The following is a 54323-nucleotide window of genomic DNA, read 5'->3' as shown; positions in this document are numbered from 1 at the left end:
TGTTACATGACCCAACAGTAGCACGTGGCATGTTTGACACGCGCTATCTGGAAAAAGAATTTTTGCCACGTTGGCAAGCTAGTTTGCCAGCCGCTGATTAAGGAGGCGATTCAATGGATTTATTTAATAACACCACGGTTTCAACTCCCAAGATCAAACGTGATGCGAACTTGAATGATCGTATTCCGGATGGTTTGTTCTTGGCCTGTCCATACTGTGGCGCCCAACTATATTCAAAGCAGTTAGGCGACCACCGTGTCTGCCCAGCGTGTGGCTATGGTTTCCGCTTACAAGCGCGTGAACGTGTTGCATTGATGACAACTGATTTTGAAGAACTTGATGCTGATTTGAAGTTGGCCGATACTGATTTCCCAGGCTATGCTGGTAAATTGGAACGTGCGCAACAACAAACGGAATTGGGCGATTCAGTTCTGACAGGGATAGCGACTCTGGAAGATCAAAAGGTTGCCTTGGGTATTATGGATTCCTACTTCATTATGGGGTCACTTGGTACGATTACAGGTGAAAAAATCACCCGCCTCTTTGAACATGCGACGGCAGCTAAGTTGCCGGTCATCCTGTTTACGGCTTCTGGTGGTGCCCGAATGCAAGAAGGTATTCACTCATTGATGCAAATGGCGAAGGTTAGTGCAGCAGTTGCGGCGCATCAAGAAGCAGGGCTACCTTACATCGTGATCCTAACCGATCCAACGATGGGGGGTGTGACAGCTTCATTTGCGATGCAAGGTGATATTACTTTGGCCGAGCCGCATGCGTTAGTTGGATTCGCTGGTAAGCGGGTTATCGAACAAACGATTCATGAAAAGCTACCAAAGGAATTCCAACGGGCTGAAACAGTGCTTGAAAATGGGTTTATTGATGCAATTGTACAGCGACCAGCAATGACGGCAACGCTTGCACAATTGGTACGATTCCACCAAACACAGGAGGTTAAGTAATGGCAGCACTATTTCGTCGTGAATTAACCCCAGTGCAGGTGGTTAAGAAATCACGTGAAGATCGTTTTTCTGCACGTGAGATTATTTCAGGTATCTTTACTGATTTTATCGAGTTACATGGTGACCGTTATGCTGGAGATGATGCAAGTGTGATTGGTGGACTTGCTAATCTTGGTGGTCAACCCGTAACGGTGATTGCTATCGATAAAGGAACTGATATTAAGGATAAGCTAGCGAAACGCAATGGTTCACCTGAACCATATGGTTATCGTAAGGCGACCCGGTTGATGGATCAAGCAGCTAAGTTTGGTCGACCAATTATTACATTTATTAATACGCCAGGTGCATTTCCTGGTAAGTCCGCGGAAGACCAAGGACAAGGTGAAGCAATTGCCGACAGTATCTTGCAAAGCATGAAGTACCCAGTTCCCATGATCGCTATTGTTTATGGGGAAGGGGGCTCAGGTGGTGCGCTTGCATTAGCAACATCCGATCAAGTTTGGATGTTCCAGAATGCGACGTACTCAATTCTCTCTCCTGAAGGCTTTGCAGCCATTTTGTGGAAAGATGCTAAACGCAGTGGCGAGGCGGCAGAATTAATGGGACTAACACCCAATGATCTTTTAGCGAACGGTATCATTGAGTACATTGTGCCAGAAAGTCGCTCGCACAACCGAGTTTTCAATTTGGTTCGGGCAAAGTTGCTAGAAGAAATTCAGCAACTCCAAAGCTTAACAACGACTGAGTTAGTTGCTAAGCGACGTGCCCGTTTCCGCGCATTCTAAAATTTGCAATTATTCATTTTGGACGTCAGATTATCATAATCTGGCGTTTTTTGTGTGTGGCCGTTACAATAAAGGCAGTTAAAAACGACAGTTGTCGCGGTAAAGGGGAAAGCCATGGACAAACAAACGGAACAAAAACGCGCAGCGGGCGAATATGCGGCGAGTCTTATTGAAGATGGGATGGTTGTCGGCTTAGGAACGGGCTCAACGGTGAAATTCTTTATTGAGCGATTGGCCGCGCGAATTAATCAGGAAGGGCTTGATATTGTGGGGGTGACCACGTCGCGTCAAACTTCTTCTCTGGCTAAGGGCTGGGGGATTAAATTGAAATCCGTTGATGAAGTACCAGGAATTGATATCACGATTGACGGGGCAGATGAAGTTGACGTTGCTTTAAACGGCATTAAAGGCGGTGGTGCAGCGCTGCTGTTTGAGAAGATTGTTGCGCTGAATTCAAGTCGGAATGTTTGGATTATTGACGAATCTAAGTATCATCCGAAGCTGGGAACGTTCCCATTGCCAGTAGAGGTCGTGCCGTATGGTAGTCACCAATTATTAAAACGGTTTGCAGATGCTGATTTGCATCCCCAATTCCGGCGCAACGCAGATGGTCTACGTTTAACGACTGATGCGGGTAATTACATTATTGATTTACAGCTAACTGAAATCACGCATCCCCAAGCGCTCGCCTATTATCTTGAGCAAACGATTGGGGTAGTTGAACACGGGCTATTTTTGCAAGTGGCCGATGCAGTGATTATTGGTGGTGATGAGATCACAATTATAGAGAGACAGGCATAAGCGAATGGTTAAACGGATTGTGTGGGCAATCTTATTGGTAATGTCGATACTATTGGTGTGGGTGGGGCTTGCGCAGCAACCGGCCACCCCCGTTCACCAAACGACGAAACATTTGGCGCAGGGGCAAGCTTCGCAAATGCCACTGTATACAGAAAAGCGCTTGCGAATTAATTTGGCGCGGTATCCTCAGTTACGGGCTGGCATTCAACGGATGATCCCAATGCCGGGCTTACAGGGAGCGTGGGCGTTGGCCAAGAACAAATCGGCCACGGCATCGCATCGCCTAATAAAGACGGTTGCCTTTGATCCACAAGGTATCACAACCAGTCAGAATGAAATTTTTGTATCAGCTTATGATCATAATAACAAAGCCAATTCGGTTATTTATGTGCTCAATAAGTGGACGGGTCAATATATTAAGACGCTGTCATTGCAATTTCAGGACCATGCGGGTGGTGTTGCCTATGACCCAGACCGCCAAATGCTTTGGGTGACAGGGCACGATGGCAAAGACTCAATGCTATACGGTATTACGCAGGCACAAATTGACCAGTATGATATCCGATCACGCTTGCCAATTAGTTATCAGCAGGTGTTCCAAATTACCACGGAAACGAATAACTCCACTATGATGTATGCCAATAATGCACTGTGGGTCGGTTATTTCACCAAACGGGGCTTAGGAAATATTCAGGAACTGCCATTTGGTAAAGATGCTTCCGGTAACTTAACGCTTGGACAAAGTGCAGGTGAGCAGGATGAATCGATTGTTGCGGCCACCAAGGTGTACGCCTCAGTGGGACAGTTACAAGGGTTAACTGCTAATCAGCGACATGTGCTGATGACGTCATCATTTGGGAATGTTGATGGTAAGTTGGTTCGGTATGACCGTGAAGCGGGTGATAAGTTCACCAAGGGTGTTTCAGTCACGATGCCACCGTATTTGGAAGCTGTTTCATATGATGGCGATACAAATCGGTTCTACATGATATTTGAAAGTGCCACGCCGGTTTACCGGGTTAAAACAAAGGCCGTGGTTGATCGAATTCTTTACGTTGATAATGATGTTTTTAAAACGGGGGTTACGCCGTTTACGCCATTGTTGCAACCTGAGTTTATGGACTTAACCCGGCCCAAAACGATTAAATAGCATGTGTGCCGAAAAGGTGCTTTGAACACGTTTAAAAGCCGCCAATCCGCCGATTTTGAATCGGTAGATTGGCGACTTTTGATTTCGTTAGTGTTGTTGATCAGGCTGACGCACCAGTTCGTCGTAAATCGCATCATCTAAGACAACGTCAATTTCGCCAATGTACTCAGTTGGGTCTTGGCGGACAAAATTACGCTTGAACTTATACAAGCCATCAGTATTATCGGCATGATCGATGCCGCCGATGTCGTAACGCTTTAAGCCAGCATCAAGCGCCCATTGTACCATGTGGACACGGGTGGCGTAATGGGCGTTGGTCAAATCGTGGTCGATTGAACCAGCGTACATATCCCAGATTTTATCGCCCATCTTGAAGCCAATTGTTGTCGCTAACAACACATCATCCTTCTTAGCTCGGTAAATCCGCATAATATCCGTACCGGCATACGTCTGCATCATGCGTTCAAAGTAGTCTTTTGGTCGGTGGGTGATGCCATGCCGATTTGACATGATGACGTAGGTTTCAAAGAAGTCGTCTAGGAATGACTGATCTAGTCCGTAGTCAACGACGACACCTTCACGTTCAGGCTTGCGCAATTTGTTCTTGGTTTTAGAAGGGACCATATCATAGAGCGACGTCGCGTCTGGGTAGTTGGCAAAATCAATCACCATATTTAGACGTGGTTGAATGGTTGCGTGCATCCCTTGGTCTGCCACATTACGACCACGGACTTCATAACCATGGGCCTGCAAATCCGCTTCAAATTGCGCATCGTAGCGTACTTCAGGATCCAAACGGAGCAAATAGGCATCGTCGCCCAACGCTTGCTTTGCGGTCGCAATGAGTTGATCAAAAGTGGTGAGGTCGGACATGTCCATGACAGGTCCCTTTGACGCGTACGCAAATTTTTTGCCACTCGGTGTCATCGTCAGTAACATGGATAGGGCAGCCGTGATGTTTCCAGCGGTATCCTCTAAATAAACATAGCAGGGTTCCCAATTGTTTTTGACCTTCGCCCAGCCTAAATCTTGACTGATTTGGGCATTGGGTGATTGGCGGATAAACGCATTATATTTAGCGACAGCAACGTCGTCATTTAAATTTAGTACAGGCATCTTTTTTCTCCTCTAAAACATGAAGCATTAAACTAATTAACTCTAGTCTATACTTTTGGGGTTAACTGTGCCTTATCTGTGAATTAAAAATAGCTTTAATTTTTGGGAATGCTAATAAAATTCATATCGTAAAATCAGCATATGGTATAATTATTTCATTAGTGATAAGCGTGGGGACTTATACAAAGGAGAATTTTGAAACATGACTTGGCAAGATAATTACCAAATTTGGGCAGATCGCACTGATTTGCCAGCAAACTTGCAAGCTGATATGCAACAACTTGCAACTGATGACAAGGCGGCTGAAGACGCTTTTTACCAACCACTTTCATTCGGAACGGCTGGTATGCGTGGTATCCTGGGTGCTGGAATTAACCGAATGAACATCTTTACGGTGCGTCAAGCAACTGAGGGATTGGCCCGCTTGATGGATTCATTGGATGATGCAGTTAAGGGACGTGGTGTTGCGATTTCTTACGATTCACGTCACTTCTCACCAGAATTTGCAATTGAATCTGCTAAGGTTTTGGGGGCTCACGGTATTAAGGCGTACGTCTTCGAGACGTTGCGTCCAACACCTGAATTGTCATTTACGGTACGCCACTTGAATGCGTATGCCGGTATTATGATTACGGCGTCACACAACCCAAAGGATTACAACGGCTACAAGATTTATGGTGAAGATGGTGGGCAAATGCCACCAAAGGAATCAGACATCATCACGGCTTCAATTCGTGAAGCTAACATGTTCGAAGTGCCAGTTAAGGATGAAGCTGAACTAGTGGCTGCTGGTTTGTTGGTCAAGATTGGCAAGGAAGTCGATGACGCTTACTTGGCTGAAGTCAAGACGGTGACGGTTAACCAAGAATTAATCGATACGGTCGGTAAGGACATGAAGTTGGTGTACTCACCATTGCACGGAACGGGTGCGTTGATTGCGGGACAAGCTTTGCAAAATGCGGGCTTTGAAAACGTGACCATTGTGCCTGAACAAGCAGAGCCAAACGGTGATTTCCCAACAGTTAAGTTGCCAAATCCTGAAGATCCCGAAGCACTGGCAATGGGAATTTCTTTGGCTAAGGAACAAGGCGCTGATGTCGTTATCGCAGTTGACCCAGACGCTGACCGAATGGGGACGGCGGTACGCCAACCATCAGGCGAGTACCAATTGTTGACGGGTAACCAAATTGGGGCTGTGCTATTGAACTACTTGTTGACGGCCAAGAAGGCTGCCGGTACTTTGCCTGCCAACGGGGCATTGGTTAAGTCAATCGTTTCTTCAGAATTCGCAGCAGATATTGCTAAGAACTTTGGGGTTGAAACAATTAACGTGTTGACTGGTTTCAAGTACATTGCCGAGCAAATTCAACACTTCGAAGACACGAACGAGCACACGTTCTTGTTTGGTTTTGAAGAGTCATACGGTTACTTGGTGAAGTCGTTTGCACGTGACAAGGATTCAGTCCAAGCAACGGTTTTGTTGGCCGAAGTGGCGGCTTACTACAAGTCATTGGGTAAGACGTTGTACGATGGTTTGCAAGAGTTGTTCGAACAATACGGTTATTTCGTTGAAAACACGAAGTCATTGACGTTTGCAGGGGTTGACGGGGCTGAAAAGATTGCCGCTTTGATGAACAAGTTCCGTGCCGAAACACCCGCTGAATTTGGTGGTGTTCAGGTTGCCAAGGTTGAAGACTTCTCATTGCAAACTGAGACGGACACAACAACCGGGGCTGTTACACCAATGACATTGCCAAAGGCCAATGTAGTGAAGTACTGGTTGGCTGACGGTTCATGGGTTGCTGTTCGTCCTTCAGGAACTGAGCCAAAGATTAAGTTCTATGTCGGCACAAAGGGTGCTACGGCTCAAGCTGCTGCTGATGAATTGGCTGCAATTCAAGCAACAATTGCCACTTATGTAGACTAATAATAACAATTGACCGCTACAACTTGTTTGGTTGTGGCGGTCTTTTTTAAACGAACTGTTTTTTCCACATGATATGATAACCATATAAATCAAGAGATGAGGTGATGCCTAATGGCAATGAAAGCAGCTAAAAAGCTAGCCGACGGCATGCGGGGCGGTAAAAAGATGATTTTTACCGAACAAGCATTCGACGACTATCAATACTTTTTGACACAAGATCCAAAGACGATTAAAAAAATTAACAAACTATTGAAAGAAGTCTTTCGCACACCCTTTGAAGGGACTGGAAAGCCTGAATTACAAGCTGGCTTGGATGGCGGCTGGTCCCGCCGAATCGATAGTGCGAATCGTATGATTTATTTCCCAGAAGGTAATGGGGATGTCACGATTGCCCAGCTTCGTTATCACTATATGAAAAGCATGACGTCGTGAGGGCAGGCTAATGGATCAATTAATTGAACGACTTGAAAAAATTGCCCAAACGATGGTTGATGACGGGCGTTTGTTTGGGGCAACAGTTGGGGTGGTTAACTTCAAAGGCCAAAAAGAAATCGCGTCAGTCGGTAAAGTTGGCACCGGTCAATTTGCAGATGAGTTATTGTCGGTTAACCACATCTATGACTTGGCGAGTTTGACGAAGTTATATACGACCATGCGTTTCATCCAACTCTTCAAAGCAGGCCAAGTGACGCCGAATACAACTGTCAAAAGCATTCTACCGAATTATGGTAATGACCGTGTTACGGTCGGCCAGTTACTCTTGCATAATGCCGGCCTGCCAAGTAGTGTGCGACAAGTACCAGCATTAACGAAATCGATGTTGGAAACAGACATCATGGCTGGTGAGTTAATAAATGAGCCTGGCCGGGTAACAAAATACTCAGATGTTGGGTTCATGTTACTCGGCAAAGTGTTAACTGCTGTGACTGGGTTGCCACTGGTGACGGATATGACGGCTAATTTACTGACACCCAAAAAATTAACGGCGAGTGGGTATCGTGTCCCGGGCATTGGCGGCTTGCAGGCACCAACGTCCCGCTTTGTGCCAACAGAAGACGTGCCGGTTCGTGGCGGCATCCTACAGGGACAAGTTGATGATTTCAAAGCATACCTCCTGGGTGGTGCGGCTGGCCATGCGGGGATGTTTGCGACCGCATCTGATGCATTGTCATTTGTACACGAGTGGTTGATGCCAGATGACGATTTACCGGCAAACATGGCCGGTTATTTGGCAGCCAATCAGGCTGGCATTCGAACGTTTGGTTGGCATTTTTGGACCTATGGTGGTGAAGATAACCCAGTCGTCGTGACCGATTGGCTGTACCAAACGGGCTTCACAGGAACAATTATGGCGATTAATTATCGGACGATGCAGGGGCTTGTCGTTTTGACAAATCGGGTCCACCCATCACGTGATAACACATCTTGGTTAAAAGATCGTTATGAATTCACACAGGCATTTTTTGATCAAGTGTAATTTTGTCACGACAAAGTTGAATTTCTGGTAAAATGAAAGTAGTACAAAATAGACCACTAGGGGGATAAAACATGACGATTTTAATTATAATTGCAGTCGTTGTTGTCATTGGATTGATTTGGATGTCAATCTACAACGGTTTGGTACGTTCACGTATGCAAACTCAGGAATCTTGGAGCCAAATTGATGTGCAATTGAAGCGTCGAAATGACTTGATTCCTAACTTGCTGGAAACAGTTAAGGGGTATGCCAAGTTTGAGCAAGGCACACTAGAAAAAGTGGTGTCATTGCGAAACGCATTGACGCAAGTCCCAGCCGGTGACCACCAACAAGCAATGGAAATTTCTGACCAATTGACAACGAGTTTGAAGTCAGTATTTGCGGTTGCTGAGGCGTACCCTGATTTGAAGGCATCAGCGCAATACAACAAGTTGATGGATGAGTTGACGAACACGGAAAATAAAATTGCGTACTCACGTCAATTGTTCAACACGACGACGGCAAACTACAACACGAAGTTGCAATCGTTCCCATCAAACATTGTGGCTAAGATGCATCACTTCCAACCAAGTGAATTCTTGCAAACGCCGGAAGAAGAGAAGGCAGTTGTTAAGGTATCATTTGACGATCAAGGATTATAAACGGAGAACAGTGACCTATGCTATTTGAACAAATTGCCAAAAATAAGCGCAAAACGATTTTGCTCTTCTTTGGTTTCTTTCTGTTCATGGGCGTGGTTGGGGCAGCGTTAGGAACCTATATGTTTGGACGCTGGATGCCGGGTGTCGTGATTGCGTTAGTCGCAGGAATTGTGTATGCCGTCTTTATGTTTGGCCAATCAACTGATGTCGTGATGTCGATGAATCACGCGACAGAGGTGACGTCAGCAGATCAGGCGCCTGACTTGTGGCATATCGTGGAAGACATGGCGATGGTCGCACAAGTGCCGATGCCACGTGTCTTCATTATTGACGATCCCAGTCCCAATGCATTTGCAACCGGAAACGATCCGCAACACGCAGCCGTGGCAGCGACAACTGGCATTCTGCAACGCTTGAATCGTGAAGAACTTGAAGGCGTTATGGCCCACGAAATGACGCACGTGCGTAACTATGATATTCGCATTCAAACGATTGCTGTGGCGATGACCTCAGCGATCGCGTTGTTGGCGAATTTAGGCACGCACTTTTGGTACTTTGGTGGTGGTAACCGTGATCGGGATCGCGAAGGTGGTGGTAGTAATATCATCGGTATCGTCGTGTCGCTCTTGGTATTGCTATTAGCGCCAATGGCGGCAACCTTGGTTCAGTTGGCTATCTCACGAAATCGTGAATACCTGGCTGATGCAGGGGCCGTCGAATTGACCCGTAACCCACAAGGCCTGATTAATGCGTTGACGAAAATCTCGCAGAGTGAACCTATGTCAGAACAGAATGTTTCACCAGAGAGCGCAGCCTTATACATCGCGAACCCATTGAAGGGCGATAAGTTAGCAGGTTTATTTGCGACTCACCCACCGATGGATAAGCGAATTGAAGCATTGCGTAATTTGTAATGATATTAAAAATCCCACTCTTGATGCAGTTTGCATTAGGAGTGGGATTTTTTTATGCACGTGGAGTTTGGTTGTTGGTAATTCGTTCAATCTGGTTACCGGTAACTTGTTCGAATTTTTGGATAGTTAACGTGTGTACTTGATTGTACAACATCGTAATTTGTGGAATTGTTGGAATCTCCTGCCAGACAAACCCAGGCCGTGATTGATCAGCGGTCAGGGCAAAATCAGCGATATATAAATCACTTTGCGCCGTATAGTGGTTAGTGACTAAACTATTTGCACCAAAGATATCTGCTAAGAGACGTTTCGTGTACCGGGCTAGTGAGGCACGTGCTGGCAAATCAACGGTCACTGTTAGTAGCGGGAAGATTTGCTCACGCGGTAAGCGGTCGATGAACGTATTCAGATATTCCGTGAACAATGTTTTGTATACCGTTTCGAAGGAGAGCTTAAAACGGGTTGCAATCCGTCGTAATACGTGCAGTGTGTAAGCGGTATGTAGCGGATAAAATTGGTAGGCATTCAAAATGTTTGGGTGACTATCAATTGGGTGTTGATTGAAATGAAGTAAGCGCAGATGCAACGGGTATAAATCTTGGCCAATCGTGGCTAGTACCGTGGTTTCTAAACCCTCTTGTGGTTTGAAAAAACTCAGGTAACTTGATTGTATAATGTCAGTAAACACAGCCAATGTCGCTAATGTTTCTGTCGTCGCGCTATCAGCTGGCGTTGCCTCAGGAATAAATCCCATGGCTACCAAAGTTGTCATCGCGTAACGGATTTCGATGTCTAACGTATCGGCAGATAGACCGGTTTGCTTACACAGTAAATCAGTTAAAGCAGCGGTGTACTGTCGAACTGGACCAGTCAACGTTGCCGTTGGTCGAAACAAGGGATCCGTAACCGCGGCGTGTAATTGATGACCCTGAGCAATCCGAAAATGCCAAATCCCAAATTGATAATAGAAGGCTAGTTTAGCCGATTCGGGTAAGGGTTGTGGCAGAGTAGCTAAAAAGGTTTCAAAGATTGCTTTGAGTGGCGGACGGTCGGCAGCCGGGAAAGGTTCTTCTTGTGCCGCATAGTAGTGGTAGACGATTTGGAACCCAAGTTGACGAACGCCACGTTCGTTGCCAACTAATTTCAAATCATCACTAATACTAATATCGAATTGGGCTAAGTTTTTAGCCAGATAGAGTTTGATTTCGCGTGCCGTGGAAATGCTGGTATTATGTCGTTCAGCAAAATCTTCCAAACTTGTTAGGCGTTCAAAAAACAAATCGTTAAGGAACAAATTCCGCAAAGATTGGTGGAGATAGTGGAGACGTAGTGCATGCTCAGCGGTTTCCAAGGCGGCATTAATTGAAAATACTTTTTTATGCTCGTCATATGCAATCAGCGTTGGTGCGTCAGGTTGTAAGGCCTGTAAATCGCGCACTAAGTCAATGCCGTTACTTTGGACTAAGTAGCGCGACCAGCCCAATTCTTTTACAACTTGTTTAACGGCAACTGTGTCTGTATTCTGTTGTAGCAAATAGGTGTTTAACCAAAGTTTTTCACGTTCTTTTTTCTGTAGCATCCAGTCCATATTGATACCTGCTATATTGTTTTAATCATTAAGTTAATTATCGCAAGTCTCGTTTCTGAATACGAATTGTCTTTTTTTAGTTTTCATGAAATTTTCTAAATGCGGATTCTCACGGGGATTTCATTAAGTGAGTGTTCTGGTTATGCTATAATGTAAGTACATTTGGTCGTCGAAAAGGCCAACTAAAGGAGATTATGATGAAGAAAAAAGCGCCAGTGGTGAAGAACCAAGAATTTGACGCAACGGTCATCGACTTAACGTACGAAGGAAACGGAGTCGTTAAGGTTGATGATTTTCCAATCTTCGTAGCAAACGCTGTTCCGGGTGAAGAAATTCGGGTCGGTATTACGAAGGTTGCAGGAACGTATGCATTTGGTCGCGTTATTAAGACGTTGAAGGAATCTGCTGATCGTAATAAGGAAGTTGATGTTGCGACATTGACAACTGGAATTGCGCCTTTGGCTCACTTGAACTATGACGCCCAATTGCGTTTCAAGCAAAACCAAATCCAAGAATTGTTTAAGAAGCAACACGTTGATGTTGAAGTTTCTGAGACGCTTGGTATGGAAAACCCAACAGGATATCGTAATAAGGCACAAATTCCAACGCGTGAATTGCGTGGTGAATTGACGACAGGTTTCTTCCGTCGTGGTTCACACAACTTGATGCCAATTGAAGATTTCTATATTCAAGACCCTGAAATTGACAAGGCAATTGTGGTTATTCGTGATATCTTGCGTAAGTACCACATTCCTGCTTATAACGAATTTGAACACACTGGTGTTATCCGTAACATCATGGTTCGTCGCGGTTACTACAGCCACGAAATGATGGTTGTTTTGGTCACGCGTTCAAAGAAGGTGCCCGGGGCTGAAATGATTGTCGCGGATATTCGCGAGGCGTTGCCAGAAGTAAAGTCAATCATTCAAAACGTGAACCAAGAGAAGACGAATGTCATCTTGGGTGAAAAGAATAACACGCTTTGGGGTAAGGATGTGATTACCGACACGTTGTTCGGCAAGAAGTTCGTCATCGGACCAAACTCATTCTACCAAGTTAACCCACAAACGACGGAAACGCTGTACCAATTGGCTGCTGATAAGGCCGGCTTGACTGGTGATGAAGAAGTTATTGACGCCTACTCAGGTATCGGAACAATTTCATTGACCATCGCTGATCGTGTTAAGTCTGTCTTGGGTGTCGAAGTTGTACCTGGTGCCGTAGATGATGCCAAGCGTAACGCCGACATTAACGGGGTTAACAATGCTAAGTTTGAACTTGGTAAGGCTGAAGAGAAGATGGTTGAATGGCATGAAGCTGGTATGCGACCAGACGTCATCTTCGTTGATCCGCCACGTAAGGGCTTGACGCCAGAATTGATTGATGCTGCAACTGGTATGGAACCAGAAAAGTTCGTGTACATTAGTTGCAACCCAGCAACTTTGGCACGTGACACGGTTCAAATTTTGGAGAACGGTTACCACATTCAAGGGCCAGTTCAACCAATTGACCAATTCCCACAGACGACACACATTGAATCTGTCACTGTGTTCGTTAAGGACTAATTTTAAAAACTAAAAACTATCGATAACCCAATTAAGCTCATTAGTCATTTCAAATGATTGATGAGCTTTTTTGGCTTTTGATGGTACAATAGCATTATTGAAAGCGCTTTAAAGTGGGATATAGATTAACTAAGGAGTGAATGATGACGTTAAAGTTAGGAATTATTGGCACAAATTGGATTACGAAAATGTTGGTAGAAGCGGCGCATGAATCGCAAGCATACCAATTAACAGCGGTTTACTCACGACGGGCCGAGACTGGTGAGGCGTTTGCCAAAGACTTTGGGGAAGTTACGGTTTATACCGATTTAGCTGCCTTTTATGAGAGTGGCATTGAAGTTGTTTATATTGCATCACCAAATAGCTTGCATTATGAGCAAACCCTGCAGGCGATTGCACATGATCTCCATGTGATTGTTGAAAAGTCAGCCTTTTCAAATACGAAGGAATATGAAGCTGTTTACTCTGCCTTGCGTGAGCACCCCAATGTCCGCTTATTTGAAGCAGCTCGTCACGTGCATCAAGCTAATTTTAAAGCGATTGAAGCGAAAGTGGCGGAGATGGCGCATATTTCCGGGGCAACGTTAGTGTATGAAAAGTATTCGTCACGCTTTGACGATTATTTGGCAGGCAAAGAGCCCAATGTCTTAACCCGCGAGTTCAGTGCCGGTGCATTGACCGATTTAGGGGTTTATCCATTGTATGCAGCGATTAAGCTGTTTGGGATGCCCAAAGAAAGTCACTACTTTGCAACACCACTACGTAATGGGGCAGATGGCCGCGGAATTGCCATTTTGCGCTATGCTGACTTTGATGTGACGATCCAATTTGGTAAGGGAGCCAACAGTTATTTGCATTCGGAAATTTTGGGGATGCGTGACACGATTGTGATTGATTCAATCGCTGAATTGGGCGAAGTCATTTATAAAGATGGTGCTGGTAACGACACTGAAATCAGCACACCAGCACCTGCAAATCCAATGGTGCCAGAGATGCAAGTATTCGCCGCGATTATTAATGACCCAGTTGGTCAAGATGCGACATATCGCGAATTGCTGACGTTGAGTCAACGCGTGAATATTGTGTTAACCAATTTGCGTCAAGATGCTGGCATTGTTTTCCCAGCAGATAAGTAATCTTTGCAAGCACGCTTCATAATCTGTTCGTGAACAGTTATGAAGCGTGCTTTTCTGTTACAATGAAAGGAACGAAAAGTAAACGAAATGACATGAGGAAAAAGAATGGATACTCGTTTTGAAGAACGTTTGGCATCAGTAGGCTTTACAACCCTAACGCCAATCCAAGAGGCCGTGGCTGAACCACTGGCGAATGGTGAATCAATCGACGCATTGGCTCCAACAGGAACTGGTAAGACTTTGGCCTTTACATGGCCCTTGTTACCAACTTTAGTGCCAGGGGATGGTGAGCAACTCCTTATTTTGGCACCATCACAAGAGTTAGCCATGCAAACGACACGGGTGGTCCGTGAGTGGGCGACGCTATTAGACTTAAAGGTGTTGGCCTTGACGGGTGGCGCTAATGTTAAGCGCCAATTGGATGCATTGAAAAAGCATCCTGAAGTGATTGTTGGGACACCTGGGCGTGTGGCTGAGCTTGTGGATAATGGTAAGTTAAAGTTGCGTCGTTTGCGCACCTTGCTATTGGACGAAGCGGATGAACTCTTGACCGAAGATACGGCTAAGCAAATTGATGCCGTTTGGGATACCGTCGATGATCAAGAGGTGCAGGTGGCACTATTTGGTGCTACGGAAGTCGATCAAACGATTGCGGCTGGTCTATTTGACCGTGAATTTAACCGCATTGACCAACGGAACGTGCCAATCCCAACTGCGATTGCACATGAGTTCTGGCCAACAGCCCGTGAGCAACGCAATAAGCGGTTGCGTCAGTTAGCTGCCCGCAAGAATTTCCAAGCCATCGTATTCTTTAACACAACGAAGCAATTGAAGATTACAGCTAGTTTCCTAGCCCACGAGCACGTCGCAATGGCAACCCTAGTTCGTGGTGATTCTAGCTCAACGCGTGCGAAGTCATTGGAAAACTTCCGCAAGGGGACAGCAAAATTCTTGCTGACGACTGATGTGGCAGCCCGTGGCTTGGACATTCCCGATTTGCCCGCAATCATTAACTTTGATTTGCCACGCACTGGTGAGACGTATACGCACCGTGCTGGACGTACTGGACGTATGGGTAAGCATGGCTTGGTGATTTCATTTGGAAATGACCACGATTTACGTGATTTGCGTCGCTTGGTCGCAGTTGATATCCAACTTGTGACGGGAGTTGAACAAGCGGCTAAACCCAAGTCATTTTCTGGCTCAACTGGCGCACCAACACCAGCCCCGGCAGAAGCGGCTGGTCAACAACCAGCTTCTGCCAAGCCAAAGCAGCCAGCAAAGCCTCGTCTAGGCAAGAAAGCGCCTAAGAAGCAAGCCACCGAAGAAGTTGTGTCGCGAACGGACCGCTTTGCAAAGGAGAAAAAGGCGAAGCGTAAGCACAGCAAAAACAAGGGTAAGCCAAAGCGTTAATGAAAAAAATATTGGCTAAAACACGTCTGAAAAACGGCGATGTTTAGGCGTTGGGACCACTTTTCCGGACGAGTGGTCCTTTTATTTTGTGAAAAACAATTGTTATTTAGTTCACATAAGGGCGGTTATATGTTACTATTAATAAGGATAGAGAGTTCACAAGTGAGAATTTATTTGTGAAATAACTTAGAGATAAAAAATAAAGAATAATGAGGACGGCTGACATGGCAGAACATGACATCCCACGCGCAACCGCAAAGCGATTGCCAATTTATTACCGTTATTTGAAGCTTTTGCTGGATGCGGGCACAACACGTGTTTCATCAAATGAGCTTTCTGATGCAGTAAAGTTTGACGCTGCGACAATTCGTCGTGATTTTTCATACTTCGGTGCTTTGGGAAAGCGCGGATACGGGTATGACGTTAAGGCGTTGATGACTTTCTTTGGTGAAATTTTGAATCAAGATACTTTGGCTTCAGTTGCCCTAGTTGGAGTTGGAAATCTTGGTCAAGCTTTGTTGAACTTTAACTTCCACCAAAGTTCTAATGCGCGAATTTCGGCAGCCTTTGATATCAACGAAGATATCGTGAACACGATTCAAGCTGGTGTGCCAGTTTACAGTCTTGATGATTTGGAAAAGCAGATTTCAGATCAACGGATTGATGTGGCTATTTTGACGGTTCCAGCGCCAGTTGCCCAAGATTTGGCTAACCGTTTGGCAAAGGCTGGGGTGCACGGAATTTTGAATTTCACACCACTACGTTTGGACGTGCCAAGTGACGTTCGCGTGCAAAATGTTGACTTGACGAACGAGTTACAAACATTGCTTTACTTCATCAACAATTTTGGTGGGGCTGAAGCCTAAATGATACGTGAAACACTTTGTTTACCGGTATGCACTGGTGAGCAAAGTGTTTTTCTTTCGCCACCAAAAAAACGAGCAAGTTGTTCAGAACGAGAATGATAATTTCACGAAAAGTGTCCTATGATTGGGACATGGGCGACCTGTTTAATCACAAAAATGTTTGATACACTGCTAATAATGACTATAAAAAAGAAGTAGTGGCGTAATGAATAAGCATAGTGAACGTCTGTTAGAGGCGATGCGGCATATGAAGCAGAACCGCCGGATACATACGAAAGACATTGATCAACACGTGATGAGTAAGTCGGCCTATTATCGGGTGATGAAAGGGGAGACTCCGCTGAATTTACAATTAGCAATTCGGCTAATTCGGTTTATGGGTGGCCGTCCCGTTAATTTAATTGCCTACGCTGAAGATGGCGAATTATCGGCCTATGGTCGTTTTTTGATGAAATTTGGGCGCGCCATGCGGATGGGCGATTTCACACTTGCCAAACAAATCATTACCGATTTAGAGGCGCAAGTTGAGGAGTATCATCTGTTGGCCGACCGGGAAGTGTTGCTGATTGCCGAATATGCGTTAGCACTGGTGTTTGACGATGAGGAACAAAAAGCACTGTTGAAACAGGAAATGCGCCGGTTAGTGGCCAAAACAGACCTATGGACAGCGATAGAAGTCACCTTATACTTCATCTCATTATCATCAGATGCACCAATTGAATCAGTGCTCGCCGAGTTTCAAAAATACGTCATTGATAAACAGCAATTTCGCGAGCGTTTTCCCGCTGTAGAAGTGACGACGATTTGGTCTGATAATATCTTGATGATGGCTGAGACGGTGTTGACTCGAAAAAACTACGATGACTATGTAAAATTTGTGGCGTTTATTAATGAGCTATCCCCTGCAGCGTATATTTTGGAGCATGCCCCATACCGGCGGGCTTTAGCTGATATTGAGCGGGCGTGGCGTGAACATAATCCACAAATTTTGTTAGATGCCGAGCAAAAAATTAGTCGATTTATGAAGGCGATTCATGACAATGCTGAGCAAGCCGGGGAAGTAACCCAAACGTTTGTTATTTTGTTCCGAATTGCCTGGGGGGTTATAGAGACAAATGACTGATCATGTAGGCCAAGTAATTAACGATATTCGCAAAGCTAAAAACATACCATTAACACAATTGTTAACGTACTCTGGTTTGAACCGGGCGACGTATTATCGCTTTGTCAAAGGAGATGCGGATATTGAAATCACCGATTTTTATCATTTAGTCTATGGATTAGGGCTGACTGAAACAGAATTGGCAGAATTGATTATTCCAGAAGATACAACGTTCAGACTACTAGCTGAACGCATTAAACAATTGTCGGTTACAGACTATGACGGCGGTGCGGTTATTCAGGCTGAAATTCAACAATTGCAAGAGCAAACCGGCTACCGTCACTATGGCTGGCTAACATGGATGCTCTATTTCCGGCAAAACACAGATCGTGACGATGAAAAGCAACGCCAAGCCACGGTGGTATTCACAGAATTATTGGCGTTACCTTTTTGGACACGTTATGAATTGGAATTAACCCAATGTGCGTTACCATACTTGTCACCAGAAATAACCGTGCCTGTACTTGAAAAAATCGTTAAAATTAATGTGCGTAGTCGTTTTTTCTCAACCAGACATCATGAATTAAAGATTAATGGTTTAATCTTTAATCTATTACAGCGAGTTGCGAGTGGACACGATTCACGACTGTTTGTCAGCGCTTTACGATCGATTGTGCAACGGTTTACCTTTGCGACAAATTATTCGGCATTGATCTACATCAAGTTTATTCAGCTGTTGCTAACCCGCTATGATGGTGCGTGTGATGATTCGGCGTACACAACCGCGGTGGCTGAATTGTTGGCGGATATAGACTATTTTTATGCGGACGGTGAAATCAAGACGTTCCAGTCGCAGTTTGCATGGTTTGAAAAAATGACATTTGCAAAGGACTAAAGGTGCAATGTTTGTCAATTGTCTTATGAATTTGGACACGTCTGCGTCTTATTTTGATGGTTTCAAATGGTTATAATGGGAAAAGAAAGGTGGGGGGATAATGACAGAAAAAAAGAAACGGCGCGTGGGGGCCTGGCTACGAGCGGTCATATTTGTTGTGCTGCTACTTATTTCTTTGCTGTTGATTTTTCATAATCAGATTGCAAATGTCGCGTTAAAGACGTACGAACCAGAGGTGACGAAGACGTCCATTAAGAAGGGGGCGGCTGAAAAGAAAACGGCTAACTATGATTGGCAAAAGGTTGGGTCATTAACGGCGCAACAGGTACTGGCTGCCCGAGTGAACGCGGGAAAGATTAATTTTATTGGGTTTGTCGCGATTCCTGAGATTGGTCTATCGGTGCCAATTTCAAATGGGACAACTGATTTAAATCTATCATTAGGGGCGGGGACGATGTTTCCTGATCAAACCATGGGTGAAGGTAACTATGCGCTTGCCAGTCACTTCATTCAAGGCGACTCTGGCCGCGATGTGTTGTTTTCACCAATTTACTACAAGGGTGCAGTCGGTCAGAAAATTTATTTAACGGATATGAATCACGTTTACGAGTATCGGGCCGTTGACTTTAAAGTTATTAAGCCGACCGATGTTGATTGGGTGTATCCAGTAGCTGGTAAGAAGTTGGTGACGTTGATTACATGTGATTATACGGCTGAACGCGGGCGTGTGATGATGCGCGGCGAACTTGAACGGACAACAGCTTGGGATAAGACGCCTAAGTCAATTCAAACAGCATTTACAGCAGATAATCGTTGGATTAAGTAAGTCAAACAAAAAGCGGATGAGATTTAGTCTCATCCGCTTTTTCTGTTAATCGTTAATAAAAATAAAGTCGGCAGCGTGTTGCGTGACTTGCACATCACGTGAACCATCTGACAATACAAGTGGGCCATCAAATGGCAGGCGTTCCTTGATTGTCCAAGTTGTCCCTAGTTCAAGGCCAACCGTTTCGACATATTGTAGTAATTCCAAATCTTCAGTGAAACTGTTTAACGTAACGGTTTCTAAATCCTTGGCTTCACGCAAAGTACGCAACTTCTCTTGTTCATAATTAAAGTTGGCGTCAGGAATTAGTAGGCCGTGGGGGCTGTACTTTGGGAAATCTAAGAAACGTTCAAGGGCGTCAACAAATTCAACATCAGCATCGTGATCCAAATTGTCAGCGTTGAAGTGCGCTTCTGAAATCGACAGCCCGAGCTTTGTGGCACCGAAGGTTTCAATCAGACGGTGTGATCGAATCAAGCGCAACGCTGTTTGTCGACCAGGTTCAGTTAGTGTTACCCCGTAGTATGGCACAACGTCAACTTCGCCAGCTTCTTGCAACTTTGCCAGCATGTTTGATACTGAAGAAGGCGTTACATTCAAATGTTCAGCGATTTGGTTATTTGAAATCTTAGTTGTTTCATCCCCACTGCTGAGCTCCAAAATAGTTTGGAGATACTGGGTTTTTGAAATTGATTCGCTCATAATAGCAGTCCTTTTTTTGTTTGAAATGTTTCGTGTGTTCATTATAACACGTGGGGTTTGATAATAGGGTTAACTGGTTGACTAAAATATTTTTAATCAGCATTAAAATAAAATTACATGGTATAATTAATTGTCAATTAAATCACTCTGACGTCCGTCAGATAACACGTTTTGGAGGCCCAAATGCGAGGAAACGAGATTCGCCAAGGAAACAAGTTAGTGGGTGTGCAAAAGTTACACACCCTGATGCAAAGCACCCGGGAAATGCCGGTGCAGACGGCAAAGCTGCTGCAAGGAGCGGTTGAGGCAACGATGACAAAGAACGGTCCGATATTTGTCGGGCGGGTCTATGACAGTTGTATCTACCGCATTGGTTGTGGCAGTATCTATGAAGAATTTGCGCTTAAATTTGCGACGGCGGATGAGCGGAATAAGTTTGCGAATCGGTTTGAAGCAGCTTGTCGTGAAATTGGACTAGCTGTTCATCAGAGTTACTAAAAACTAACCAAACTAATAAACCCCAGCTTTTAAATTCAAAGCTGGGGTTTTTACTCAGTTATTACTTGAATAATAGGCGTTCGCGCATTTGCTCAAGCGTTGGGTGATTCAAGAAAAAATACAGGATAATCGCTTGAATTGGCAAGAAAATAATTTGCTTAATGCCACGAACCCAAAGGAGTGATGTAATTGCCTTAGGATCCGTCATGCCACCCATGATCACAATCCAAAGGGTATTCAAAACGGCGTTAACCAAGAATAGGACCAAGATAACGGTAACAATGACCCGTAACCAACTAATGTGTTCGCGCCCATAAAAAGCGAAGCCGTAAATGGCAGCACCGACTAATGCTGAAACGGCGAATCCCCAAAAGTAGCTATAGCCACTAATCATCGTTGATAGAAAGTCGTTAAAAAAGGCAACAATCATGCCCCAATAAGGACCATACCACTTTGCAATCAAGCCAACGACGATAAATGTGAAGCCAACCTTCACAGAAGCTGGGCCAAATGTAAAGCGACCGATAACGATTTCGAGGGCCATCAGAATGCCCAATAATGCAAGCTGCGTCGTGCGCAGACGAGGTAATGCGTAACTTAATGTCTTCATATCGAAAACACCTCCTTTAGTATTTGGAGGGTTTCACTTCTTACAGTGAATGTGACGATGGTATCGCGAACACGTTGTCCTTCGTCCGTGGCCCACATTCCGTTTCCACGGCACTTAACGCACCAAAGTCTACCCTGCATCTGTTACGTGATTTATTATAGCGCAATTTATTGATTGGTGGCAGGAAAAGTGGGGTGATATCGTAAGTAAAATGTTAAATAACGAAAATATTTAGGTTTAAACGTTTCAATTGTTAGTTTTATGTCTAATAATGGCCGTTGTGATGGGAAACTTGCACGGATTTCTTAATAAATTAAGAACAAACTCTAATTGAGGGGGCTGTCATTTTTAGTAAAACTTGGTAAAATGTTTACAAAGTAATTTTACGAAGAAAGAGACCCGCATGATAACAATAAAAGTACCTGCAACATTAGGGGATTTCGGTCCCGGCGTCGCGTCAATTGGTATTGCGCTCGATCGCTATTTAACGCTTGAAGTTATTTCAGCCAATGATGTCTGGTTGGTCGAACACAATTTAGGTGAGACGATTCCGACGGATGCCACCAATTATATCGTTGCTGTTGCCCAAAACTTATATCCCAATATAACGCCACATCGGATTCGCGTAACGTCGGATATTCCACTCCGTCAAGGGTTGGGCTCTTCAACGGCTGCGTTGCTGGCCGCAATAGAGTTAGCTAACCAATTGGGTGAACTGGATTTAGACGACTATACGAAATTAACGTTGGCAGCACGTACTGAAGGTCAACCAGCCAACGTGACTGCCGCGCTACTGGGTGGCGTGACAGTGAGTTATCTAGAAGCGGGTAACGTTTTTGCGAGTGGGGTTGTTGCACCAGCTTACCAAGCGGTCATTTACTTACCTGAGTATCAACGTGAGGTGGCGACCCATCGGCCCGAGCAATTCTCGCAAGCAGCGGCTATGGCGACAGCAGCGGCGGGTAACATGTTGCTAGCTGCATGGCAGAATCAGCAAGTGGTCCTTGCTGGGCAATTGCTGGAGACCGCCGGATTAGATACGGCCCGTCAGGCTGAGGTACCGGAATTAGCCAAGATTCGGCAAGCGTCACACGCACTAGAGGTTTACGGAACGGTCTTGGCTGGTGCTGGACCGGCAATTGTGACGCTGGTGGCACCAGATAAAGTCAATGATTTATTGGATGTGTTGGCTTACTTGGCGTTGCCAGGTAAGTTTGAAGTGGTTGATATTGCAAACACGGGGATGAGTGTGAATTAAGAAGGAGACGGATAATGGGGAAGGCGTCAATTCGAGACGTTGCAAATTTGGCAGGCGTTTCAATTGCAACTGTGTCACAAGTGTTAAACGGTAAAGGGGAGCGTTTTTCGGATGCAACCAAGCAGAAGGTCTTTGCAGCACGTGATGAAGTCGGCTATGTACCAAACGCCAGTGCCCGTAGTTTAAAGCGCGGGACGACAACGATGATTGGTGTGCTGGTGCCAAGTTTGCGAAATCCTTACTTTGGAGATATTGTGCAACGCATGCAGGAAGGTTTGCCTGATAATGTGTCACTATCGATTATGACTGCTGAAACGGCAACCGCTGATCAAACGGTTGAGACGTTAGTTGCCGCAGGGGTCCAAGGCATTGTGGTGGCGAGTCAACTGTCAAATCCACCCGCCGTTGCTCGAAGCTTGAAGCGTCGCGGCATCGCGATGGTTGTCTTGGAAAATCATGATGAGTTGGAAGATGCTGATGCGGTTTATTCATCAGATACGCAGGGCGGCCGTAAAGCAGCCGAGCATTTAATTGCATTGGGCCACAAACACGTGGTGCTGTTGGGTAACCAAGTGTATACCGATAATTTGTTGTATCGGACGGCCAGCTTCAAGGAAGCGATGGCGGAAGCGGGTGTCAAGGTGAGCGAAGTGGCTACCCGAAATTTGACAAAGCACGCTGGTCGCGCTGCGGCAATGGCTGTTTCCGTGACGCATGCAACCGCGGCGTTTGCCCTTAATGATGAATTGGCCATTGGGTTGATTTCCGGGTTAAATGCGATTGGTATTAAGGTACCCACAGAAATGTCGGTTATTGGTTATGATGATACGGATTATGCGGAATTTTTCCGGCCAGCGCTCACGACAATTGAACAACCGGTTTGGGATATTGCGAAGTCAGCCTTGGATTTGGTGTTGCAACGTATTGCTCAACCTGATGGTGAGCGACAGGTGGCAGCGTTTGATGCGAACCTAATTGTGCGTGAATCAACTGCGCCATTTGCTTAATTATGGTAAGCTAGTGGGAAGAGGAGGTGTGCATATGCTTTTTAAGCGAACACGCGAACTGATAGAAAACCCTAAGGGCGTTGACGTCCACCGGGCTGCGATGTCAGCGGCACTTTTGGGCCAGACTGAAGTACTCACGGCAGACGGGTGGTTACCAAAGGCGGTGGCGGCTTATGTTGAGGCTGTGGCAACTGCACCTGAACTGACGGATGATACGATGACGGGTGTCTTAACGCAGAAATGGTATGAGGCGCACCGGATTGGGTCATCATTATTTACGAAAATGTTAATTTCAGGTTTCCACCGTGGTAGTGCAACGGCAACGGATCGGTTGGGGATGCTTTATCAAGTGTTGGGATTGCAACGTGACGACACGAATTTTGTCCAAATGACCCATTTGGGTGATTGGGCTAAGCGTGATATGACGCCGAACTTGTATTACCTGCAGTTAGAAAATGAAACGGATTTGCAAGACTATTGGGATTTTGTTAACCGAGTTGCCTTTTTGATGCGTCTGAAGTATCGGGCGTGGAACGGTATTCGGTCACGATATGCCACGAGTAAGCAATTGACGGTAACGTTTGACAACCAGCTACGCTATTATCTCGGTAAGCCGGTGTCTGATTTTGTGCGCCACATGAATTGGACGCGCGCCCAATATGAAGCTAAGGTGTTGTTGTTTACTGGCAAAGAAGTTTTGCATCCTGGTGTGGCGTTACATAATCGAGGCGTTGCAGACCAAAGCAATGTTAAGGTGGTGACACCGGATTATCATGTCGAGTTAATTTTCGATCGTGATGATCAGATTGTGTCGCTTTGGGATGCTCTGGAAGAGCAACAAATCGAAATGGCCGATGGTTCATTACGATTTGTACAAGATCCTGCGGCGTACTCTTTGACTGAATTACAGCAGATTGCTAATACTGAATCAGCCAATTATGCTGGTCAGGGTGGCGAAATTCACGAAGCATTGGATGTGAAACCGGCTGCCCGGACGGCAGGGTTGGAATCAGATCTGCGCAACTATGCAAAAAATCAATTTTAACGAAAAAGACACCTGCAACGGTTTATGGTTGCGGGTGTCTTTTTTAATAGCAAACAAAGGGGTTAAAAGACCGCGTCATAAATCACCCGGACGGCATCGTCCACTTGTTCGGCGCGTACGCCAAGCATTAGTGAAATTTGGGAAGCACCTTGGTTAATCATGGGTAATGTAATCCCAGCGTCAGATAATGGGGTCGCGATTTCTGAAAAAGCGCCGATGCGATTATTCATCCCTTCACCAACCACCATAATAATGGCAAAATCATCAATCCATTCCAAATGGTCTGGTTCTAAAGTGGTTTGGATTTCATCACAAATCGCATCACGCATTGCGTCAGTAATTTGCGTTTTATCGAAAATAATGGTCATGTCATCGATACCAGATGGCATGTGCTCATAACTAACCCCATGTTTGGCCAAAATTTCCAGAATTCGTAGGGTAAAGCCGACCTCTTTATTAAGCAAATAACGGTGTAAGTATAGGGCCGCAAAACGGGTATCACTCGCAATACCAGTTACCGGACGTGGGTTGGTGACTTGTTTGACAGGTACAATCATCGTGCCGGGTGCCGTGGGGTTATTTGTGTTTTTCACGTTAATTGGAATATTAGCTTCAATTACTGGAATAATCGCTTCATCGTGGAACACCGCAAAGCCAGCGTAGGCTAATTCACGCATTTCCCGGTAGGACATCGTTGTGATGGCGGCTGGATGATCAATGATGTGTGGATCAACAGCATAGATTGCTGATACATCAGTGAAATTTTCATATAAATCCGCGTGCAACCCGCGTGCCAAAATAGCACCGGTGATGTCAGATCCGCCACGTGAAAAGGTGGCCATTAGCCCCTCATTGGTATAGGCAAGAAAACCGGGCACGATAATAATCTCATCGGCTGCGATTTGGAAGTTCGCTAAGCGCGTATAACTATCTTCGCGAATGCGAGCCGCGCGGGGTGTGCCAGTGACAATCATCCCTAAATCGGCTGGTGACACGAAACGAGCGTTGTGACCAAGACCCCGCATGACATAGGCAATTAGTTGGGCGTTTAGTAATTCGCCATGACCCATAAAGGCTGCGTATAAGTAGTCAAACGAGGGATAGTGGACCCGACTTAGCTTTGCCAGTTGTTCAGATAGGGTCCCAATGATCTCGGTTTCGTCGAGGTTGAAATACGCGACGATTTGACGATATCGGTTAATGATTTCGGCCTGAATGGCGACGGTATCATCCCCCGCAATTGCTTGTTCCGCGTAGCTTGCAAGTAAATCAGTAACCTTGATGTCATCCTTGAAACGCTTGCCTGGCGCAGATACAACGACGACTTGACGGGCAGTATCTGCGCTGATAATTGCAATAACTTTTTCTAATTGTGAGCCCTCAGCTAAGGAAGAACCACCAAACTTGATTACATTCATACTAATTTCCTCTTGTGTATTCATTCATTTGTTGATGATAATTCAAAATTAAAAAATGGCAGATGTCAAGTGTTGACAGTTATATTTTTTAAGGGTATTCTAATGTTACGTTAATGATTGATAGAGGTTGCAATCGACATGAGTAACTTTGTTGAGCCGGCACGGGCGACGACGCAAAGCGAAAGGGGACATTGCCGAAACGATTCAGCGCAACTGAGTCGTTGGGCCTTTGGTTAAGAGCCATCGGACTGTCGCTGTGAAAACAGCGGGGAGCTATCGTCACAGTCAATGAATGTTTTTTAATGAGACGCTCAATTGACGGTGCGATGGTGCCGTTAATTGAGCGTCTTTTTTGCGGAAAAGCCTCACAATTAGCGTGACACTAATGAAAATGAGGACACAAGTTATGGTAGTAGCAGTTACCCGACCAACCCGGTTAAATATTTCACAAGCAGCGGTGACGCACAATATTCAAGAAGTGCGTCAGGCATCGCAAGCCTCATTTATGTTCTTAGCAGTCAAGGCCAACGCTTATGGTTTCGGCCTGATTCCGATGAGCCAAGCGGCAGTTGCGGGTGGCATTGATGGCTTAGCGGTGGCTTTGTTAGATGAAGGTTTAGCGTTACGTCAAGCAGGGTTGACGGAACCAACGTTAATTTTAGGGATTACGTTACCGCAATACGCGCGTTTAATTGCAGAAAATAATTTGATTGCAACGGTTGGATCACTGGCGTGGTTGGAAGCGGCACTACAATATCTGCCAGTTAATGGCCAACGTTTGCAAGTTAACTTAGCTGTTGATACTGGTATGGGACGCATTGGATTTCGTGAGCGAACTGAATTAGAAGCTGCGATTGCTTTTATGGATGAACATCGCGAGGCCTTCACCTATGCTAGCATCATGACCCACTTTGCTGAGGCCGATGCACCGGAAGTTGATTATTTCCACCAACAATTAAATCGGTGGCATGCACTAACGGATGGTATTGAAATGCCACCTTTAGTGCATTTAGCAAACTCGGGGGCCGCGATGTATCACGCGGATGAAATGCCAACGGATGTGATTCGGGCGGGTACTGTGGTTTACGGTGTGGAACCGTCACGCGGTGAATTGCGCTCAGATGATTATTTAGAGCCGGTCCTCACACTGGAAACGGAATTGGTGTTTGTTAAAAAATGCCATGAAGGTGAGGGTGTCAGCTATGGTCATACTTATTACGCCCATGAAGGCGAATGGATTGGCACGGTACCGTTGGGGTATGGCGATGGCTTACCTCGTAAGTTACAAGGGTTTGAGGTAATCGTCGACGGTGTGAAACGCCCGATTGTGGGGAAGTTAGCGATGGATCAAATGATGATTTCATTACCATATGAACTACCAATTGGCACCACCGTCACGATTATTGGTCGGCAAGGTGAACAAGAGAATACCTTGGAGGATGTCGGTCAGTATACGGACCTAGCACCATGGGAAATTTCAACGAATTTACAAGAACGCATTTATCGACAAATTACAGATTAACGGGGAAGAGAATATGCAAACACCTTATCAAACAAATGCAGCAGGTCATTTGAGTATTGGCGGTGTTGATGCCAATGAATTAGCACAACGCTTTGGCACACCACTATACGCGTATGATGTGGGGGCTATGCGCCAACAGATGCGTGATTTCAAGCGCGTATTTGAAGAGCGTCACCTGAATTATGCGGTGTCATATGCATCGAAGGCATTTGCAACGATCGCGATGTATGAAGTTGCTGCCCAAGAGGGGATGCATATTGACGTCGTATCCGGTGGCGAAATTTATACGGCTTTGCGGGCAAAGTTTCCGATGGCGGATGTGTCGTTTAATGGTAACAACAAGTCGGTTGAAGAGTTAACGATGGCGATTGAGAATGGCTTAGGCACGATTATTGTTGATAACTTCTATGAATTACAGGTATTGCATGAATTGTTGGCAGAACGTCAGCAAACGCAAGATATTCTCTTGCGGATTACCCCAGGGGTTGAAGCTCACACCCATGATTACATTTCAACCGGTCAAACTGATAGTAAGTTTGGTTTCGATGTTAATAGTGGCCAAGCTGAAGCTGCGTTGCAACAAGCCTTGGCAGATCCTAATTTGAATGTTTTGGGGGTTCATGCACATATCGGTTCCCAAATTTTTGATGTGACGGGTTTCCAGATGGCCGCTGCAAAGTTGGTGGATTTGGTGCACGAATGGGATTTCGAGCCGCAAGTGATTAATGCCGGCGGTGGCTTTGGCATTCGGTACACCGCAGATGATGAACCATTACCAGCCGCAACGTTCGTTGAAGCAATTATCGATACGATTGCTGAAAAGGCGGCGGCATATGGCATGCAGATGCCAGCCGTTTGGATCGAACCGGGTCGATCAATTGTCGGACCAGCAGGGTATAGTCTCTACACGATTGGCTCGCGTAAAGATGTCCCAGGCATTCGGTCATATCTCGCTGTCGACGGTGGCATGGGGGATAACATTCGACCAGCGCTGTACCAGGCGAAGTATGAAGCGGTCTTAGCTGCTCAGCCAGATGCGCCTTCTGATGAGGTTGTCCGTGTGGCGGGTAAGTATTGCGAGTCGGGGGACGTGTTGGTTTGGGAGCAAGCCTTACCAAAGACAAAGCCAGGGGATGTCTTAGCAGTATTGGCAACCGGAGCGTATGGCTACTCGATGGCGTCAAATTACAACCGAAATGGGCGTCCAGCCGTGGTCTTTGTTGAAAACGATCAAGCTAAGGTCGTAGTGGAACGAGAAACATTGGCAGATTTGGTTCGCTTGGACCGACACTATTTATAGAAGGAAATGTAAAAAATGGCAGAATTAGATGCACAAACGATTATTAATTTCATTGCAAATGCGCCAAAGCAAACACCGGCACGGGTGACATTGGCCGGCGAACTGACTGATATTACCTGGCCCACGGACGTACAAGCATTTATTGAAACGCGTACGGGCACAGTGATTGGCGACTATGCGCTGATTGCACCGGTTTTAACCGCAAATGCTGATAAAATCACGGCGCAACACGTTGAGTTATTAGCCCGCAATTCAGGGGTGCCATTGTTGAACTATGATGGTGTGAAGGCCCGAATCGAACCGGGCGCGGTGATTCGCGAACAGGTGGAAATTGGCGATAATGCGGTCATTATGATGGGGGCCATTATTAATATTGGGGCCGAAATTGGCCCAGGAACCATGATTGATATGGGTGCTGTGCTAGGCGGACGCGCAATTGTCGGCGCGCATAGTCACATCGGCGCGGGTGCTGTCTTGGCCGGGGTAGTTGAGCCAGCCTCAGCAACGCCGGTGACGATTGGTGATAACGTTCTCGTCGGTGCGAATGCGGTAGTGATCGAAGGTGTGCAAGTTGGTGACGGGGCTGTTGTTGCGGCCGGCGCGATTGTCACTAAGGATGTGCCAGCCCATACAGTTGTAGCTGGTGTGCCAGCACGTGTCATTAAGGACATTGATGCGCAAACGGAAGGCAAGACGGCCTTGGTCGACGCCTTGCGGAACCTGGATTAACGAGGTGCTGACATGACGCCGATTGATTTAAAACAAGTCCGGCGTGACTTGCACCGCATCCCAGAGTTGGCGTTACACGAAACGCAGACACACCAGTATTTGAAACAGTTGGTCATGCAATGGCAGCAACCATGGGTCACAATACGTGAAATACCTGAACTACCAACGGCGTTGCTTGTTCGCGTCGCTGGAACCGATCCACAACGAACAATTGGGTATCGGGCGGACATTGATGCGTTGCCAATTACTGAGGCCACGGGGTTACCATTTGCATCAGAACATGCGGGTCTGATGCATGCGTGCGGTCATGATATGCATATGACAGTGGGGTTAGGTATTTTAGCGTACTTTACCCAGCATCAGCCGAAAGATAATCTGATTTTCTTTTTCCAACCAGCTGAAGAAGCTGATTATGGTGGTAAACGGGCGTACGATTTGGGTGTGTTTACTGATGAATGGCGCCCGGATGAGTTTTATGGCTTACATGATCATCCCGGTTTGCCAACTGGGCAAATTGCGACGCGTCAAGGGACATTGTTTGCGGGGACGACTGAGATTCATGTAACCTTTACAGGTAAAGGCGGTCACGCTGCTTACCCACATGAAGCCGTCGATGCAGTGGTCGCGGGTGCGATGTTTGTCAATCAAGTGCAAACGATTGTGTCACGCAATGTCGATCCAGTTCACGGTGGTGTGGTGACATTAGGCACTTTTCACGCCGGGATAGTCGGTAATGTGATTGCCGAAACCGCCCATTTAGATGGAACGATTCGGGCCTTCCACCAGCAGGATATCGAAATGATGCAACAACGTGTGCGCGATATTGTGGCGGGGGTGGCACTGGCAACCGGTGTGACGGCTGATTTGCAGTTAATTCAAGGGGGCTACATGCCGGTTGAAAATGACGACACGACAACAGCGCTATTCATGACTTATATGACCCAGGCAACGGATGTTGATTTTTCAGAAATTGCGCCGGCGATGACTGGTGAAGATTTTGGCTTCTTACTACAAAAATTCCCAGGTACGATGTTTTGGTTAGGGGTTGGTGATCCAACCCATGCGCTTCATAATGCCGGATTGTCGCCTGATGAGGCCGCCTTGCAACCAGGTGTTGACGCAATGGTTGGTTACTTAAATTGGCGAATGATGCAATAAATAATAAGAAGAGGCAACTGATATGTATGATGAAGTTGAGCTGATTACGGCGATTATTACGCCTTTTACAGCAGAAGATACGATTGATTATCCAGCGTTGGATTCGTTGACCGAACGATTGTTAGCCGAAGGTACCCAAGGATTTGTCATTGGCGGTACCACTGGTGAGTCACCAACCTTGACGCATGAAGAAAAACTAGCTTTATATGCTTACTTTGCTGCAAAGGTGGGGACCCGCGGGCCAGTGATTGCGAACGTCGGTGATAATAACACAGCCCAATCAGTCGCATTGGCTGCCGAAGTTAGTGCGATACCTGGGGTAGATGCCATTTTGGCCGTGACGCCATACTACAATAAACCAAGTCAGAAGGGGATGTTAGCCCACTTTACGGCGATTGCGGATGCGTCGGCTGTACCAGTCATGCTGTATAACATTCCAGGTCGTTCAGCGGTTGGTCTAACAAATGACAGTGTGGTGACATTAGCGCAGCATCCAAATATCAATGCCGTCAAGCAAGTCACAAGCATTGATGATTTGGCGTACTTGGTTGACCATACACCAGCAGATTTTGCTGTCTATACCGGTGAGGATGCTCAGACGTTAGCGGCAAAGGCGATTGGGGCGACTGGCACAATTTCAGTGGCGGCACACCTGTATAGTCCTGAAATGCGCGACTTGTTCTTGGCGTTCCATGATGGTGATCTAGGTAAGGCGGGTCAGTTGCAACGGTGGTTAACACCACGGATGAATACGCTATTTAGTTACCCTTCGCCAGCACCAGTTAAGGCGGTTTTGGCGGAAAAGGGCGAGGTGCAAAACCGAACGCGCTTGCCAATTTTGCCTTTGGATGAACATGAAACGGCAGATGTCATTGCACATCTTGCGTAAAGATGAGAGAGGAATTTTTATGACAACCGTATTTCTAGCGGGCGGATTTGGTAAAATGGGAGTAGCCATCCAAAATATGTTGGCCGAACAGGCTGATTTGACGTTGGTTGGTATTCTAGGTCGGACCCCGCACGAGGCGACAGTACCGGTTTTTACAGAATTAGACGAAATTGATGTCATAGCAGATGTTTGGGTAGATGTGACGTTACCCGAATCAGCCTTCGACAATGCCACTTATGCGTTGTCACACGGCTTTGATTTAGTGGTTGGGACAAGTGGCTTGGCAGCCGATCAAGTTTCACAACTTCGCCATCTAGCTGAAAAGTATGCGCGCCATGCGATTATCGTACCTAATTTTTCGTTATCAGCGGTGTTGTTGATGCAATTTGCTGAAAAAGCAGCGCAATATTTCCCGGATGCGGAAGTGCTAGAAATTCATAACCCCAATAAGGTGGATTCACCGTCTGGGACGGCCCGGGCGACCGCAAGTCGCATTGCGGCGGCTCGTAAGGCTAAACCAGTGACCCAGTATCGAGCAGATGCTGCTCGTGGGGAAGCAATCGACCAGGTGCCGGTTCATGCGATGCGTTTACCTGGCTATGTGGCCGAGGAAGAAGTTATCTTCGGGGCACCCGGGGAAACATTACGACTCAAGCAAACATCATTCACGCGTGAATCGTTCATGGGGGGCGTTGCCTTAGCAATTCGTAACGTCACGCAGGTGGATGGCCTGGCGGTCGGCCTAGATCAACTATTGTAAAGCCGCGACTAAGTCCGGTGAGACTTAATAAGATGGCCAGTGAGCCAGAGGAGAAAAACATGCCAGAATTAAATGCTGCCCTTGCTGATCGTTTTAACACACGATTGGCCCAGATTTTACCATCACCAATTCGAGTAGTGGACCAAAAGTTTTCTGCCATCGACGGCATTTTAAAGTTGACACTTGGTGAGCCTGATTTTGCTGTACCAATGCACATTAAGGACGCTGCCAAAGCTGCGATTGATGAAGACGACTCACACTACGCTGCGCCACATGGGCATTTGGCTTTACGTGAAGCAATTAGTGACTACCTGGTTGAACGGTTTGATACACCACGTTACGAGCCAAACGGCGAAGTGGTAGTGACGGTGGGTGCTTCGGAAGCGTTGTTCGCGACGATGAATGCGCTGTTTAATGCGGGTGATGAAATTATTATCCCAACGCCAACTTTCCCAATGTATGAAGCAATCGCTAATATCATTGGCCTGGAAGTGATTGGCATCAACACCGCACCTGATTTTGTATTGACGCCAGAAAAACTACAAGCCACGTTAGCTGAACATCCAAATGTGAAGGCCGTGTTGTTCAACTACCCATCAAATCCAACGGGTGTCACTTATACTGGTGCGCAAGTACAGGCAATTGCTGACATTTTGGCTGAACACCAATTGTTGGTCTTGTCTGATGAAATCTATGCCGAGTTAGTTTACGATGGCGAACACGTTTCAATGGCGAAGTTGTTGCCAGAACAAACCATCTTGGTGAGCGGATTATCAAAGTCACATGCGATGACGGGCTACCGTGTGGGTTATGTGGCCGGACCGGCTGCGTTGATGACGCACGTTGGTAAAATGCACCAATTCTTGGTGACGACAGTGCCGGGTCCCATGATGGCAGCGGCCAATGAAGCGTTGCGTCATGGGCGTGCTGATGCGATTGAAATGCGTGATATCTACAAGGAGCGCCGTGATTTGGTAATGGCTGGTCTGGCAGAGGCTGGTTTTACCGCTGCACAACCAGGGGGCGCCTTCTACATTTTCGCGAAGATTCCAGCAAACTTGAACACTGATGATATGGCGTTTGTCTACGACTTAGCGGAAACCGTTAAGCTTGGGATCGCACCGGGATCAATTTTTGGTGCTGGTGGTGAAGGTTATGTGCGTCTATCATACGCAGCCTCAACTGAAGATTTGCAGACGGCGATGGTGCGCTTGAAGCATTACGTCGACCTCAAGGGTTAATGAGAAAACACTAATAATTAATGGCACAACTGATTAATTTCGGCTTGTGCTTTTAATGTACCCAAATTTCGGGTTTTTATTAAAATTTAAGGAGAAAATATTATGTCAGAACGTGAGTACACAGTTGCAATTTTAGGAGCTACCGGCGCGGTTGGTACCCGCTTGATTCAACAATTGGAACAATCAACGATTCCGGTTAAGTCGTTGAAGTTGTTGGCTTCGTCTCGTTCAGCTGGTCAAACCCGCCAATTCCGTGGTTCCGATATCGTGATCGAAGAAGCGCAACCCGAATCATTTGAGGGGGTTGATTTGGTCTTGTCATCAGCCGGCGGTTCTGTGTCAGCCCGCTTGTTGCCTGAAGCGGTTAAGCGTGGGGCTGTGGCTGTGGATAACACGTCATTTTGGCGGATGAACGATAACGTGCCGCTGGTGGTACCCGAGGTTAATGAACAGGCCCTTTATCAACACAATGGAATCGTTGCTAACCCGAACTGCTCAACGATTCAAATGGTCGTCGCACTTGAACCAATCCGTCAAAATTTCGGTTTGAAGCAAGTCGTTGTCTCAACCTACCAAGCTGCGTCTGGGGCGGGGCAATCTGCTTGGAATGAATTGCTGAACCAGGCGCAACAACACTTGAATGGTGAGACCGAAACGGCTGAAATTTTGCCAACCAAGGGTGACAAGAAGCATTACCCATTGGCCTTTAACTTGTTGCCTCAAATTGACGTCTTTGAAGATGAGGGCTACACGCATGAAGAGTACAAAATGATTCATGAGACGAAGAAGATTATGTTGGGTGATAAGAATGCGCCGGACATCAAGGTAACGGCCACGGCCGTTCGTGTACCGGTACCAGTTGGTCACGGGGAGACAGTTTACTTTGAAGTGACCGACAAGGATGGTGCTAGCACAAAGGGCATCCAACAAGCATTGTCGGATGCGCCTGGCGTTGTCTTGGAAGATGATCCGGATCACCAAATTTACCCACAACCAATTAACGCTGAAGGTAAGCGTGATACGTTTGTTGGTCGTGTCCGCCCTGATTTGGAAAATGATGGCAACTACCACATGTGGGTGGTTTCTGATAACTTGTTGAAGGGTGCCGCTTGGAACGCCGTGCAAATTGCAGAGCGTTTGGTAGCCCTTGATCTTGTCCGAGTACCAGCGGGTTCCGCTGAGTTGTTTGCGGACTAAATCTAATGGAAAGCCTGGGGATAATCTCAGGCTTTTTAGTATAAAAAACTTCCTTTTTATAACCATACGCTTATGAAAGCGGTATAATATGTTTCATATTTGAAACAGGGGGCACGCAACGATGGCAATTATTGGTATTCCAAGTAATCACTTGAACCACCCAAATCCAAAGCACCGAACGAATTACGTTGACTATACGCAACAAAATTATACGGCGGCGCTACGTGAAGCTGGCGCATTACCAGTTGTCTTTCCAATGGGTTCACCAGAGGAAGCGGCTGAGTATGTTAATTCAGTAGACGCCGTCCTTTTGATTGGTGGGCAAGACGTTGGACCACTATTTTACGGTGAAGATCCAACGCCACAAATGGGCGAAACAGACCGACAACGCGACTTATTTGAGTTGGCGATTGTCGCAGAGGCACGTAAACAAAACAAGCCTTTGATGGGGATTTGCCGCGGTGCCCAGCTCATTAACGTTGCCTTGGGTGGCACGCTAATTCAAGATATCGACACGCAATATACGCCAGAAAATGGTAATCCAATTGTGAAGCACGACCAATTCCCAGTGAAGTGGTATGAGCCCACGCATCGTTTGGATGTATTGCCAGATAACTTTTTGACGGGTACGTTGGGTGATAATCCAATTGTGAACTCATTCCACCACCAAGGTATTAAGCAGTTGGGCGCAGATTTGCAACCTGCTGCGTTTGCGAGCGATGGGACGGTTGAAGCGTATCAGAATTCGGATGCATCTGTCCGCGCTGTGCAATACCATCCCGAAATGATGTTCGAACGTGATAAGACACATTTGCGTGTCTTTCAAGGCTTTGTTGATTATGTGAATAATCGTTGATATGACGGCTAAACCCTTGATTTAACGGGGGTTAGACGTTTTTTCTTTTTGGGCTGGATTGAATTTTAAATGTGTTGGTATCTGTCGCGAAATATCGGTAAGTGTTGAAAAATTCGCACTTTTTCGCACTATTCGCACCAGATTTGCACCAAAAAATCATCTTGCGCGTACTCTAATCCAGCTGATCTAGGAGAGTGATTGTTTTGTCTTCTTCTGATTGTTGCTTGTGTTGGAGTAGGTGTGCATATGTGTCTTGAGTGATTGAAATGTTTGAATGTCCAAGCCTTTTTGAAGCATAACTGATGTCAACTCCACTGGATAGTAGGTAGGAAACGTGTGAGTGTCGTAGACCGTGCAATGATATAATATTTTCAAATCCTAGCTTTTTTTCTAATCGTTCAAGCCATCTATTAACAACACTTGGAGTTCTGCGACCATCAAACAATTCGTTTGCAGAGTTCCAATGTTCTTTGGCATCAATGAATTTCTGATAGCTATCGAAAAAACGATTTGGCATAACGATTGTACGATTTGACGTTTTTGTTTTAGGCGTTGTTACAGCACCAGACAATTGTTTTGTTTTGCTAACGTTAATTGTCCGTGCATCCGAATCAATGTCATTTTTAGTGAGGGCCAATGCTTCACCAGCACGTAGTCCGGAAAGTGATATTAGATAGACCATAAACCCCGTTCGCCATGTGATGAGCTTCTCGTCGTTTTCAATGTATTCGATTAAAGTAGTGAGTTCATCTAGTTGCAAGAATTTTTCTGATGCATCTTTTGAATCGGACCCTGGAATCGTGACTCCGAAGGTTGGGTCACTTTGAATTAAGCCATCATGAAATGCTTGATTGATAACTAGTCTTAGTAACCTATGACGTTTTGAAACGGTTTGTCTTTTCTTTCCAATTGCGTAATGGTTTAGGAATGATTGATACATCGGTCGTGTGATTTGGTCTAATGTTAATCCTGTAAAGTAAACGTCAACGACAATCTTCTTTTGGAATCTCCACGATTCATAGGTGGCTTCTTTCATGCCAGTTTCTAGGTGTAGTTTTGCATACTCATCAAAGTAGTCAGTAAAAAGAATTTGTGATCCTTTTTGTAGGGTTGGCTTGCCATGGTTGATAGAATACTCAGCCAACCAGGCCTCAGCTTCTTTCTTTGTTTTGAACCCGCGCTTTGATTTCTTACGATATTTGCCGGAGGCATCTTTAAATGAGAAGTCAGCACGCCAACCATGTTCGGTTTTATATACTGCCATTAGCTTAAACCTAACCTTTATCTAAAAATTTTAGGCAGTTTAAAGACATGCCCGGGTCTGGTACAATTAAATATGTAAACGGGTCAGTGATGTTCTGTTTCGGATAACGCGCACATTTCCTTGTTTGGTCGCAGGATGTGCGCATTTTTTGTTATAACAAAATATTGTTAACGGTATTCTGTCTGATAGAGGTATTTGAAGTATGAACTTTGGTATGCGGAAGCCAAGTCCCATGCGTTCTATTAAAGCTAGGACAACTGGTAAGGCTAAACGAGCAGTTAAGCAGGCAATTATTCCAGGTTATGGTCAGAAGGGCATGGGCTGGTTAACAGATACTAAGAAAGAGGCTTACAACAAAGTCTATAAAAAGACCACCTTTAGTATTTTCGATCTATTCAAATAATTCATCAGTACTTTGCTACCTTAACGGGTGGCTTTTTATTCTATATTAATGCCTTTTTCTCTCAAATTTTCAATACATTCAATTAAATAGATATTGTCATGCTCTGGGTAAATTGGAGAAGTCAGAACTTCACTTGATAGTGAAGTATAAGCAGCTTCCTTAGTTCCACGGTACAAGGGGTCTAACCATAATTCGTTAGGTGTATATCCGCGACTTAGCATCTCATTCATTACTAGTTCGTGATATTGAAATAATTTATATGGTGAGTGATCAAAGACGTAATTCACAGTTGCATGTTTCTTACCCCAACCGCCGCCGCGAAGCGCACAACACTCTCTATGTTGCCCCAGCAATTGCTGCCGAGGTAGTTTAGGGATTAAAGATTCGTGCCACAATCGCATAGTATCCTCCTAGTGGATAAATACAGTAATGAATGCTGTGAATCCAAACAAAATTCCTGGTATATTAGCAATTACGATTGGCATGTCACGGGTATGACCGTCTGACCCAAACAATCCGTGAATAGTCCAGAAGATACAATTTAACATAGCTACAAAGGGCTGTATTGGATCACCTGAGTGACCTGATAGATTATCCAAGATTTGTGGGATATATGAAACGTACATCAGTACAGACATCACACTAGCGATGCGACCAATAAGAACTAGTGATTTTTTATCTTCCATGTTATTTTCTCCTTAATTTAACATTCTAAGTAATTGTGTTGTTGTAGTTTCCTATATAAAAAATGTAACCCGTAATAGTTACCTCGAAAGTGGTAGCGCAGAAACCTAAAATCTTTTGCTTATGCACGGTAGATGCTTTCGATAACTTAATGCTACAATATTTCCAACTTAAGGTAAGTTATTTTTTTCGTATTTCACATTTACTTCGAAAACGTTCATATATAACCGGTTTCTTTTTTGCAAAGTAAACCGTGTCAAGTAGTGATCTGTGATATTTGACTAGTACAATTTGAATATGGAAACAGGGCTATAATGTTTTGTTTTGGTTGATACGCACACTACTTGTTTGGCGACGGGGAGTGTGCGTTTTTTTATTTATTAAGGGTATACAACGGTTGTACGTGGTTTCTTTTGAAGAATTGTTTTTCCAATATAAAGTTGCTCACCAAGACCGTTATCCTTCGAATCATCATACTTATAAACGGCAGTTTTTCCATACTCATCCAAATCAACTCGAATTAACTTGCCGGCTTTTGATTTCCACATGTACATCATTCCACCATCAATTTCAGTTGAGGCATAAGCATAGGTTGCCTTTTGAATCGATTCAACGTCTTTTGTTCCAAAGTATTTTGCTTGCGAAAGAAGTGTTTGACGTTTGTTTACTTTAGATGACTTTTTAGCAGCGTTTTTCTTTGTCACTTGCGCTTGAATATTTTTGTCTTCACCACCAGTTAATTTACCCTTTGAAAAGTACAAATAACCGTATTTTTCGTATGTAAGCATTCCGCTATCATCACGATCAGGCTTACCTAGAATTTTCTTAACTTGCTTTTTGGTCATTCCAAGTTTAACTTTTTTAATTTTAGATTTGGAAGATGCGCTAGCTACCGTAACAAAATGGTTGTTTCCAACTTGAGGGATAGCTTGCAAGGCAGTCGAACCCACTAAGACCGCCACAGCACCGATTCCAATATATTTAGTAAATAAATTCATATAACCCACTCCACACAGCTTTTAACGTCAATCAGCATTGGACGTGTTTTGCCTATGCCGCTTTAATAGCATCCTTTGCCCAATTCTCAAAAGAGGAAGGCAAATTGAACGCGTTCATAAAGTCTACGTAATTACGATACTCCATTGGCGTTTCATTATAAACAAAACGTGAAATTATTCTAAGTGCTCGCTTGTGAGCTTTACGTTCAGATTCTTTCTTTGTACCGATTGAAAATTGATATACGTAATCTTGGTTATCGTTACCAAATAGAATGTGTGCAAGTTCATGTGCGAATCTAAATGTGACGTGGACACCTATAGATGAATTTTCGTTGATTATAATTTTTCTTTCAGACGGGATGCTTAGGTCTGGCGTAGAAGGACTTAGTAGGTCTGTAAATTCTACCTTTATGTCATTTCTAATTGCAATGAATAGAAGGTAATTAAGAAGATCAGTCATCCATGTCCTCCAAAATACGACGAATTATTTTTAATTCAGCTTCGGGGATGGGGTTTCCATCATATTGAAGAATAGGGTGCTTTTCGAAGTAATCCTTTAAATCACCATCACGTTCATCTGTTTTATCTACAGGGTGCATGTTATCGCTATTACCTAATAAGTAATCAACAGATACACCGAGAACGTCAGCTAGTGTTTGAAGCGTTTCAGCTTTTGGATTTACATTCTTGTATTGGTAAATCATATTTTGAGACAATCCGGCAGATTTTGCCACTTGTTGAAGGCTCATTCCGCGTGTCTTTGAAATTTCTTTTATCCGTTCATAAACAGTCATATCAAGGGTTCTCCGTAAGTTGAAGAATTAATTTTACAGTTTTTACAGTTTTCGCTATTGCAAAATTACAGTCTGGCTGTTATATTTAATTCATCAAGTAATTGAGCAACAAAAAACAGACCTTTAAATATCAATGCTTTGGCGAGCGAATAGTGATATGTGGGCGTTTGTTGTGCTTTTCGTATGCCTTTATATTACAGCTACGCTGTAAAAAATGCAATAACTTGATAATAAAAAAACAGAAAGGGGATGAATTAATGTCATCAGAAACACTTGAGGTCATTGAGACGTTGATTGTTGAAATCGCAAAAGCGCCGGAAACAAAAACCAGTTCTGAAATGGTAACGGCCATTTCAGAACTGGTTGCAGCAATCAATCAATATTAGTCGTGTACGACAAAATCAACAATTGAATTGGCATCTACAAAGTGAGTACGCTTTTCTGCCTTGATAACTAGAACATCATTTTCATAAGAAAGTACTGATGAAAAACTAACGGAGTCACCGTTAGATAGGTGCACTGACATATAACGATTTTCATCGGGCTGCTTGCTTTGAACAAAATCAACAATGCGATCTGCAATATTAGACATCTGTTTATCCTTTCTACTGGTTGTAGGGGAGAATTGCGACGCTCACAAACAAAATGTTATCACAAATAAACAAAGGAGGTTGCAACATGACGGCAACAACGATTGAGGAACAAGAAAATGCCCTTAAGCGCAAGATTAAGAAGCGCATCAATGATGAAATGTGGGAGCGAGACGACATGAAGCAATGGGAACTTGCTGAAATGATTGGCGAGGGCGTTAGCCAAACTAATCGAGCTATTAATGGAGAAACGTCGCCGAAGTCTAAGACAATTCGCAATAAGATTTTCACATTGTTTAACATCACTGATTTATAAGGAGAAAAACATGACAAATGAAGTGCAAGTATTTAACGGATTGAAGATTAAGGAAGTAAACGGACAAGTGATGTTCGAGGCAGAAAGTGCAGCGACTGGACTGGGTCTAACTAAGATTTCTAAGGGGCAACAGTACGTTCGCTGGGAACGTGTTAACGAATATCTAGGGTTGTCCACTTCTGGACAACTTGTGAAGCGTGGTGATTTCATTACTGAGCCACAATTCTACAAGTTAGCAATCAAGGCAAACAACGATACGGCTGAACGTTTCCAAGATTGGGTAACAACTGAAGTATTGCCAAGCATTCGCAAGACTGGATCATACCAAGCTAAGCCAATGACTGAAATGGAAATTGTTGCAGCAACAGCAAATAAGCTGGTTCAGCAAGAAAAGCAACTCACTCAGATTGTAGAACGTCAAAATACTACTGAGATGCAAGTAGCTGAATTAAAGAATGAGTTTGGACTTCCCGCAAAGGTAGCTGGCAAGTTGAAGAAGCTGGGAGCGTCTCGTGTGTACTTCTGGCTTGGTGGTAAAGATACCAATGCATACCGTGAAGTTAGCGCAAAGGTATTCAGCGAGATGTGGCGTGACTTCAAAAATCACTTTGGTGAGTTGGATTCGTACACAAGTTTGCCAATGGATCAATTACAAGCGGGTCGTGATTATATCCGGAATTGGCGTCCTTCAACGAACACAGTGATGGATATTGAACGCCTGAATGCTCAAATGGAATTGGAGGTTTAGTGATGAAAAACAAGACAGTGAAAGTTGAAAACGTGCATGTAGAGGGTCTAGATGAATTAAAAAAGCTGTCCCAAGACCTGTTGGAGCAGGCGGAACAGCTTTCAAATACGATTGAGCGTTTCAATCAATTGAAGTTAATCATTTCTACTCGAAACGACCGTTTTATCCCAGAAGATAACGATGGGATAAAGTGCGGGAATCCAGTGTCTAAAAATTTCTAGAATACATGCTCACGCAAATAATCCCACTGATCACGATTTAGCCAACCTTGGTGGTTGTTTGCTGCTAGTTCTGATATGAACAAAGCATCATTGTTATCAAGATAGGGCTTGATGTTCTTTTGAATTTGATCAGCTGATAAATCACTAGTGATGATAAACGTTGATTCAAGGTAATGAGTCCAAGTGCGTGCTGAAGATTTAATTGCAGCAGCAACGTCATCGTACTTTTTTCCTGGTTCGTTAAGGTCATACGTAATGATATATGGTTTTGGCATAAGAGCCTCCTTGTTGTAGTTTTCCACAAGTAGAAGAAACCTAATGGCTGTTAAGTTTAAGTTTGTGGGTAACTTTATTATACAGTATTTTACCCAATATAAAAGTGAGGTATTAATCAAATGTCACTAGGAAATTTTATCAATATGGTGTTGAAAAATAAGGGTTTAACAAATTACTGGCTATCAGGTGTCACAGGTATAGATAAAACAACATTGTATTCGTTAAAGGTTGGCAAATTAAGAACATTGACATTGAGAAACATGATCAAGGTTGCCATTGCGTTAGATATTGATTTAAACGAACTAAAGAAAATTGATTGGGAGGATTAGTTATGGCGCGTTTTTCAGAAGAAAAAGCCACCATCGATGAACTTGAGCAACTACGAGTCGTTGGCCAAGTTGGTGCAAGGCGAATACTTGGGCGTTCGTTATGGTACTTCAAGGAACATATTCGTTACTCAAAGAAGTTTATGCAGAACGTACCAAACAAGACGCCTGGCGCATATAAGCCAACCTACTTGGTTTCTGACGTATTACGTTATCGCAAACTCAACGATTGGTGGTGAAGATGGTGGGGCAGACAGTGTACTAATAAGTTAACGGAGGAAAAGGAAGATGTGGATCATCGACGCATTGAAGTTGGTAGGTTGGCAGGCATTGCAAGCTACGTTGCTGTTTGTAGCCGCTGGGTGGTTAGTGATTGCGAACCGAGTTCGTTTGGCGTGGTTCTTGAAGGGTATCTTACGAATGGTTGTTTATCCGTTCGTGTTTTTAGCCAACGGTTACGATGCTGCCGAAGCATTGAAGCCAACCGGAAAGCTGGTGCGCTATGAAGATTAGCGACTATCAAATGGTTCGGAACTTTGCAGAAGGCCGTGGGTTCTTCAACTATGAAGTGCAAACATTGCCGGTTGGTGGTGTACGTGTCGGCTTCAAGACCAAGCGAGGCGGACAAGTTTGGTTCGATGATAAGCAAGAAGTAATCGATTATGTATTGGAGGCTACAAATGGACTATAAGGGGCCAACAGGTGTTGGCAATATTCATTACAACTTTGCCAAGCCTGTGAAGTTTGATGTTGAAGCAGAGAAGGAACGAATTCGCAAAAGCGGGGTTGAACGGCCAAATAAGGCATTGCCTGAATATGAACGGCGGTATCGTCGATTTGCGAAATTCCTATCGGATTATATGGTTGGGAAGAATGCTGATGAACGTGATGATTTAGTATCACAAGCAAGCCAAGTGTCTGGCCTATCATTCATCACTGCTAGTAATTCACGGTATCTTGGACGCTTTTTACGGGAACGCAGCGAAGCTGAATTAGAAGGCACACCTTTCAACAAGCCGAATATAACATCGGCAGTCGGTTACGAAGATAGATATAAAACATTCAAACGGGCTATGGATTCCAAGCGACCTGAACAATCGTTTTCATATATTGCGACACCGATTGCTAAACAGCTACGAATGAGCCTGGCATCGTTGTACAACACAAAGTACAAGGGCCGATACGACAAGGAAAATAAAAACGCCTAACGGGTGCAACCGTTAAGCGTCGGAGTAAATCTATTCGGAAAAATGATTTTACTCCTCAAGGATAACACAGGGGGCATGTAATGAAAAATGAATTGCGAGTGGAAGCGCTACGGCACATGAACCGAGCGTTCAAGGCAGAGCAACGAGATAACAATGATGGAACTGTTTCGGAGTTTGAAACGGGCGTTGCTGATGTTTTGAATTGGGTGGCTGACCATGTTTGATGAACTGATTGATCCACCTGATGACCCAGAAGATAACGAAGAAGCATTTAACAACTACATGGATGAATACGAGGATAAGGACTTATGAATGAATTGGTAGTGAATCCAGCGAATGTTACTCCAGCAATCGTTGAAGTGACTGGAGTTGATGAATTAGAACAATACGTTGATGGCATGTTGGCAACGTATAAGAAGACACCGGTGTCAGCAGCGACTTTGGCACAGGCAAAACAAGCTCGAACGGATTTGAACAAGGCATACAAGGGACTCGGCGAAACACGACGCAATATTGCCGATAAAGTAGCCGGTAATTGGCCGGACACAGAAAAGCGCTTGAAAGAAATTGAGAAGAAAATTCAGAGCGTTTCAGATGGTACCTTGAAGCCACAAATTGATGAAGTTGTCGAAGCAGATAAGCAAGACCGAAAAACGTTGATTCTTATTGAGATTGAAAAAATTGCAACTGAATACAACTTGCCTGCTGAAAAAATTCAATTTGACGATAAATGGCTCAATAAGACTGCGAAATGGGCAGAGACGGAGCAAACAGTACGGTCTCAATTTGAAAATATCAAGAACGAAGTTCAAGTTCGTGAACTTCAAACGTCTGCTGTCGAAGCATATGCAGCTGAATTGCAAATGGATCCTGCCGGAGTAGCTGGGTATGTGGGACAACTTGATTATAAGGATTTAGATGAAGTCAAGGCATCAATGAAGAAAGATGTGAGGCTTGCAAAGGCGCGATTTGCAGCCGAACGAGCTCGTGCACAAGCTGATTTTGATGCTAAGGTAAAGCGCGCAGAGCAAGCCACAAAAATTGGAAACAAGTTAGTAGATCAAGAGACCGGTGAAATTATTGAAGAACCGGAAGCGCTAAAGCGAACGTATATCATTCAACTTTCAGACATTACAGACCAACAATTTGCATATGTAGAACAGTTTATTCACAACAAATTCGATAAGGGATTTGAGGCAAGTGGTGTCACTTATAAGTCAGCCGTACAACGATAGGAGAAAAAATATGGATTTTGCAGAACGTATGCGTAAGAATGAACGAATTTCAACAAACAATTCGGTGTTGCCACCATTCCCAGGAATGTTTCTAGCGTTTAATGCCAGCGAGGGAAAGTTTTCAATCATGGAACCTGGCGCTGATTTTTCTGAAGCAAATGATATTAAGTCAATTACCATCTTGCCTCACTTTATGATGAATCGTGTGAAGTGGACACGTGGAACAGATGAAAAGGCACTCTCAAATTATGTCGTGACTGATACTGAAGAACGGCAACCCTATGTAATCACAATTGATGGTGAAACATATACTGCTGAAACAATGATGGAGCTTAAGCAACAAATCGTGTTGGGCCAAAACGAGCAATTAAAGCAGGAAGAGATTTACGTTGGATATGCAACAGCGTTGGATGACGTTCCACAAAAAAAGCCGTTAGTTGTTTGGTATGTATCCCGTGGAGTTAATGCGTATGTACTTAATGACGCTATTGATGGTGATTTGACCGGCCGCTCAATTATCAAACTTGAGAACAAGGGGACAACTCGAAAAAACAACAGTGGAAGCATTAATAAAGTTTTGGATTTCAAGGTTGATGAAATTGCTGAGGACAAAGTTGAAGGAATGTTGAAATGGGTATCCCAGGACAGTTCGGACAAAATTGTCGAAGCTTACCGTGACGACATGATTAATGCTGCGATGACAACATCTAATCCAGCACCGACGGTACTCGGAACTCAGCAAAATAGCGAAGATGACGTTCCGGATGTACCACCTTTTAATGGTACGCCGGCATTAGATCCATTTGGACAACCAATTAATGAGGTGGGCATTTCAGATGATGAATTGCCTTTCTAAAAAGAGGTAAATCATGAATTTTATCGGCAAGATAACCGAAATAAACGGGCGGTATGTCACTGTCAAGGTAGATGACTCGTTATCTTTGGGGCTAATAAACTCGGTAAACGATGATGAGCATCCTGAAGTTGATGTGACAGTTGTAGACAAACGCCTAATAAGCCCAGTGCAGAGGCGTAAAACATATGCCATTTTGAGAGATATGTCTGATTTCTTCGGTTATACGCTAGATGAAATGAAAAATGTGATGAAGGGGTTGTTTTACGAAACGATGGATGCACATGAATTCAGTTTAGGAAACACTGATATTACTACTGCAAGGACATTTATTTCTTTCCTGTTGGAATTTGCGTTGAAATACCACATTCCAATGCGGAAACCTGCACTGGAATATCAAGATGATTTGGACGTTTACATGTATCAATCGCTTAAAAACAGAAGTTGTGTAATTTGCGGATTGGCAGCAGATGTTCACCACGTTGACACGGTTGGAATGGGTAATGACCGAAGGACAGTTGATCATCGAGAAAAACATTTAATTGCATTATGCCGAGCACACCACAACGAAGCACACAACATTGGGTGGCCAGTTTTTGCACAGAAATATCACGTTAAGGGTATCAAGCTAGACCCTGAAACATTGCAACGTCTTGGAATTATGACGTTCAAGCGAATGGAGGAAATAGATGGCACAACGACGAATGTTAAGCAAGAAAGTTACTGACACAGACGCGTTCTTAGACATGCCACTGTCAACGCAAGCATTGTACTTCCACTTGAATATGCATGCTGACGATGACGGGTTTGTCGGGAATATCAACACAATTAAGCGAATGATTGGCGCATCAACTGACGATGAAAAGTTACTGCTAGCGAAGCAATTCTTAATCCCGTTCGAAGATAGCGGGGTAGTCGTCATTAAAGACTGGCGCATTCACAATTACATTCGAAAAGATACGTACAATGCAACGATGTACAGCGAAGAACGCCGGAAACTAGGCGTTTCAGAAAGTGGTTCGTATTACGTGGACGAACCGTCGACGGAACGTCCACGGATAGTAGACGACACGGCGACACAGGTAAGGGTAGGTAAGGTAAGTATAGGTAAGAGTAAGGTAAGTGAAGGTAAGGTAAGTGAAAATACGACCGACCAACCGACCGGCCCGCTTCGCAATCAACTTGCTGACTTGGTGGCAATGCATGGATTTGCTGATCATCTAACACCATTGCAGTTGAACCAGTTGCTTGAATACGTGACTGAAGACGGTATGGAAATTGGTGTACTGAACCTTGCATTACAAGACGCTTCTAATCGAGCTATTCGCAACTTTAAGTACGTAGACGCAATACTACGTGCAAAGTTGAATGAAGGCGTTAAATCAGTTGCTGATTGGCATGCAGGTAAAGAGACACACAAACAGGCCGTTGCTGATGAAAAGGTGCCAGATTGGATGCAAGAACTTAACGACAAACTGGAGGGCAGCTAATGAATACTACAAGCGATTGGGTACGTGAGTTGCGACAACGTGGGTTAACACCTAAGACGTTGACACCGGAAGAGCGTGCTGAAAAAGAAAAGGCCGATGCTGAACGCATTACTAAAGCGTGGCAAGCGCAAGAACGCGTTAAATATCAGCGTATGAGCTTGTGGGGCGAGACAGAGACGCGTTCTTTTGAGTTTGAAGACTGGAACCCACAAATACAACGAAACGAGCAGACAGCGCGTGATATTGGCAATCAGGCATATGCAATGACAAATGAGATGCGCAACGGATTGTTCAATGTGTTCCTGTTCGGTCGAGCTGGTGCTGGTAAAACATCGTTGGCATTGGCAATGATGAGCCGACTAAGCGATCGCTACACAACGATGTTCGTGTCGGTTGTTGAATGGCGAAACTTGAAATTTAAGTCATTCAAGGACAATAAGGTTGCAGAACGTTTGAACCTAACAGAGAAGTTCATGCGTGAAGTTGAAGTGTTGGTTCTTGATGATTTTGGAAAAGAGACACAGGCCGAAGCAAAAGAGACAGTATCGTCAATGCTATTTGAATTAGCAGACGCTAGAAGGGGCAAGGCGACGATTATCACGTCAAACGATGATTTGACCGGATTGGCGTTGAAATACGACCAGGCGGTCTTATCACGGCTAATTACGAAGGATATTAAGCACATCATCACGACGAACAAGCTTGATGATGTCAGAAAGGTTTAATCATGAACGAAGAGAAGAAATATGTGAACCGTGGATACGCGGTTGTGGCGAATTTCATGGGTGAAACGCGCTACTGGAACGGTATGACCTACGATGAAGCGCAACAAGATTTCTTGGATAAGCAACATTATTTGGGACAGATTGGGGTTAAGCCAGAAGACATCTGGATCGAGTACAACGGACAAAAGTTGCCACGAATGACGCGAGCAGAAGATTTGCCAGACGTGCCACATGAATTGGCAGAGGCAATCGCTAACGATTATCACAATACACTTACTGATTTCGTTAAGTGGCTGCGTTCAAAGCCTACTGACTGGTATTTAATTGGTCAGCCTGATTTGTTGGCTAGCGCCTACATGAACGGACGTTAATTGAATAGGCAGTGCCAGAAATGGCGGGTATGGGTGGGCAAACGAGGTAAATGAAATGCGACAATTTCCACACAATCGCATCGCACAAGCACGACTTGATGCACAAATTGCACAGAACACAGCGTGGCATAAGTTGGGGCTGACTAGCTTAGATCATTTGATGATGTACGAATCAGGTTCCCTAACAGCTAGTGAAGAAACGATGCGGCGAATGGTAGCGCTATATAACGTGTCGGTTGAATACTTGAAGGAAGAAGATTAATGACTAAGTATGTATTGGATTTGCCGGAGGGCGTGAAGTTTATTGTTGGTAAAGGGTACATGATGCTATCTGAAAAGGAGTTGCTGCGAATTCCGGTTGAAAATCTTCAAGAGTACAGCGCACCAACTGTTGCAGAAAACGCAACAGTTGAAAAGCGTGTGATTGAGTTGCCAGCTGACGTGATTGATAAATTGAAAATGATTAAGGAAGACAATGGCGACGACAATCTTCAAGGATTTATGAATGATGTAAATGACGATGACGAACTTTGGGAAGATGTTGCAGAATTTAATTATTCGGTAATGCCTACCGATGCACTTCTTGGCGAATGGTGGTTAGAACATGTTGAGTTCGCACCGAAGAAAGAACCTAAGTTTGAAGTTGAGGTGAAAATCGGAACAGCGACCAAAAAAGCTCTATTGTCTGACGCGAATTATGTTGCTTTCTATTCAGATCCAGAACATGCACCTAGCGGTTATCAATATCTGTTTTCAGACGAGCAAGCTGACGAGTTAGTAGCTGGTCTAACGGCATTGAATGCACGAAAAGTGAAGGTGGAAGAATAATGAAGATTATCACAGAAGTAAGCAGTCAAGATATTACTGCGACTCTGGTGAATGACACATCACCATTTGGCGAGACAAATCATGACAGGGAAAGTAACGCAAAGCTACGTGAAGTGACGGACATCGTCGAGAGCATGATTAGTGATGTCTTGTGGATTTATCAACAAAATAAGGATCGTAATGAGGCGTCTATGAAAGAGGCAGCCGACATTGCAAAGCATGCACTTTTGAGCATCAAGGAAGATTTAGAAGATTTTAGTGAGGAAGATTAATGGCAATTGCAAAGATTAAGCCAGTTGCGCCAATCGAGTTTAACGGGCAAGTGTTGTCGGTAAACGGTGACTTTAACGAGTGGGTGTTTTATACGGATGCCGACGGTGGATCAGTAGATAGCAGCGATGCTCCTGAACTGTACACGAGAGATGATGTGTTTAATATCCTGCTGAAATATGATTACTGGCGTAGAAATGGTGGAAGTGGTTTTGTAACAGATTTTATGGCGGAGGGTGAAGAAAAATGACATTTGATGAAGCGATTATTAAGTGGAATGCTGCCCTGGAAAAGGGGCCGTTAACAAATCCGCTTTTATCCAGTCCTTTTGCAGGCGTGTCCGACAAAAAATATCATCAGCAACAATTTATCAATCGAACATTTTCAGCGATTATCGAAGAGTTGCGTGAGACGTACGAGAAGCACGTGGCAACAATCAATCTGACACAATCACAATATGAGGATTTGATTATTCTGCGTGATGAAGAGGTTTTCGAGGATACGTATTCAGAGCGTTATCCAAGTTGGGGGTTGACCACAGAACAAGCTATGCAAGCGTGGTTGCACCCAGAGTTGGTCGAAGTGGTGGATTGATGAATGCGAACTTACTACTATTTCAAGGACAGGCAGGGCTACTTCAAGTTAGGTTATGACCGAGAAGGCAAGCGCGTAATGCTGTGCACAACGGATAAGCGGCAGGCGTATCGAACAAGTAGTGAATGGCTAGTGAAGCATATGGTCAGCAAGTGGTTAGTTGGCTATTACTACTGGGTAGAAGAAGGATAGGTGGATTAGATGATTATTTTGTGGAACTTTCTTATGAGTTTTGGAATTGGTGTCTTGGCATATGGGTTTTCAGCTGCTTGGATAAATTGGGGAGATTATCCGCCAACAATGAACACGCCGGGAATTGCTTGGTGGTTGAACGGGGTGGCCTTGCTGTTTTGGCTGATAACGTTCGTGGTACTTAGTATCTATGAAATCAAAAAGGCGCACTAAAAAAGCGCCAGACCGAAGTCCAGCGCCATGTAAAAGAATTTAAGGTAAGTTCATTTTAACATGGTTCGGAGGACGTAGGAAATGGCACTTTTACCAGCGGTGAATGAGAAGGCAACAAGAGAAGCGGTTCGAGATTTTTTTGATAGTGAGTGGCCACGTATCGTGAACATGGCTGATATGGGATATGTTGATTTGAAGTCGGTTGAAATTTCAGACATGCCAAGTGCACGATCATTTGGTAATGCCAACGATGAGCGGTTCACGAACCATACTGACGCTGTGTACTACTACGATGCTGTTGTCCATGCCATTAAAGTCATGACACAGCCACACAGGCACTTCATGTGGTTGCGATACGTTCGCCACTTGGAATGGTTGCAAGTAGAAGCGCTGACTGGTTACAGCACTAGACGTGGCCAAGAGATTATCGATGAAGCGTTTTTATTGTTCGCTGATAAGTTTGCCGATGTTGATGATTTACGAGTTAAAGAATAATTTGGAAAGCGCGTATATGGTTCATAAGTGCCGCATGCAAGGTGCGGGCAGTCCAAGTTATTATGATAGAGTACCAAAGTTGAAACAAAGCATGTGTGGCGGAATAGGTAGACGCTAATTGAATTATAAGACACAGGTGGTGGAAAAGGTGCCCGTATGACGAAGCCGAAGTTAGCCCGATGAGGCACACGCCTATAACTCACGGAATACATTGATTTTTAAGCCAACGTAATCAGTTTACTGATTGAAAGACAAAGGTAGCTTCTAAGTCCGTGGGATGTCATGTCAGGTGCAAATCCTGACCACATGCATCACATAGCAAAAAATAAATTAAAGGATAATCTTCCTTGTATTTGTTTTAAACGACACTGCCGGTTGCTATGTCTGGCGTACATACTCAAAACTATTAAGGATAAACTTTGATAGTTATTACCGGGATCAGGACTTGTATGTGTCGCTGGTCAGTACATAAGAGATATGGAAGTTTATGATATTGCAATAAGACGTTGAAAATGGAGCATCATTTATGGCATAATGATGTGTCGTGTAATATGTGAGAGATTACTGACAAACGATCAATTCTGTGAGATGATTGGTCACTCCTTAACGTTAATACGTTGGCAGCAATATCGGTATTTTTGTATGTTGGTTCGACTCCAACAATTGTTATTCATTTCATACATTTTCTAGTGACTTGCGAAGCACTCCCCACGTGTTAAACAAGTCGTACTGCTTACAGTAGAATACATATGAAATGGGACCGTTCATACTTTAAATGGTCTGAAAGTTCCTTTAGCTCAGTTGGTTAGAGCAGACGGCTCATAACCGTCCGGTCACTGGTTCGAGACCAGTAGGGAACATGGCATGGATTGATAGATGTTAGGTATATTTCATTTCTATAATGTGCCACACCACCTACACAGATGTCTATCAATCTTTGCTTTTATAAGCCGATATGGCGGAACTGGCATACGCAGCGGACTTAAAATCCGTCCCTTAATTGGTTGTGGGTTCGAATCCCACTATCGGCATATTCACATCAGGTAGCAATCAATTAGATTGTTACCTTTTTATTTTGCACTGAAAGGAGAACGGCATATGAGCTTGAATGAGCGACAGGAACGGTTTGTTGATGAATGGGTCAGAAATGGCGGAAACGGCGCACAGGCGGCACGTGAGGCTGGTTATAGCGCAAGGACAGCTAGAAGTATTGCACAACGTTTGTTGACAAATGTTGACGTGAAAGAAGCTATTCAAGCAAGACAAGCCGAACTCCGAGAACAGCGACGTATGACAACTGACAACGTGATCGAATTCTTTGAAAAGGTTGTTCAGGGTGAGATAGGTGAGCAGGAAGTGACGCCATCTGGAAAAGTTATTGAGGTGCCGACAAAGGTTAACAACCGGATTAAGGCTGCCGAAAACTTGGGTAAGGTACTTGGTATCTTCCAGGCTGAAAGTGTCGTAGAAGTGAAGCCAATCGTTGTGATGGGTGATTACACGGAGGATGAAGATGAGTAAGAATGAACAATTGACGTTGGAGTTTCCGAAGCCGGCGCGAGTGTTCAACAAACAAGTCTTTGATTATCTGTATGATTACGATTCGCGAGTTGATTTGTGGTACGGCGGCGCGTCGTCTGGTAAGTCTGCTGGTGTAGTTCAAAAAGTTATTTTAAAAGCGTTGGGTGATTGGAAAATTCCCCGGCGCTTTTTAATTTTGCGAAAAGTAGGTGCGACTGTTAAGGACTCAATCTTTGAAGACTTTATTTCAAGGCTGACTGAATGGGGGCTGATGCCATACGCAAAGGTTCGCAATACTGATTATCGAATTAAGCTATCGAATGGTGCTGAGTTTATTTTCAAAGGGCTTGATAACCCAGAAAAGATTAAGTCAGTAAAGGGCATCAGCGACGTCATGATGGAAGAAGCGACTGAGTTCACGTTGGACGATTTCAATCAACTTGATTTGCGTTTGCGTGAACGTAAGCATCCCCAGAAACAAATCTTCATTATGTTTAACCCGGTGTCTAAAGCGAATTGGGTGTACAAACAATTCTTTGAGCGAACGGATCCGGACACAAAAATTCATTTGTCGACTTACAAGGACAATAAGTTCTTGGATGACGCCAATCGTAGACGTATCGAACAGCTTAGCGAAACTAACGGCGCATACTACAAGATTTATGCGCTGGGAGAGTTCGCGACACTGGATAAGCTGATATTCCCTAAGTATGAGAAACGACTTCTACGGGCCGACAGTGACGAATTAAAGGGTGTCCCGTCGTACTTCGGACTGGACTTTGGATATACCAATGACCCGACGGCATTTGTGCATATCAAGCTGGACGTTGAAAACAAGGTGCTGTATATCCTGGAAGCAACCGGTAAAACGGGGATGTTAAATGGTGAGATAGCACAGATGATTAAAGACTTAGGACACAGCAAAGAAACGATTATTGCTGATGCAGCCGAGCCAAAATCAATTGCTGAGATACGCAAAGCTGGTATTGACCGTATAACAAAGGCACGCAAAGGGCCTGACAGTATTAGACACGGTATTGAATACTTACAGCAATTCAAAATCGTTGTTGATGAGCGATTGTTTCAGGTGATTGAGGAGCTGGACAATTACACGTGGCAAAAAGATAAGAAGACAGGCGAGTACATTAACAAGCCTGTTGATAGTTTTAACCACTTTTTGGACGCGGTTCGTTACGCAGCCGACAAGCAGTCGCTTAAGAGTGCCGATTCATTTGAACAAAAGCTGATAAAGGCACGCACGTACTTTGGATAGGAGCAGTTATGAGTATTGATTTTTTGAGAAAAGGCCGATTTAACCCTAATGCGAATGACGTATTCTTTATGAATGCTGATGATTATGCAATTATGGACCCAGCGGCCGAAGGATTTATTAACCAGTTAGATCGTTTCATTAACCGGCATAAGTCGTCGCAGGTGAACCGGCTAAAAGCGTTGAAGCGGTATTATCTTGCAGATAACGATATTCGTTATAAGGAGCCCAAGTCGGATAAGACAGCAGCAGACAATCGTATTGCCAGTGATTTTGCACGATACATTACGATTTTTGAGCAGAGTTATATGCTGGGTAAGCCGGTGGTCTATAAGAACGCGTCAGATAAGACGTTGCAAGAAGAGGTTGATGATTTTTCAAAACAGAACAATGAGAGTTACCACAATGTGCTAATTAAGACCGACTTGTCAATCTACGGCCGGGCCTATGAGTTGCTATACGTTGACGGTGATGAGAATAACGTTCAAGTAAGGCTTGCCCGATTAAACCCGGAGCAAGTCTTTGTTGTATATGACGATACGGTGCAACGTAATTCGTTGTTTGCGGTTCGTTATTACCGCGTTCGATACGAAGAAGGCAAGTTCCGTGATTTTGTTGAAGTGTACACGAACGATAAGGTGTATTACTACCGCAATGACAATCAAGAAGCTGGGGGCATGAAGTTTGTTGAGGAAACAACTCACGAGTTCAACGGTGTGCCGGTTACTGAATATGCCAGCAACGAGGACAGGACAGGTGCTTATGAAGCTGTTCTGGATACAATCGACGCTTACGATTTGGCCCAATCAGAGTTGGCAAATACTCAGGAAGATTTCAACAATGCATTGTTGATGATTAAGGGTAATCCATTCACCGGTAGTGACGATAACCCGGTAATCGTTGACGACAGCGGTACTGAACGACCAAACCCAAATTTCATTGGTAATGTTGTTGCTCAAATGAAGCAGGCACGCTTGCTGATTATGGACGATAACCCTGATGAAAATGGAGCTGAACCTGGCGCTGAGTATCTGACAAAGTCCTATGACTCAGATGGGACCAAGGCGTACATTGATCGATTGGCTGG

At 44.6% G+C, this 54323-nt stretch carries 71 protein-coding genes, 2 tRNA genes and 2 riboswitches (1 of these 75 running past the window's edge); of the genes, 60 read left to right on the top strand and 13 right to left on the bottom strand.

Annotated features, from left to right (window positions below):
* The 5 genes from accC to ESE_RS0109260 all read left to right on the top strand — a co-directional run.
* A protein-coding gene (gene accC / locus ESE_RS0109280) for an acetyl-CoA carboxylase biotin carboxylase subunit (RefSeq protein WP_010374165.1) crosses the window boundary here: on the top strand, positions 1 to 101 show its 3' end. The gene continues 1276 nt to the left of window position 1, outside the view; the window shows 101 of its 1377 coding nt (coding positions 1277–1377); its start codon lies beyond the left edge, outside the window; its stop codon occupies positions 99 to 101.
* A gap of 12 nt (positions 102 to 113) precedes the next feature.
* Complete coding sequence (gene accD, locus ESE_RS12565) at positions 114 to 959, top strand: acetyl-CoA carboxylase, carboxyltransferase subunit beta (protein WP_010374163.1); 846 nt, start codon at positions 114 to 116, stop codon at positions 957 to 959.
* On the top strand, positions 959 to 1744 hold the full coding sequence (gene accA / locus ESE_RS12560) for a carboxyltransferase subunit alpha (RefSeq protein WP_010374161.1): 786 nt from the start codon (positions 959 to 961) through the stop codon (positions 1742 to 1744). The genes accD and accA overlap by 1 nt, the downstream gene beginning before the upstream one ends.
* A 114-nt stretch (positions 1745 to 1858) precedes the next feature.
* Entirely contained in the window at positions 1859 to 2545 is a 687-nt protein-coding gene (rpiA, locus tag ESE_RS0109265; protein ID WP_010374159.1) for a ribose-5-phosphate isomerase RpiA, read from the top strand.
* A 4-nt stretch (positions 2546 to 2549) separates the two neighbouring features.
* Complete coding sequence (locus ESE_RS0109260) at positions 2550 to 3695, top strand: YncE family protein (protein WP_010374157.1); 1146 nt, start codon at positions 2550 to 2552, stop codon at positions 3693 to 3695.
* 87 nt (positions 3696 to 3782) lie between these two features.
* Here the strand turns inward: ESE_RS0109260 and femX are convergent, their stop codons facing one another.
* Positions 3783 to 4811 (bottom strand): UDP-N-acetylmuramoylpentapeptide-lysine N(6)-alanyltransferase, encoded by a 1029-nt coding sequence (gene femX / locus ESE_RS0109255; protein WP_010374155.1) that lies wholly within the window; start codon positions 4809 to 4811, stop codon positions 3783 to 3785.
* A 202-nt stretch (positions 4812 to 5013) separates the two neighbouring features.
* Between femX and ESE_RS0109250 the strand changes: the two genes are divergently transcribed.
* From ESE_RS0109250 to htpX, 5 genes are all read left to right on the top strand, one after another.
* Positions 5014 to 6738 (top strand): phospho-sugar mutase, encoded by a 1725-nt coding sequence (locus ESE_RS0109250; protein WP_010374153.1) that lies wholly within the window; start codon positions 5014 to 5016, stop codon positions 6736 to 6738.
* Between the two features lie 111 nt (positions 6739 to 6849).
* The gene (locus ESE_RS0109245) at positions 6850 to 7170 is read left to right on the top strand and encodes a Txe/YoeB family addiction module toxin (RefSeq protein ID WP_010374151.1); all 321 of its coding nucleotides are present in this window, start codon (positions 6850 to 6852) and stop codon (positions 7168 to 7170) included.
* A gap of 10 nt (positions 7171 to 7180) precedes the next feature.
* Positions 7181 to 8215: a serine hydrolase domain-containing protein gene (locus ESE_RS0109240; protein WP_010374150.1), complete on the top strand. Its 1035-nt coding sequence runs from the start codon at positions 7181 to 7183 to the stop codon at positions 8213 to 8215.
* A gap of 71 nt (positions 8216 to 8286) precedes the next feature.
* Positions 8287 to 8856, top strand: a complete 570-nt coding sequence (locus tag ESE_RS0109235; protein WP_010374148.1) for a LemA family protein — start codon at positions 8287 to 8289, stop codon at positions 8854 to 8856.
* A gap of 17 nt (positions 8857 to 8873) precedes the next feature.
* Entirely contained in the window at positions 8874 to 9770 is an 897-nt protein-coding gene (gene htpX / locus ESE_RS0109230; RefSeq protein ID WP_010374146.1) for a zinc metalloprotease HtpX, read from the top strand.
* Between the two features lie 52 nt (positions 9771 to 9822).
* Here the strand turns inward: htpX and ESE_RS0109225 are convergent, their stop codons facing one another.
* A complete protein-coding gene (locus tag ESE_RS0109225; RefSeq protein WP_010374144.1) occupies positions 9823 to 11358 on the bottom strand; it encodes a helix-turn-helix domain-containing protein in 1536 nt (511 codons plus the stop codon).
* A 197-nt stretch (positions 11359 to 11555) separates the two neighbouring features.
* Between ESE_RS0109225 and rlmD the strand changes: the two genes are divergently transcribed.
* The 7 genes from rlmD (at position 11556) to ESE_RS0109190 (ending at position 19161) form a co-directional block, all read left to right on the top strand.
* Positions 11556 to 12923 (top strand): 23S rRNA (uracil(1939)-C(5))-methyltransferase RlmD, encoded by a 1368-nt coding sequence (gene rlmD / locus ESE_RS0109220; RefSeq protein ID WP_010374143.1) that lies wholly within the window; start codon positions 11556 to 11558, stop codon positions 12921 to 12923.
* Positions 12924 to 13066: 143 nt separating this feature from the next.
* Positions 13067 to 14059 (top strand): Gfo/Idh/MocA family protein, encoded by a 993-nt coding sequence (locus ESE_RS0109215; RefSeq protein ID WP_029237507.1) that lies wholly within the window; start codon positions 13067 to 13069, stop codon positions 14057 to 14059.
* 105 nt (positions 14060 to 14164) lie between these two features.
* Positions 14165 to 15472, top strand: a complete 1308-nt coding sequence (locus ESE_RS0109210; RefSeq protein ID WP_010374139.1) for a DEAD/DEAH box helicase — start codon at positions 14165 to 14167, stop codon at positions 15470 to 15472.
* A 224-nt stretch (positions 15473 to 15696) separates the two neighbouring features.
* Positions 15697 to 16338: a redox-sensing transcriptional repressor Rex gene (locus tag ESE_RS0109205; RefSeq protein WP_010374137.1), complete on the top strand. Its 642-nt coding sequence runs from the start codon at positions 15697 to 15699 to the stop codon at positions 16336 to 16338.
* 205 nt (positions 16339 to 16543) lie between these two features.
* The gene (locus ESE_RS0109200) at positions 16544 to 17461 is read left to right on the top strand and encodes a hypothetical protein (RefSeq protein WP_137636375.1); all 918 of its coding nucleotides are present in this window, start codon (positions 16544 to 16546) and stop codon (positions 17459 to 17461) included.
* Positions 17454 to 18335 (top strand): transcriptional regulator, encoded by an 882-nt coding sequence (locus ESE_RS0109195; protein WP_010374133.1) that lies wholly within the window; start codon positions 17454 to 17456, stop codon positions 18333 to 18335. Before ESE_RS0109200 ends, ESE_RS0109195 begins: the two co-directional genes overlap by 8 nt.
* A 100-nt stretch (positions 18336 to 18435) precedes the next feature.
* Entirely contained in the window at positions 18436 to 19161 is a 726-nt protein-coding gene (locus tag ESE_RS0109190; RefSeq protein WP_010374131.1) for a class A sortase, read from the top strand.
* A gap of 45 nt (positions 19162 to 19206) precedes the next feature.
* On the opposite strand, the gene ESE_RS0109185 is transcribed toward ESE_RS0109190, so the two are convergent.
* Positions 19207 to 19863, bottom strand: coding sequence for a metal-dependent transcriptional regulator (locus ESE_RS0109185; protein WP_010374129.1), 657 nt, complete (start codon positions 19861 to 19863; stop codon positions 19207 to 19209).
* A 183-nt stretch (positions 19864 to 20046) separates the two neighbouring features.
* Here ESE_RS0109185 and ESE_RS0109180 point away from each other — a divergent pair, with 183 nt between their 5' ends.
* Positions 20047 to 20361: a hypothetical protein gene (locus ESE_RS0109180; protein WP_010374127.1), complete on the top strand. Its 315-nt coding sequence runs from the start codon at positions 20047 to 20049 to the stop codon at positions 20359 to 20361.
* A gap of 61 nt (positions 20362 to 20422) precedes the next feature.
* On the opposite strand, the gene ESE_RS0109175 is transcribed toward ESE_RS0109180, so the two are convergent.
* Positions 20423 to 20971, bottom strand: a complete 549-nt coding sequence (locus ESE_RS0109175) for a folate family ECF transporter S component (protein ID WP_010374125.1) — start codon at positions 20969 to 20971, stop codon at positions 20423 to 20425.
* Positions 20972 to 21012: 41 nt separating this feature from the next.
* Positions 21013 to 21110, bottom strand: a riboswitch (THF riboswitch).
* Between the two features lie 264 nt (positions 21111 to 21374).
* Between ESE_RS0109175 and ESE_RS0109170 the strand changes: the two genes are divergently transcribed.
* Genes ESE_RS0109170 through ESE_RS0109160 form a run of 3 tightly spaced genes read left to right on the top strand, consistent with a single transcriptional unit; the run spans position 21375 to position 24281 of the window.
* On the top strand, positions 21375 to 22229 hold the full coding sequence (locus ESE_RS0109170) for a GHMP family kinase ATP-binding protein (RefSeq protein WP_010374123.1): 855 nt from the start codon (positions 21375 to 21377) through the stop codon (positions 22227 to 22229).
* Positions 22230 to 22243: 14 nt separating this feature from the next.
* Positions 22244 to 23236, top strand: coding sequence for a ribose utilization transcriptional repressor RbsR (rbsR, locus tag ESE_RS0109165; protein ID WP_010374121.1), 993 nt, complete (start codon positions 22244 to 22246; stop codon positions 23234 to 23236).
* A 34-nt stretch (positions 23237 to 23270) separates the two neighbouring features.
* On the top strand, positions 23271 to 24281 hold the full coding sequence (locus tag ESE_RS0109160; protein ID WP_010374119.1) for a DUF3114 domain-containing protein: 1011 nt from the start codon (positions 23271 to 23273) through the stop codon (positions 24279 to 24281).
* Between the two features lie 62 nt (positions 24282 to 24343).
* Here the strand turns inward: ESE_RS0109160 and ESE_RS0109155 are convergent, their stop codons facing one another.
* Positions 24344 to 25699 (bottom strand): aspartate kinase, encoded by a 1356-nt coding sequence (locus tag ESE_RS0109155; protein WP_010374117.1) that lies wholly within the window; start codon positions 25697 to 25699, stop codon positions 24344 to 24346.
* Positions 25700 to 25812: 113 nt separating this feature from the next.
* Positions 25813 to 25983, top strand: a riboswitch (Lysine riboswitch).
* 122 nt (positions 25984 to 26105) lie between these two features.
* Here ESE_RS0109155 and alr point away from each other — a divergent pair.
* From alr to ESE_RS0109110, 9 genes are all read left to right on the top strand, one after another.
* Positions 26106 to 27221 carry an alanine racemase gene (gene alr, locus ESE_RS0109150; protein WP_010374115.1) on the top strand — a complete coding sequence of 372 codons (1116 nt, stop codon included), beginning with the start codon at positions 26106 to 26108 and terminating at the stop codon, positions 27219 to 27221.
* 13 nt (positions 27222 to 27234) lie between these two features.
* Positions 27235 to 28521 carry a diaminopimelate decarboxylase gene (gene lysA / locus ESE_RS0109145; protein WP_010374113.1) on the top strand — a complete coding sequence of 429 codons (1287 nt, stop codon included), beginning with the start codon at positions 27235 to 27237 and terminating at the stop codon, positions 28519 to 28521.
* 15 nt (positions 28522 to 28536) lie between these two features.
* On the top strand, positions 28537 to 29250 hold the full coding sequence (dapD, locus tag ESE_RS0109140) for a 2,3,4,5-tetrahydropyridine-2,6-dicarboxylate N-acetyltransferase (RefSeq protein WP_010374112.1): 714 nt from the start codon (positions 28537 to 28539) through the stop codon (positions 29248 to 29250).
* Positions 29251 to 29262: 12 nt separating this feature from the next.
* The gene (locus ESE_RS0109135; protein WP_010374110.1) at positions 29263 to 30408 is read left to right on the top strand and encodes an N-acetyldiaminopimelate deacetylase; all 1146 of its coding nucleotides are present in this window, start codon (positions 29263 to 29265) and stop codon (positions 30406 to 30408) included.
* 22 nt (positions 30409 to 30430) lie between these two features.
* Positions 30431 to 31297: a 4-hydroxy-tetrahydrodipicolinate synthase gene (dapA, locus tag ESE_RS0109130; RefSeq protein ID WP_010374107.1), complete on the top strand. Its 867-nt coding sequence runs from the start codon at positions 30431 to 30433 to the stop codon at positions 31295 to 31297.
* Between the two features lie 19 nt (positions 31298 to 31316).
* Positions 31317 to 32057 (top strand): 4-hydroxy-tetrahydrodipicolinate reductase, encoded by a 741-nt coding sequence (gene dapB / locus ESE_RS0109125; protein WP_010374105.1) that lies wholly within the window; start codon positions 31317 to 31319, stop codon positions 32055 to 32057.
* 59 nt (positions 32058 to 32116) lie between these two features.
* Entirely contained in the window at positions 32117 to 33298 is a 1182-nt protein-coding gene (locus ESE_RS0109120; protein ID WP_029237506.1) for an aminotransferase class I/II-fold pyridoxal phosphate-dependent enzyme, read from the top strand.
* 102 nt (positions 33299 to 33400) lie between these two features.
* Positions 33401 to 34495: an aspartate-semialdehyde dehydrogenase gene (locus ESE_RS0109115; protein ID WP_010374101.1), complete on the top strand. Its 1095-nt coding sequence runs from the start codon at positions 33401 to 33403 to the stop codon at positions 34493 to 34495.
* 121 nt (positions 34496 to 34616) lie between these two features.
* Complete coding sequence (locus ESE_RS0109110) at positions 34617 to 35351, top strand: gamma-glutamyl-gamma-aminobutyrate hydrolase family protein (RefSeq protein ID WP_010374099.1); 735 nt, start codon at positions 34617 to 34619, stop codon at positions 35349 to 35351.
* Positions 35352 to 35523: 172 nt separating this feature from the next.
* Here the strand turns inward: ESE_RS0109110 and ESE_RS0109105 are convergent, their stop codons facing one another.
* Complete coding sequence (locus ESE_RS0109105; protein ID WP_010374097.1) at positions 35524 to 36615, bottom strand: site-specific integrase; 1092 nt, start codon at positions 36613 to 36615, stop codon at positions 35524 to 35526.
* 202 nt (positions 36616 to 36817) lie between these two features.
* Here ESE_RS0109105 and ESE_RS0109100 point away from each other — a divergent pair, with 202 nt between their 5' ends.
* Positions 36818 to 37018, top strand: a complete 201-nt coding sequence (locus ESE_RS0109100; RefSeq protein WP_010374095.1) for a hypothetical protein — start codon at positions 36818 to 36820, stop codon at positions 37016 to 37018.
* 35 nt (positions 37019 to 37053) lie between these two features.
* On the opposite strand, the gene ESE_RS0109095 is transcribed toward ESE_RS0109100, so the two are convergent.
* From ESE_RS0109095 to ESE_RS0109075, 5 genes are all read right to left on the bottom strand, one after another.
* Entirely contained in the window at positions 37054 to 37419 is a 366-nt protein-coding gene (locus ESE_RS0109095) for a TIGR02328 family protein (protein ID WP_010374093.1), read from the bottom strand.
* Between the two features lie 9 nt (positions 37420 to 37428).
* Positions 37429 to 37704, bottom strand: a complete 276-nt coding sequence (locus tag ESE_RS0109090; protein ID WP_010374091.1) for a membrane protein — start codon at positions 37702 to 37704, stop codon at positions 37429 to 37431.
* Positions 37705 to 38082: 378 nt separating this feature from the next.
* Positions 38083 to 38700 (bottom strand): outer membrane protein assembly factor BamE domain-containing protein, encoded by a 618-nt coding sequence (gene bamE, locus ESE_RS11635; RefSeq protein ID WP_010374089.1) that lies wholly within the window; start codon positions 38698 to 38700, stop codon positions 38083 to 38085.
* A 52-nt stretch (positions 38701 to 38752) separates the two neighbouring features.
* Positions 38753 to 39160 (bottom strand): M78 family metallopeptidase domain-containing protein, encoded by a 408-nt coding sequence (locus ESE_RS0109080; RefSeq protein WP_010374088.1) that lies wholly within the window; start codon positions 39158 to 39160, stop codon positions 38753 to 38755.
* Positions 39153 to 39494: a helix-turn-helix domain-containing protein gene (locus tag ESE_RS0109075; RefSeq protein ID WP_010374086.1), complete on the bottom strand. Its 342-nt coding sequence runs from the start codon at positions 39492 to 39494 to the stop codon at positions 39153 to 39155. Before ESE_RS0109075 ends, ESE_RS0109080 begins: the two co-directional genes overlap by 8 nt.
* A gap of 257 nt (positions 39495 to 39751) precedes the next feature.
* Here ESE_RS0109075 and ESE_RS12555 point away from each other — a divergent pair, with 257 nt between their 5' ends.
* Positions 39752 to 39880: a hypothetical protein gene (locus ESE_RS12555; RefSeq protein ID WP_010374084.1), complete on the top strand. Its 129-nt coding sequence runs from the start codon at positions 39752 to 39754 to the stop codon at positions 39878 to 39880.
* Here ESE_RS12555 and ESE_RS0109065 read toward each other — a convergent pair.
* Positions 39877 to 40086, bottom strand: a complete 210-nt coding sequence (locus ESE_RS0109065) for a hypothetical protein (RefSeq protein ID WP_010374083.1) — start codon at positions 40084 to 40086, stop codon at positions 39877 to 39879. The two genes, ESE_RS12555 and ESE_RS0109065, sit on opposite strands and share 4 nt — an antisense overlap.
* 86 nt (positions 40087 to 40172) lie before the next feature.
* Here ESE_RS0109065 and ESE_RS0109060 point away from each other — a divergent pair, with 86 nt between their 5' ends.
* Genes ESE_RS0109060 through ESE_RS0109050 form a run of 3 tightly spaced genes read left to right on the top strand, consistent with a single transcriptional unit; the run spans position 40173 to position 41369 of the window.
* Complete coding sequence (locus tag ESE_RS0109060; RefSeq protein WP_010374082.1) at positions 40173 to 40400, top strand: hypothetical protein; 228 nt, start codon at positions 40173 to 40175, stop codon at positions 40398 to 40400.
* A gap of 10 nt (positions 40401 to 40410) precedes the next feature.
* Positions 40411 to 41148 carry an ORF6C domain-containing protein gene (locus tag ESE_RS12065; protein WP_010374081.1) on the top strand — a complete coding sequence of 246 codons (738 nt, stop codon included), beginning with the start codon at positions 40411 to 40413 and terminating at the stop codon, positions 41146 to 41148.
* Between the two features lie 2 nt (positions 41149 to 41150).
* Positions 41151 to 41369, top strand: a complete 219-nt coding sequence (locus tag ESE_RS0109050; RefSeq protein WP_010374080.1) for a hypothetical protein — start codon at positions 41151 to 41153, stop codon at positions 41367 to 41369.
* On the opposite strand, the gene ESE_RS0109045 is transcribed toward ESE_RS0109050, so the two are convergent.
* Positions 41366 to 41644, bottom strand: coding sequence for a hypothetical protein (locus tag ESE_RS0109045; protein WP_010374079.1), 279 nt, complete (start codon positions 41642 to 41644; stop codon positions 41366 to 41368). The genes ESE_RS0109050 and ESE_RS0109045 overlap by 4 nt on opposite strands.
* Before the next feature lie 120 nt (positions 41645 to 41764).
* Here ESE_RS0109045 and ESE_RS0109040 point away from each other — a divergent pair, with 120 nt between their 5' ends.
* From ESE_RS0109040 to ESE_RS0108915, 25 genes are all read left to right on the top strand, one after another.
* Positions 41765 to 41974: a helix-turn-helix domain-containing protein gene (locus ESE_RS0109040; protein WP_010374078.1), complete on the top strand. Its 210-nt coding sequence runs from the start codon at positions 41765 to 41767 to the stop codon at positions 41972 to 41974.
* A 2-nt stretch (positions 41975 to 41976) separates the two neighbouring features.
* A complete protein-coding gene (locus tag ESE_RS0109035; RefSeq protein ID WP_010374077.1) occupies positions 41977 to 42210 on the top strand; it encodes a hypothetical protein in 234 nt (77 codons plus the stop codon).
* A 49-nt stretch (positions 42211 to 42259) separates the two neighbouring features.
* A complete protein-coding gene (locus tag ESE_RS0109030) occupies positions 42260 to 42484 on the top strand; it encodes a hypothetical protein (RefSeq protein WP_010374076.1) in 225 nt (74 codons plus the stop codon).
* Positions 42474 to 42662 (top strand): hypothetical protein, encoded by a 189-nt coding sequence (locus tag ESE_RS0109025; RefSeq protein WP_010374075.1) that lies wholly within the window; start codon positions 42474 to 42476, stop codon positions 42660 to 42662. Before ESE_RS0109030 ends, ESE_RS0109025 begins: the two co-directional genes overlap by 11 nt.
* Positions 42652 to 43179 (top strand): hypothetical protein, encoded by a 528-nt coding sequence (locus ESE_RS0109020; RefSeq protein ID WP_010374074.1) that lies wholly within the window; start codon positions 42652 to 42654, stop codon positions 43177 to 43179. Before ESE_RS0109025 ends, ESE_RS0109020 begins: the two co-directional genes overlap by 11 nt.
* Positions 43180 to 43259: 80 nt before the next feature.
* Positions 43260 to 43403 carry a hypothetical protein gene (locus ESE_RS12380; protein WP_010374073.1) on the top strand — a complete coding sequence of 48 codons (144 nt, stop codon included), beginning with the start codon at positions 43260 to 43262 and terminating at the stop codon, positions 43401 to 43403.
* Positions 43404 to 43487: 84 nt separating this feature from the next.
* A complete protein-coding gene (locus ESE_RS0109005) occupies positions 43488 to 44414 on the top strand; it encodes a DUF1351 domain-containing protein (protein WP_010374070.1) in 927 nt (308 codons plus the stop codon).
* A 10-nt stretch (positions 44415 to 44424) separates the two neighbouring features.
* Entirely contained in the window at positions 44425 to 45270 is an 846-nt protein-coding gene (locus ESE_RS0109000; RefSeq protein ID WP_010374068.1) for a hypothetical protein, read from the top strand.
* 13 nt (positions 45271 to 45283) lie between these two features.
* The gene (locus ESE_RS0108995; RefSeq protein WP_010374066.1) at positions 45284 to 45994 is read left to right on the top strand and encodes a putative HNHc nuclease; all 711 of its coding nucleotides are present in this window, start codon (positions 45284 to 45286) and stop codon (positions 45992 to 45994) included.
* A complete protein-coding gene (locus ESE_RS11935; RefSeq protein WP_010374064.1) occupies positions 45957 to 46757 on the top strand; it encodes a DnaD domain protein in 801 nt (266 codons plus the stop codon). Before ESE_RS0108995 ends, ESE_RS11935 begins: the two co-directional genes overlap by 38 nt.
* Positions 46757 to 47482 carry an ATP-binding protein gene (locus ESE_RS0108985; protein WP_010374063.1) on the top strand — a complete coding sequence of 242 codons (726 nt, stop codon included), beginning with the start codon at positions 46757 to 46759 and terminating at the stop codon, positions 47480 to 47482. Before ESE_RS11935 ends, ESE_RS0108985 begins: the two co-directional genes overlap by 1 nt.
* A 2-nt stretch (positions 47483 to 47484) precedes the next feature.
* Positions 47485 to 47853, top strand: coding sequence for a hypothetical protein (locus ESE_RS0108980; protein WP_010374061.1), 369 nt, complete (start codon positions 47485 to 47487; stop codon positions 47851 to 47853).
* Between the two features lie 55 nt (positions 47854 to 47908).
* Complete coding sequence (locus ESE_RS0108975) at positions 47909 to 48115, top strand: helix-turn-helix domain-containing protein (RefSeq protein WP_010374060.1); 207 nt, start codon at positions 47909 to 47911, stop codon at positions 48113 to 48115.
* Positions 48115 to 48681 carry a hypothetical protein gene (locus ESE_RS0108970; RefSeq protein WP_010374058.1) on the top strand — a complete coding sequence of 189 codons (567 nt, stop codon included), beginning with the start codon at positions 48115 to 48117 and terminating at the stop codon, positions 48679 to 48681. The genes ESE_RS0108975 and ESE_RS0108970 overlap by 1 nt, the downstream gene beginning before the upstream one ends.
* The gene (locus ESE_RS0108965) at positions 48681 to 48953 is read left to right on the top strand and encodes a hypothetical protein (protein WP_010374056.1); all 273 of its coding nucleotides are present in this window, start codon (positions 48681 to 48683) and stop codon (positions 48951 to 48953) included. The genes ESE_RS0108970 and ESE_RS0108965 overlap by 1 nt, the downstream gene beginning before the upstream one ends.
* Positions 48953 to 49201 carry a hypothetical protein gene (locus tag ESE_RS0108960; protein WP_010374054.1) on the top strand — a complete coding sequence of 83 codons (249 nt, stop codon included), beginning with the start codon at positions 48953 to 48955 and terminating at the stop codon, positions 49199 to 49201. The genes ESE_RS0108965 and ESE_RS0108960 overlap by 1 nt, the downstream gene beginning before the upstream one ends.
* The gene (locus tag ESE_RS0108955; RefSeq protein ID WP_010374052.1) at positions 49198 to 49545 is read left to right on the top strand and encodes a hypothetical protein; all 348 of its coding nucleotides are present in this window, start codon (positions 49198 to 49200) and stop codon (positions 49543 to 49545) included. The genes ESE_RS0108960 and ESE_RS0108955 overlap by 4 nt, the downstream gene beginning before the upstream one ends.
* 3 nt (positions 49546 to 49548) lie before the next feature.
* Entirely contained in the window at positions 49549 to 49737 is a 189-nt protein-coding gene (locus tag ESE_RS0108950; RefSeq protein ID WP_010374050.1) for a hypothetical protein, read from the top strand.
* Positions 49738 to 49770: 33 nt separating this feature from the next.
* A complete protein-coding gene (locus tag ESE_RS0108945) occupies positions 49771 to 49950 on the top strand; it encodes a hypothetical protein (RefSeq protein ID WP_223822980.1) in 180 nt (59 codons plus the stop codon).
* 81 nt (positions 49951 to 50031) lie between these two features.
* Positions 50032 to 50445 (top strand): ArpU family phage packaging/lysis transcriptional regulator, encoded by a 414-nt coding sequence (locus tag ESE_RS0108940; protein WP_010374047.1) that lies wholly within the window; start codon positions 50032 to 50034, stop codon positions 50443 to 50445.
* Positions 50446 to 51231: 786 nt separating this feature from the next.
* Positions 51232 to 51305, top strand: a tRNA-Ile gene (locus tag ESE_RS0108935).
* An 89-nt stretch (positions 51306 to 51394) separates the two neighbouring features.
* A tRNA-Leu gene (locus ESE_RS0108930) sits at positions 51395 to 51476 on the top strand.
* Between the two features lie 67 nt (positions 51477 to 51543).
* The gene (locus tag ESE_RS11930; RefSeq protein WP_010374045.1) at positions 51544 to 51966 is read left to right on the top strand and encodes a terminase small subunit; all 423 of its coding nucleotides are present in this window, start codon (positions 51544 to 51546) and stop codon (positions 51964 to 51966) included.
* Entirely contained in the window at positions 51953 to 53239 is a 1287-nt protein-coding gene (locus tag ESE_RS0108920) for a PBSX family phage terminase large subunit (protein WP_075274795.1), read from the top strand. Before ESE_RS11930 ends, ESE_RS0108920 begins: the two co-directional genes overlap by 14 nt.
* Positions 53240 to 53247: 8 nt before the next feature.
* On the top strand, positions 53248 to 54323 hold a 1076-nt coding region (locus ESE_RS0108915), incomplete at its 3' end, for a phage portal protein (protein WP_010374040.1).

The sequence above is a fragment of the Weissella cibaria KACC 11862 genome, from assembly GCF_000193635.1.
Classification (GTDB): Bacteria; Bacillota; Bacilli; order Lactobacillales; family Lactobacillaceae; genus Weissella; species Weissella cibaria.
The sequence above is the reverse complement of the archived record's forward strand: the minus strand, read 5'-3'. Positions and strand labels throughout refer to the sequence as shown.

Bases quoted from the DNA above. Each gene is read 5' to 3' on its own strand.
- accD (WP_010374163.1), top strand. From the start codon at position 114: ATGGATTTATTTAATAACACCACGGTTTCAACTCCCAAGATCAAACGT.
- accA (WP_010374161.1), top strand. From the start codon at position 959: ATGGCAGCACTATTTCGTCGTGAATTAACCCCAGTGCAGGTGGTTAAG.
- rpiA (WP_010374159.1), top strand. From the start codon at position 1,859: ATGGACAAACAAACGGAACAAAAACGCGCAGCGGGCGAATATGCGGCG.
- ESE_RS0109260 (WP_010374157.1), top strand. From the start codon at position 2,550: ATGGTTAAACGGATTGTGTGGGCAATCTTATTGGTAATGTCGATACTA.
- femX (WP_010374155.1), bottom strand. From the start codon at position 4,811: ATGCCTGTACTAAATTTAAATGACGACGTTGCTGTCGCTAAATATAAT.
- ESE_RS0109250 (WP_010374153.1), top strand. From the start codon at position 5,014: ATGACTTGGCAAGATAATTACCAAATTTGGGCAGATCGCACTGATTTG.
- ESE_RS0109245 (WP_010374151.1), top strand. From the start codon at position 6,850: ATGGCAATGAAAGCAGCTAAAAAGCTAGCCGACGGCATGCGGGGCGGT.
- ESE_RS0109240 (WP_010374150.1), top strand. From the start codon at position 7,181: ATGGATCAATTAATTGAACGACTTGAAAAAATTGCCCAAACGATGGTT.
- ESE_RS0109235 (WP_010374148.1), top strand. From the start codon at position 8,287: ATGACGATTTTAATTATAATTGCAGTCGTTGTTGTCATTGGATTGATT.
- htpX (WP_010374146.1), top strand. From the start codon at position 8,874: ATGCTATTTGAACAAATTGCCAAAAATAAGCGCAAAACGATTTTGCTC.
- ESE_RS0109225 (WP_010374144.1), bottom strand. From the start codon at position 11,358: ATGGACTGGATGCTACAGAAAAAAGAACGTGAAAAACTTTGGTTAAAC.
- rlmD (WP_010374143.1), top strand. From the start codon at position 11,556: ATGAAGAAAAAAGCGCCAGTGGTGAAGAACCAAGAATTTGACGCAACG.
- ESE_RS0109215 (WP_029237507.1), top strand. From the start codon at position 13,067: ATGACGTTAAAGTTAGGAATTATTGGCACAAATTGGATTACGAAAATG.
- ESE_RS0109210 (WP_010374139.1), top strand. From the start codon at position 14,165: ATGGATACTCGTTTTGAAGAACGTTTGGCATCAGTAGGCTTTACAACC.
- ESE_RS0109205 (WP_010374137.1), top strand. From the start codon at position 15,697: ATGGCAGAACATGACATCCCACGCGCAACCGCAAAGCGATTGCCAATT.
- ESE_RS0109200 (WP_137636375.1), top strand. From the start codon at position 16,544: ATGAATAAGCATAGTGAACGTCTGTTAGAGGCGATGCGGCATATGAAG.
- ESE_RS0109195 (WP_010374133.1), top strand. From the start codon at position 17,454: ATGACTGATCATGTAGGCCAAGTAATTAACGATATTCGCAAAGCTAAA.
- ESE_RS0109190 (WP_010374131.1), top strand. From the start codon at position 18,436: ATGACAGAAAAAAAGAAACGGCGCGTGGGGGCCTGGCTACGAGCGGTC.
- ESE_RS0109185 (WP_010374129.1), bottom strand. From the start codon at position 19,863: ATGAGCGAATCAATTTCAAAAACCCAGTATCTCCAAACTATTTTGGAG.
- ESE_RS0109180 (WP_010374127.1), top strand. From the start codon at position 20,047: ATGCGAGGAAACGAGATTCGCCAAGGAAACAAGTTAGTGGGTGTGCAA.
- ESE_RS0109175 (WP_010374125.1), bottom strand. From the start codon at position 20,971: ATGAAGACATTAAGTTACGCATTACCTCGTCTGCGCACGACGCAGCTT.
- ESE_RS0109170 (WP_010374123.1), top strand. From the start codon at position 21,375: ATGATAACAATAAAAGTACCTGCAACATTAGGGGATTTCGGTCCCGGC.
- rbsR (WP_010374121.1), top strand. From the start codon at position 22,244: ATGGGGAAGGCGTCAATTCGAGACGTTGCAAATTTGGCAGGCGTTTCA.
- ESE_RS0109160 (WP_010374119.1), top strand. From the start codon at position 23,271: ATGCTTTTTAAGCGAACACGCGAACTGATAGAAAACCCTAAGGGCGTT.
- ESE_RS0109155 (WP_010374117.1), bottom strand. From the start codon at position 25,699: ATGAATGTAATCAAGTTTGGTGGTTCTTCCTTAGCTGAGGGCTCACAA.
- alr (WP_010374115.1), top strand. From the start codon at position 26,106: ATGGTAGTAGCAGTTACCCGACCAACCCGGTTAAATATTTCACAAGCA.
- lysA (WP_010374113.1), top strand. From the start codon at position 27,235: ATGCAAACACCTTATCAAACAAATGCAGCAGGTCATTTGAGTATTGGC.
- dapD (WP_010374112.1), top strand. From the start codon at position 28,537: ATGGCAGAATTAGATGCACAAACGATTATTAATTTCATTGCAAATGCG.
- ESE_RS0109135 (WP_010374110.1), top strand. From the start codon at position 29,263: ATGACGCCGATTGATTTAAAACAAGTCCGGCGTGACTTGCACCGCATC.
- dapA (WP_010374107.1), top strand. From the start codon at position 30,431: ATGTATGATGAAGTTGAGCTGATTACGGCGATTATTACGCCTTTTACA.
- dapB (WP_010374105.1), top strand. From the start codon at position 31,317: ATGACAACCGTATTTCTAGCGGGCGGATTTGGTAAAATGGGAGTAGCC.
- ESE_RS0109120 (WP_029237506.1), top strand. From the start codon at position 32,117: ATGCCAGAATTAAATGCTGCCCTTGCTGATCGTTTTAACACACGATTG.
- ESE_RS0109115 (WP_010374101.1), top strand. From the start codon at position 33,401: ATGTCAGAACGTGAGTACACAGTTGCAATTTTAGGAGCTACCGGCGCG.
- ESE_RS0109110 (WP_010374099.1), top strand. From the start codon at position 34,617: ATGGCAATTATTGGTATTCCAAGTAATCACTTGAACCACCCAAATCCA.
- ESE_RS0109105 (WP_010374097.1), bottom strand. From the start codon at position 36,615: ATGGCAGTATATAAAACCGAACATGGTTGGCGTGCTGACTTCTCATTT.
- ESE_RS0109100 (WP_010374095.1), top strand. From the start codon at position 36,818: ATGAACTTTGGTATGCGGAAGCCAAGTCCCATGCGTTCTATTAAAGCT.
- ESE_RS0109095 (WP_010374093.1), bottom strand. From the start codon at position 37,419: ATGCGATTGTGGCACGAATCTTTAATCCCTAAACTACCTCGGCAGCAA.
- ESE_RS0109090 (WP_010374091.1), bottom strand. From the start codon at position 37,704: ATGGAAGATAAAAAATCACTAGTTCTTATTGGTCGCATCGCTAGTGTG.
- bamE (WP_010374089.1), bottom strand. From the start codon at position 38,700: ATGAATTTATTTACTAAATATATTGGAATCGGTGCTGTGGCGGTCTTA.
- ESE_RS0109080 (WP_010374088.1), bottom strand. From the start codon at position 39,160: ATGACTGATCTTCTTAATTACCTTCTATTCATTGCAATTAGAAATGAC.
- ESE_RS0109075 (WP_010374086.1), bottom strand. From the start codon at position 39,494: ATGACTGTTTATGAACGGATAAAAGAAATTTCAAAGACACGCGGAATG.
- ESE_RS12555 (WP_010374084.1), top strand. From the start codon at position 39,752: ATGTCATCAGAAACACTTGAGGTCATTGAGACGTTGATTGTTGAAATC.
- ESE_RS0109065 (WP_010374083.1), bottom strand. From the start codon at position 40,086: ATGTCTAATATTGCAGATCGCATTGTTGATTTTGTTCAAAGCAAGCAG.
- ESE_RS0109060 (WP_010374082.1), top strand. From the start codon at position 40,173: ATGACGGCAACAACGATTGAGGAACAAGAAAATGCCCTTAAGCGCAAG.
- ESE_RS12065 (WP_010374081.1), top strand. From the start codon at position 40,411: ATGACAAATGAAGTGCAAGTATTTAACGGATTGAAGATTAAGGAAGTA.
- ESE_RS0109050 (WP_010374080.1), top strand. From the start codon at position 41,151: ATGAAAAACAAGACAGTGAAAGTTGAAAACGTGCATGTAGAGGGTCTA.
- ESE_RS0109045 (WP_010374079.1), bottom strand. From the start codon at position 41,644: ATGCCAAAACCATATATCATTACGTATGACCTTAACGAACCAGGAAAA.
- ESE_RS0109040 (WP_010374078.1), top strand. From the start codon at position 41,765: ATGTCACTAGGAAATTTTATCAATATGGTGTTGAAAAATAAGGGTTTA.
- ESE_RS0109035 (WP_010374077.1), top strand. From the start codon at position 41,977: ATGGCGCGTTTTTCAGAAGAAAAAGCCACCATCGATGAACTTGAGCAA.
- ESE_RS0109030 (WP_010374076.1), top strand. From the start codon at position 42,260: ATGTGGATCATCGACGCATTGAAGTTGGTAGGTTGGCAGGCATTGCAA.
- ESE_RS0109025 (WP_010374075.1), top strand. From the start codon at position 42,474: ATGAAGATTAGCGACTATCAAATGGTTCGGAACTTTGCAGAAGGCCGT.
- ESE_RS0109020 (WP_010374074.1), top strand. From the start codon at position 42,652: ATGGACTATAAGGGGCCAACAGGTGTTGGCAATATTCATTACAACTTT.
- ESE_RS12380 (WP_010374073.1), top strand. From the start codon at position 43,260: ATGAAAAATGAATTGCGAGTGGAAGCGCTACGGCACATGAACCGAGCG.
- ESE_RS0109005 (WP_010374070.1), top strand. From the start codon at position 43,488: ATGAATGAATTGGTAGTGAATCCAGCGAATGTTACTCCAGCAATCGTT.
- ESE_RS0109000 (WP_010374068.1), top strand. From the start codon at position 44,425: ATGGATTTTGCAGAACGTATGCGTAAGAATGAACGAATTTCAACAAAC.
- ESE_RS0108995 (WP_010374066.1), top strand. From the start codon at position 45,284: ATGAATTTTATCGGCAAGATAACCGAAATAAACGGGCGGTATGTCACT.
- ESE_RS11935 (WP_010374064.1), top strand. From the start codon at position 45,957: ATGGCACAACGACGAATGTTAAGCAAGAAAGTTACTGACACAGACGCG.
- ESE_RS0108985 (WP_010374063.1), top strand. From the start codon at position 46,757: ATGAATACTACAAGCGATTGGGTACGTGAGTTGCGACAACGTGGGTTA.
- ESE_RS0108980 (WP_010374061.1), top strand. From the start codon at position 47,485: ATGAACGAAGAGAAGAAATATGTGAACCGTGGATACGCGGTTGTGGCG.
- ESE_RS0108975 (WP_010374060.1), top strand. From the start codon at position 47,909: ATGCGACAATTTCCACACAATCGCATCGCACAAGCACGACTTGATGCA.
- ESE_RS0108970 (WP_010374058.1), top strand. From the start codon at position 48,115: ATGACTAAGTATGTATTGGATTTGCCGGAGGGCGTGAAGTTTATTGTT.
- ESE_RS0108965 (WP_010374056.1), top strand. From the start codon at position 48,681: ATGAAGATTATCACAGAAGTAAGCAGTCAAGATATTACTGCGACTCTG.
- ESE_RS0108960 (WP_010374054.1), top strand. From the start codon at position 48,953: ATGGCAATTGCAAAGATTAAGCCAGTTGCGCCAATCGAGTTTAACGGG.
- ESE_RS0108955 (WP_010374052.1), top strand. From the start codon at position 49,198: ATGACATTTGATGAAGCGATTATTAAGTGGAATGCTGCCCTGGAAAAG.
- ESE_RS0108950 (WP_010374050.1), top strand. From the start codon at position 49,549: ATGCGAACTTACTACTATTTCAAGGACAGGCAGGGCTACTTCAAGTTA.
- ESE_RS0108945 (WP_223822980.1), top strand. From the start codon at position 49,771: ATGAGTTTTGGAATTGGTGTCTTGGCATATGGGTTTTCAGCTGCTTGG.
- ESE_RS0108940 (WP_010374047.1), top strand. From the start codon at position 50,032: ATGGCACTTTTACCAGCGGTGAATGAGAAGGCAACAAGAGAAGCGGTT.
- ESE_RS11930 (WP_010374045.1), top strand. From the start codon at position 51,544: ATGAGCTTGAATGAGCGACAGGAACGGTTTGTTGATGAATGGGTCAGA.
- ESE_RS0108920 (WP_075274795.1), top strand. From the start codon at position 51,953: ATGAAGATGAGTAAGAATGAACAATTGACGTTGGAGTTTCCGAAGCCG.